The organism is Streptomyces sp. NPDC000941, from assembly GCF_053599555.1.
Genome location: NZ_JBSFMM010000067.1, coordinates 1 through 50,175, shown reverse-complemented (window position 1 = coordinate 50,175; position 50,175 = coordinate 1). Strand labels below are relative to the sequence as shown.

At 69.6% G+C, this 50,175-nt stretch carries 49 protein-coding genes and 2 pseudogenes; 22 read left to right on the top strand and 29 right to left on the bottom strand.

What is annotated here, in order from left to right; all coding sequences use genetic code 11:
• Positions 1 to 334 precede the first annotated feature (334 nt).
• Positions 335 to 820, bottom strand: a complete 486-nt coding sequence (locus ACWDSL_RS22390; RefSeq protein ID WP_450487977.1) for an ATP-binding protein — start codon at positions 818 to 820, stop codon at positions 335 to 337.
• Positions 821 to 966: 146 nt separating this feature from the next.
• Between ACWDSL_RS22390 and ACWDSL_RS22385 the strand changes: the two genes are divergently transcribed.
• Positions 967 to 1,761 (top strand): bifunctional diaminohydroxyphosphoribosylaminopyrimidine deaminase/5-amino-6-(5-phosphoribosylamino)uracil reductase RibD, encoded by a 795-nt coding sequence (locus ACWDSL_RS22385; protein ID WP_450487975.1) that lies wholly within the window; start codon positions 967 to 969, stop codon positions 1,759 to 1,761.
• A 962-nt stretch (positions 1,762 to 2,723) separates the two neighbouring features.
• Here ACWDSL_RS22385 and ACWDSL_RS22380 read toward each other — a convergent pair.
• Positions 2,724 to 3,532: pseudogene (locus ACWDSL_RS22380) on the bottom strand (transposase family protein).
• 275 nt (positions 3,533 to 3,807) lie between these two features.
• On the opposite strand from ACWDSL_RS22380, the gene ACWDSL_RS22375 reads away from it, so the two are divergent.
• Entirely contained in the window at positions 3,808 to 4,149 is a 342-nt protein-coding gene (locus tag ACWDSL_RS22375; RefSeq protein WP_450487973.1) for a hypothetical protein, read from the top strand.
• 33 nt (positions 4,150 to 4,182) lie between these two features.
• Here the strand turns inward: ACWDSL_RS22375 and ACWDSL_RS22370 are convergent, their stop codons facing one another.
• From ACWDSL_RS22370 to ACWDSL_RS22355, 4 genes are all read right to left on the bottom strand, one after another.
• Positions 4,183 to 4,380, bottom strand: coding sequence for a hypothetical protein (locus tag ACWDSL_RS22370; protein WP_450487971.1), 198 nt, complete (start codon positions 4,378 to 4,380; stop codon positions 4,183 to 4,185).
• A gap of 125 nt (positions 4,381 to 4,505) precedes the next feature.
• Positions 4,506 to 5,228, bottom strand: coding sequence for a ferritin-like domain-containing protein (locus ACWDSL_RS22365; RefSeq protein ID WP_450487969.1), 723 nt, complete (start codon positions 5,226 to 5,228; stop codon positions 4,506 to 4,508).
• Between the two features lie 198 nt (positions 5,229 to 5,426).
• A complete protein-coding gene (locus ACWDSL_RS22360; RefSeq protein WP_450487967.1) occupies positions 5,427 to 6,917 on the bottom strand; it encodes an FG-GAP-like repeat-containing protein in 1,491 nt (496 codons plus the stop codon).
• 167 nt (positions 6,918 to 7,084) lie between these two features.
• On the bottom strand, positions 7,085 to 8,503 hold the full coding sequence (locus ACWDSL_RS22355; RefSeq protein ID WP_450487965.1) for an ATP-binding protein: 1,419 nt from the start codon (positions 8,501 to 8,503) through the stop codon (positions 7,085 to 7,087).
• 189 nt (positions 8,504 to 8,692) lie between these two features.
• Between ACWDSL_RS22355 and ACWDSL_RS22350 the strand changes: the two genes are divergently transcribed.
• Positions 8,693 to 9,823: an FAD-dependent oxidoreductase gene (locus ACWDSL_RS22350; protein ID WP_450487963.1), complete on the top strand. Its 1,131-nt coding sequence runs from the start codon at positions 8,693 to 8,695 to the stop codon at positions 9,821 to 9,823.
• Between the two features lie 33 nt (positions 9,824 to 9,856).
• Here ACWDSL_RS22350 and ACWDSL_RS22345 read toward each other — a convergent pair whose 3' ends face one another.
• From ACWDSL_RS22345 to ACWDSL_RS22320, 6 genes are all read right to left on the bottom strand, one after another.
• Positions 9,857 to 10,648, bottom strand: coding sequence for an ABC transporter permease (locus tag ACWDSL_RS22345; protein ID WP_450487961.1), 792 nt, complete (start codon positions 10,646 to 10,648; stop codon positions 9,857 to 9,859).
• A complete protein-coding gene (locus ACWDSL_RS22340) occupies positions 10,645 to 11,640 on the bottom strand; it encodes an ATP-binding cassette domain-containing protein (RefSeq protein WP_450487959.1) in 996 nt (331 codons plus the stop codon). The genes ACWDSL_RS22345 and ACWDSL_RS22340 overlap by 4 nt, the downstream gene beginning before the upstream one ends.
• Before the next feature lie 330 nt (positions 11,641 to 11,970).
• Positions 11,971 to 12,399: an SHOCT-like domain-containing protein gene (locus ACWDSL_RS22335; RefSeq protein WP_450487957.1), complete on the bottom strand. Its 429-nt coding sequence runs from the start codon at positions 12,397 to 12,399 to the stop codon at positions 11,971 to 11,973.
• A gap of 22 nt (positions 12,400 to 12,421) precedes the next feature.
• Positions 12,422 to 12,688 carry a hypothetical protein gene (locus ACWDSL_RS22330; protein ID WP_450487955.1) on the bottom strand — a complete coding sequence of 89 codons (267 nt, stop codon included), beginning with the start codon at positions 12,686 to 12,688 and terminating at the stop codon, positions 12,422 to 12,424.
• A complete protein-coding gene (locus ACWDSL_RS22325) occupies positions 12,685 to 13,047 on the bottom strand; it encodes a DUF2089 domain-containing protein (RefSeq protein WP_450487953.1) in 363 nt (120 codons plus the stop codon). Before ACWDSL_RS22325 ends, ACWDSL_RS22330 begins: the two co-directional genes overlap by 4 nt.
• Positions 13,048 to 13,171: 124 nt before the next feature.
• Positions 13,172 to 13,717 (bottom strand): hypothetical protein, encoded by a 546-nt coding sequence (locus ACWDSL_RS22320; protein WP_450487951.1) that lies wholly within the window; start codon positions 13,715 to 13,717, stop codon positions 13,172 to 13,174.
• Positions 13,718 to 13,793: 76 nt separating this feature from the next.
• Between ACWDSL_RS22320 and ACWDSL_RS22315 the strand changes: the two genes are divergently transcribed.
• Positions 13,794 to 14,300, top strand: a complete 507-nt coding sequence (locus ACWDSL_RS22315) for an SRPBCC domain-containing protein (RefSeq protein ID WP_450487949.1) — start codon at positions 13,794 to 13,796, stop codon at positions 14,298 to 14,300.
• Between the two features lie 67 nt (positions 14,301 to 14,367).
• On the opposite strand, the gene ACWDSL_RS22310 is transcribed toward ACWDSL_RS22315, so the two are convergent.
• Complete coding sequence (locus tag ACWDSL_RS22310) at positions 14,368 to 14,895, bottom strand: hypothetical protein (protein WP_450487947.1); 528 nt, start codon at positions 14,893 to 14,895, stop codon at positions 14,368 to 14,370.
• Positions 14,896 to 15,066: 171 nt separating this feature from the next.
• Entirely contained in the window at positions 15,067 to 16,092 is a 1,026-nt protein-coding gene (locus ACWDSL_RS22305) for a DUF2599 domain-containing protein (protein ID WP_450487945.1), read from the bottom strand.
• A 182-nt stretch (positions 16,093 to 16,274) separates the two neighbouring features.
• Between ACWDSL_RS22305 and ACWDSL_RS22300 the strand changes: the two genes are divergently transcribed.
• The 6 genes from ACWDSL_RS22300 to ACWDSL_RS22275 all read left to right on the top strand — a co-directional run bounded on the left by ACWDSL_RS22300 (position 16,275) and on the right by ACWDSL_RS22275 (position 21,553).
• Positions 16,275 to 16,874 (top strand): AfsR/SARP family transcriptional regulator, encoded by a 600-nt coding sequence (locus tag ACWDSL_RS22300; RefSeq protein ID WP_450487943.1) that lies wholly within the window; start codon positions 16,275 to 16,277, stop codon positions 16,872 to 16,874.
• A gap of 310 nt (positions 16,875 to 17,184) precedes the next feature.
• On the top strand, positions 17,185 to 18,222 hold the full coding sequence (locus ACWDSL_RS22295; protein ID WP_450487941.1) for a S53 family peptidase: 1,038 nt from the start codon (positions 17,185 to 17,187) through the stop codon (positions 18,220 to 18,222).
• 220 nt (positions 18,223 to 18,442) lie between these two features.
• Positions 18,443 to 20,554: a protein kinase domain-containing protein gene (locus ACWDSL_RS22290; RefSeq protein WP_450487939.1), complete on the top strand. Its 2,112-nt coding sequence runs from the start codon at positions 18,443 to 18,445 to the stop codon at positions 20,552 to 20,554.
• Positions 20,555 to 20,605: 51 nt separating this feature from the next.
• Entirely contained in the window at positions 20,606 to 20,764 is a 159-nt protein-coding gene (locus ACWDSL_RS22285) for a hypothetical protein (protein ID WP_450487937.1), read from the top strand.
• Between the two features lie 71 nt (positions 20,765 to 20,835).
• Complete coding sequence (locus ACWDSL_RS22280; protein ID WP_043491257.1) at positions 20,836 to 21,105, top strand: type II toxin-antitoxin system prevent-host-death family antitoxin; 270 nt, start codon at positions 20,836 to 20,838, stop codon at positions 21,103 to 21,105.
• Positions 21,095 to 21,553, top strand: coding sequence for a PIN domain-containing protein (locus ACWDSL_RS22275; RefSeq protein WP_450487934.1), 459 nt, complete (start codon positions 21,095 to 21,097; stop codon positions 21,551 to 21,553). The genes ACWDSL_RS22280 and ACWDSL_RS22275 overlap by 11 nt, the downstream gene beginning before the upstream one ends.
• Before the next feature lie 122 nt (positions 21,554 to 21,675).
• Here the strand turns inward: ACWDSL_RS22275 and ACWDSL_RS22270 are convergent, their stop codons facing one another.
• The gene (locus ACWDSL_RS22270) at positions 21,676 to 22,107 is read right to left on the bottom strand and encodes an ATP-binding protein (RefSeq protein ID WP_450487932.1); all 432 of its coding nucleotides are present in this window, start codon (positions 22,105 to 22,107) and stop codon (positions 21,676 to 21,678) included.
• Positions 22,108 to 22,287: 180 nt separating this feature from the next.
• On the opposite strand from ACWDSL_RS22270, the gene ACWDSL_RS22265 reads away from it, so the two are divergent.
• The 4 genes from ACWDSL_RS22265 to ACWDSL_RS22250 all read left to right on the top strand — a co-directional run bounded on the left by ACWDSL_RS22265 (position 22,288) and on the right by ACWDSL_RS22250 (position 28,494).
• The gene (locus ACWDSL_RS22265) at positions 22,288 to 23,202 is read left to right on the top strand and encodes a helix-turn-helix domain-containing protein (RefSeq protein WP_450487930.1); all 915 of its coding nucleotides are present in this window, start codon (positions 22,288 to 22,290) and stop codon (positions 23,200 to 23,202) included.
• The gene (locus ACWDSL_RS22260) at positions 23,159 to 23,293 is read left to right on the top strand and encodes a DUF397 domain-containing protein (RefSeq protein WP_450487928.1); all 135 of its coding nucleotides are present in this window, start codon (positions 23,159 to 23,161) and stop codon (positions 23,291 to 23,293) included. The genes ACWDSL_RS22265 and ACWDSL_RS22260 overlap by 44 nt, the downstream gene beginning before the upstream one ends.
• A 283-nt stretch (positions 23,294 to 23,576) precedes the next feature.
• Entirely contained in the window at positions 23,577 to 24,383 is an 807-nt protein-coding gene (locus ACWDSL_RS22255; protein ID WP_450487926.1) for a hypothetical protein, read from the top strand.
• Between the two features lie 415 nt (positions 24,384 to 24,798).
• Positions 24,799 to 28,494 carry an nSTAND1 domain-containing NTPase gene (locus ACWDSL_RS22250; RefSeq protein ID WP_450487924.1) on the top strand — a complete coding sequence of 1,232 codons (3,696 nt, stop codon included), beginning with the start codon at positions 24,799 to 24,801 and terminating at the stop codon, positions 28,492 to 28,494.
• A 3-nt stretch (positions 28,495 to 28,497) separates the two neighbouring features.
• Here the strand turns inward: ACWDSL_RS22250 and ACWDSL_RS22245 are convergent, their stop codons facing one another.
• Entirely contained in the window at positions 28,498 to 28,959 is a 462-nt protein-coding gene (locus ACWDSL_RS22245) for a pyridoxamine 5'-phosphate oxidase family protein (RefSeq protein ID WP_450487922.1), read from the bottom strand.
• Positions 28,960 to 29,107: 148 nt separating this feature from the next.
• Between ACWDSL_RS22245 and ACWDSL_RS22240 the strand changes: the two genes are divergently transcribed.
• Positions 29,108 to 29,749, top strand: a complete 642-nt coding sequence (locus ACWDSL_RS22240; protein ID WP_450487920.1) for a GNAT family N-acetyltransferase — start codon at positions 29,108 to 29,110, stop codon at positions 29,747 to 29,749.
• A 370-nt stretch (positions 29,750 to 30,119) separates the two neighbouring features.
• Here the strand turns inward: ACWDSL_RS22240 and ACWDSL_RS22235 are convergent, their stop codons facing one another.
• Positions 30,120 to 30,572 carry a hypothetical protein gene (locus ACWDSL_RS22235; protein WP_450487918.1) on the bottom strand — a complete coding sequence of 151 codons (453 nt, stop codon included), beginning with the start codon at positions 30,570 to 30,572 and terminating at the stop codon, positions 30,120 to 30,122.
• A gap of 353 nt (positions 30,573 to 30,925) precedes the next feature.
• Between ACWDSL_RS22235 and ACWDSL_RS22230 the strand changes: the two genes are divergently transcribed.
• The gene (locus ACWDSL_RS22230; RefSeq protein ID WP_450487916.1) at positions 30,926 to 31,801 is read left to right on the top strand and encodes an AraC family transcriptional regulator; all 876 of its coding nucleotides are present in this window, start codon (positions 30,926 to 30,928) and stop codon (positions 31,799 to 31,801) included.
• 250 nt (positions 31,802 to 32,051) lie between these two features.
• Entirely contained in the window at positions 32,052 to 32,429 is a 378-nt protein-coding gene (locus ACWDSL_RS22225; protein WP_450487914.1) for a DUF6234 family protein, read from the top strand.
• A 25-nt stretch (positions 32,430 to 32,454) separates the two neighbouring features.
• Here the strand turns inward: ACWDSL_RS22225 and ACWDSL_RS22220 are convergent, their stop codons facing one another.
• Together ACWDSL_RS22220 and ACWDSL_RS22215 are read right to left on the bottom strand one after the other, a co-directional pair.
• Positions 32,455 to 33,186 carry a TSUP family transporter gene (locus ACWDSL_RS22220; RefSeq protein ID WP_450487912.1) on the bottom strand — a complete coding sequence of 244 codons (732 nt, stop codon included), beginning with the start codon at positions 33,184 to 33,186 and terminating at the stop codon, positions 32,455 to 32,457.
• Positions 33,187 to 33,236: 50 nt separating this feature from the next.
• Complete coding sequence (locus ACWDSL_RS22215) at positions 33,237 to 34,181, bottom strand: beta-ketoacyl-ACP synthase III (RefSeq protein WP_450487979.1); 945 nt, start codon at positions 34,179 to 34,181, stop codon at positions 33,237 to 33,239.
• 111 nt (positions 34,182 to 34,292) lie between these two features.
• Between ACWDSL_RS22215 and ACWDSL_RS22210 the strand changes: the two genes are divergently transcribed.
• A complete protein-coding gene (locus ACWDSL_RS22210; RefSeq protein ID WP_450487910.1) occupies positions 34,293 to 34,910 on the top strand; it encodes a TetR/AcrR family transcriptional regulator in 618 nt (205 codons plus the stop codon).
• Between the two features lie 6 nt (positions 34,911 to 34,916).
• Here ACWDSL_RS22210 and ACWDSL_RS22205 read toward each other — a convergent pair whose 3' ends face one another.
• Entirely contained in the window at positions 34,917 to 35,492 is a 576-nt protein-coding gene (locus ACWDSL_RS22205) for a TetR/AcrR family transcriptional regulator (protein WP_450487908.1), read from the bottom strand.
• Positions 35,493 to 35,584: 92 nt separating this feature from the next.
• On the opposite strand from ACWDSL_RS22205, the gene ACWDSL_RS22200 reads away from it, so the two are divergent.
• A complete protein-coding gene (locus ACWDSL_RS22200) occupies positions 35,585 to 36,241 on the top strand; it encodes an NAD(P)-dependent oxidoreductase (protein WP_450487906.1) in 657 nt (218 codons plus the stop codon).
• A 22-nt stretch (positions 36,242 to 36,263) separates the two neighbouring features.
• Here ACWDSL_RS22200 and ACWDSL_RS22195 read toward each other — a convergent pair whose 3' ends face one another.
• On the bottom strand, positions 36,264 to 36,770 hold the full coding sequence (locus ACWDSL_RS22195; RefSeq protein WP_450487904.1) for a MarR family winged helix-turn-helix transcriptional regulator: 507 nt from the start codon (positions 36,768 to 36,770) through the stop codon (positions 36,264 to 36,266).
• Between the two features lie 246 nt (positions 36,771 to 37,016).
• On the opposite strand from ACWDSL_RS22195, the gene ACWDSL_RS22190 reads away from it, so the two are divergent.
• The gene (locus tag ACWDSL_RS22190) at positions 37,017 to 38,216 is read left to right on the top strand and encodes an MFS transporter (protein ID WP_450487902.1); all 1,200 of its coding nucleotides are present in this window, start codon (positions 37,017 to 37,019) and stop codon (positions 38,214 to 38,216) included.
• A gap of 30 nt (positions 38,217 to 38,246) precedes the next feature.
• On the opposite strand, the gene ACWDSL_RS22185 is transcribed toward ACWDSL_RS22190, so the two are convergent.
• From ACWDSL_RS22185 to ACWDSL_RS22155, 7 genes are all read right to left on the bottom strand, one after another.
• Positions 38,247 to 40,865 carry a hypothetical protein gene (locus tag ACWDSL_RS22185; protein WP_450487900.1) on the bottom strand — a complete coding sequence of 873 codons (2,619 nt, stop codon included), beginning with the start codon at positions 40,863 to 40,865 and terminating at the stop codon, positions 38,247 to 38,249.
• A complete protein-coding gene (locus tag ACWDSL_RS22180; RefSeq protein ID WP_450487898.1) occupies positions 40,862 to 42,043 on the bottom strand; it encodes an SUMF1/EgtB/PvdO family nonheme iron enzyme in 1,182 nt (393 codons plus the stop codon). The genes ACWDSL_RS22185 and ACWDSL_RS22180 overlap by 4 nt, the downstream gene beginning before the upstream one ends.
• 36 nt (positions 42,044 to 42,079) lie before the next feature.
• The gene (locus ACWDSL_RS22175; protein ID WP_450487896.1) at positions 42,080 to 43,462 is read right to left on the bottom strand and encodes a radical SAM/SPASM domain-containing protein; all 1,383 of its coding nucleotides are present in this window, start codon (positions 43,460 to 43,462) and stop codon (positions 42,080 to 42,082) included.
• A gap of 19 nt (positions 43,463 to 43,481) precedes the next feature.
• Entirely contained in the window at positions 43,482 to 44,156 is a 675-nt protein-coding gene (locus ACWDSL_RS22170; protein WP_450487894.1) for a hypothetical protein, read from the bottom strand.
• A gap of 2 nt (positions 44,157 to 44,158) precedes the next feature.
• Positions 44,159 to 44,740 carry an effector-associated domain EAD1-containing protein gene (locus tag ACWDSL_RS22165; RefSeq protein WP_450487892.1) on the bottom strand — a complete coding sequence of 194 codons (582 nt, stop codon included), beginning with the start codon at positions 44,738 to 44,740 and terminating at the stop codon, positions 44,159 to 44,161.
• 5 nt (positions 44,741 to 44,745) lie between these two features.
• Positions 44,746 to 45,789, bottom strand: coding sequence for a trypsin-like peptidase domain-containing protein (locus ACWDSL_RS22160; protein ID WP_450487890.1), 1,044 nt, complete (start codon positions 45,787 to 45,789; stop codon positions 44,746 to 44,748).
• A gap of 62 nt (positions 45,790 to 45,851) precedes the next feature.
• Positions 45,852 to 47,486, bottom strand: coding sequence for a serine/threonine-protein kinase (locus ACWDSL_RS22155; RefSeq protein WP_450487888.1), 1,635 nt, complete (start codon positions 47,484 to 47,486; stop codon positions 45,852 to 45,854).
• A 223-nt stretch (positions 47,487 to 47,709) separates the two neighbouring features.
• On the opposite strand from ACWDSL_RS22155, the gene ACWDSL_RS22150 reads away from it, so the two are divergent.
• Positions 47,710 to 48,546, top strand: a complete 837-nt coding sequence (locus tag ACWDSL_RS22150) for a class I SAM-dependent methyltransferase (protein WP_450487886.1) — start codon at positions 47,710 to 47,712, stop codon at positions 48,544 to 48,546.
• Between the two features lie 90 nt (positions 48,547 to 48,636).
• On the opposite strand, the pseudogene ACWDSL_RS22145 reads toward ACWDSL_RS22150, so the two are convergent.
• Positions 48,637 to 48,768 (bottom strand): annotated as a pseudogene (locus ACWDSL_RS22145) (XRE family transcriptional regulator); the annotation flags it as partial.
• 307 nt (positions 48,769 to 49,075) lie between these two features.
• Here ACWDSL_RS22145 and ACWDSL_RS22140 point away from each other — a divergent pair.
• Entirely contained in the window at positions 49,076 to 50,047 is a 972-nt protein-coding gene (locus ACWDSL_RS22140; protein ID WP_450487884.1) for a 1-aminocyclopropane-1-carboxylate deaminase/D-cysteine desulfhydrase, read from the top strand.
• Positions 50,048 to 50,175 lie beyond the last annotated feature (128 nt).

Here is a 50,175-nt window from a genome sequence, read left to right as displayed (position 1 = left end):
CGACGACACGACAGACCACCACTCCCACAGGATCACCGACCCTATGCCCGACCAGCGAAAACACCGTCCTCAAGCCCGGAAAGACAACAGCTTCTTAGCCGGGCGGCCCCAGGACTATGAGCCTGCCGAGGGATACCCACACTCCGCCTTACCGGCTGGTCGCGTCTAGGGCAGCAGCGTGCCACCTTGCCACCATGGGGCGTGTCGTCCGCCCGAGCGCAGCGGCACATCTCGTCGGTGAAGCAGGTCGTAGAGCATGGTGCTCGTTATGCCGAACCGCTGTTGAATCTCGGTGACCCGCATGTTGTCCCGGTACGCGGTGATGATCTCTGCCTCATGTGCCGCCCATTTCGGCGTCCGTTTCGCCATGCCGCATCCTGCCCTTCATCCCTTGACCAACATCCGAACCAGGAGCCGTCAGCACGGCCCACACCGACTTGCCGACCACCGGGCGCGGGGTCACACCCCACCGGTCCGCGAGCGCTTCCACCAGGACCAGCCCTCTGCCATGGGGAACTTCGATGCTCGGGATCTTCAGCTTGGGCCACTCGTCCGAAGCATCGTGAACTTCAATCCGCACGCTCTTGTCCTGGAGCAGGTACCGGGTCTCGATCTCCCGGCCAGGCGACACCCGCGCATGCCGAACGGCATTCGTCACCAGCTCGGACAGCACCAGGAGCGCCACCTCCTCGACGGCGGCCAGGCCCCAACCGCTCAGGGCCTTACACAAGTCGGCGCGCGCCAGCCCGACGGAACGCAGATGGCGGGCCCAACGTCGGACCACCTCACGCCCACTCGGGTCCGTCAGCTCTGGCTTCATGGCCACAAGCGTGCAGGTCAGAAGCACCGCTCGGGTCACCCAACGGGGTACCCATGGCCGCGAATTGGGGTACTTCATCAGCTGGCGCGATCTACCCTGGACTGACGCGGACATCCCTACACCCTCGCGAGCTGCCCGTGGGGTGCGTGATCCTCGACCGCGACGGCGTACCGGTCGGCGAGGGATACCACCTCCGCAAGGGAGACCACCACGCCGAGGTGAACGCGCTCACCGCAGCGGGGAAGCGGGCCGAGGGTGGCACGGCCGTCGTAACGCTGGAGCCCTGCAACCACCAGGGCCGGACGCCGCCCTGCCGACAGGCACTGATCGACGCGAAGGTGTCCCGCGTTCTGATCGCCGTCATGGATCCCACCTCCCGTGGGGAGGGTGGCGCGGCGGTGCTGGAACACGCCGGCATCGAGGTGGAGCGGGGCGTCCTTGAGCAGGAAGCGTTGCTCGTTCTCGGCCCGTGGCTGCACTCGCTGCGCGCGGGAAGGCCGCACATCACGTGGGCGTACACCGTAGGGGCCGACAAGGACCACGACAGCGAGGGTTTCAACGAGTTGCGCCGCACGCACGATCTTGTGATTCGCCGGAATGGCGCGATCGAGGAAGGCACACCAGGCGGCCATGGTGGAGATTCCTTCAGTGTCCCGGTTCCCCCGCTTGGCGACGATCCCGCGAAAGCTCTGCGCGCCTTGGCCGAGGCGGGGGCGCGTACGGTCCTGATCGAAAACAGCTCCAACGAAGCGGCGCGGTTGCTCGCTGACGCGGTGGACCGCGTGATCATTGACGTACCAGGCGCTCCGCCGTCATCCGGACTGACCGCAGCAGGTGGGCAGGGGCCGGAGTCGATCCCTGGAGAATTTCAACTAGTCGAGGTAAGGCCGTTCAGACGGTATGTGCGTCTGACAGCGAAGCGAGTCAGCCCAGGCCATTAGCTCTCTCCAAGGCGTGGAGGCGCGCAAACGCCGCTGATTATTGTCCGGCCTCCCATGGGTGAACTTTCCTGGCTAGGGGCCGGTGGCAGCGTCGGTGAACGGCAGACACCAAGTCGCGTCAATTCCTGCGGCGACGCCCTTGTCCATAGGGGCCGTGGCGATCGTGTGCCCGCCACTCCTCCTCGTGGATGTCGCGGTCTTCGCTATCCGCCCTGCCGCTAGGAGTCGAGATTGCCTCTCCGTTGTTGACCTTGTCCAGCAGCGAGGCGAGAGGGTCGGGTTGCTCGTCGCCGAAACGCTCGAGGTCGCGCTCGGGCAGCGGTCCCGGGGAGGGGGGCCTGAGGGCGATCTGCTTCACTTTGTGGCGCTTCGGCTCAGGCGCGGTGTCTCCTGTCTCTGCGCCGTTCTGATGTGAACGTGACGTACCGCTCATGAGCAGCCCCCCGTCTCGCTGAAATCCTCTCACAGTGTGTTTAGATCATTCCCTGGAAGGGGCGCGAGAAACGGAATGATCCATCGGACATGTCCTCTAGGTCCTGATCGCTGTGATCACAGCTGCAACAGATCCAAGCAGAGTTGCCACTACCAGAAACCAGGCCAGCAGAGGCGAGTTCTGCGCCGGGCTCGTGGTTGCCTGACACTCGACGGCATACATACAGGTCTGGTGTTGGTCAGCACGTTCTTCTAACTGGCACCGGCACACATGGCTATCCCCTTGCCGAGCTGTCGCTAATTTGATCAGTGAGGCGTCTTATCGGCGATGGAAGGCGCCTTCACCGCTAGTCCAGTGATAGCAGGCATAGCTTTTAAGCCGCACCTGCACAGATGGATTCCGGCGCGCCTGCGCCCCTCTGACCTGCAATTATTCGCTACACGCGCAGCGAATAATGGATGTGGCGAAAATGCGAGATGAACTGCCCAAATGGCGCACAGGGAGGTCAGTGAGGCTTTCTCAACGGTGATCACTTCCAGATTCCGTTGAGGACGAGGGCGGCTCGGGCGATGTCGCCGATCCGGCTGGGGCTGAGCGTGACGTACTGCAGGGTGCGCCATCGCAGCTTGAGTTCAGCGGCGGCCCGCTCACCGAGGGCTCTCAGGTGGCGCAGCAGGGTGTTGGACGTACGGGTGTCGACGTGAAGGGCCCGCTCGGACTTGCCCTTTGGGCGACGGACCGGGATGAGGATGCCGATACCCGCACCGATGTAGCCTTTGTCCGCCAGGGTGGGTAGGCCGTCGGCCGCCGCCTTGTACAGGGCGGGTAGGGCGTGGATGCGGGCGGCGGTAACGTCCGGGGTGGAGCCCGGCTCGACGTCGGAGACCCATAGCGGCGAGCCGTCCGCGGTGACAGGAACTGGATGTTGCCGCCGAACGCCTTGTGCTTCTGGCTGAACCACAGGTCGTTTCCGTTCTCGCGTACGCCCGCGAGGCGGTCCGATTCGATCAGGGTGCCGTCAAGGATCACGTGCGTCATGCCCTCGCGCTGACACCGGCTCAGGACTTCATGCAGGTCAGGGGCCTGGTTGGCAAGGACATCGATGCCTTCGTGCAGGTAGCGGTAGCCCGTAGCCTGGGAGATGCCCGCGTCTCGGGCCAAGCAGTGCACGCAACCGCGCTCACGGAACCAGCGCACCACCAGCACCGCCTGCCGAAACGGTCCGAGCGCCCGGGAGCGTCTTGGAGTTCCGATCCGGCGCCGGTGGGTGGCCAGCAGGCGAGCGAGGAACACCACCACGTGGCGCGGGACGTCGAGCGTGGCAACATAGGTGATCAACATGAAGCCTCTGGTTGCTACGGACATGATCTTGGCGGACCTGTCCTACCAGGGCTTCACGCTTGCCCGCCGCCAGGTCCCCACGCCCGATCCGTACCGATCAGTTGGTTCGGTGCCTGCTTTTGAGCCGAGTGCCCAGCGGATCTCAGAGCTGGGGCGTGCCTTGCTGGCCATGTTCAGGAGAGAATTCGCGGTCTGTCGCGTTTCCGACGCAGTACCGTGGGGCGGTGGATGAGATGTCAGCCCCGGTGGCGGGTATGACGATCAGCGTTCGGATGCGCCAGGACGTGGTGATCGTCGATCCGGAGCGCTTTGTCGCTTCGGCCCGCGCGGCGTACCGCGAAGCCTCCCCTGAGATCACCGAAGAGCGGGCAGCCGAGGAGATCCGCGATGTCTACGACGCTGTGTGGGCTCTGCTGGACCGCTTCGGCCGGCTCGCAGCCGACGCACCAGCGTCCGCCGGGCTCCCTGGCCGACGAGTTCTGGACCGCCCAGACGGACTCTCCCCTGCCGGCGAGTGCAAGCAAATCGTGCTGAGCGATCCGCAACCACTGCAGGACTACGGCTGCTTCATGCCCGAGGGGTATGACCCGTTCGCCATCCCGCCAGGTATGTGATACCTCCCGCCGTGACAGGCTACTTCGCGGAGATCATTTCGCTGAGAAAACCTCACTGCCCTGGTAGCCGACCCAGAAAGCGGTCGGGACCTCGGCGGGCGCGGCTGCGGCCACGTCGGTGGCGCCCAGCGCGGGGACGGTCTCCGGGGTCTGCGGCAGGTGGTAGTCGCTGTACTCCGCGGCGTTGTTCTGTGCCCAACGGGCAATGCGGGATTCGTGGGTTACGGACATCGGATCACACCTTCCTGGTCGTACAGGTTCCTCTTCGTGTGCGGACGTTCCGCGCCGGTGCACCGCAGGCGATTCTGCTACCTCTGGTTTGCATTTTTTATGCTTTGAGCTTGTCGCCCCATATCTCAGGGAAATGCGTCTGGGCGGGGCGACAGCACCGCGGAGACAATCTCGCCGGACGAGGCCGCGATATCAGCCACGAATCGCAGGCGTCCGACGTCGAGTCGTCGCAGCGCCCGACCGTGGTCGACGGCGACGACGAGGGAGACCGCGAGCAGAAGAAGCTGCCACAGGGCCATCACCGGGCGGCGCATCACGCGGGGCAGTTCCGCCAGGGAGGTGTGCAGCCGCTCGCAATGGAACGGGACGTGGCGCTGCTCGTCGGACAGGATCCGCCCCGCCACATCCGAAGTGAGCGGGTCGTCGGTGCCATCCCGCAGGGCCCGGTAATAACGCAGTGCCACCACTTCAGCGATCATCAGCACCAGCAGTTCCATGCGCAGGCCCATGAGACGCCGCAGCCGGACGAAGACCCTGTCGCTCCAGTGGCCGGTCAACGTCGATGCGCCACCCGCGGCCAACAGCCGGGCGAGGAGACGGGCGTGGCTCTGCTCCTCGGCGACAAAGAGCCGGACTGCCTGCGCGTAGTCGCCGTCGCCGGCCTCATCGGCTTTGCCGACGAGGTTGGCGCCGTCGCCGTCCTCGCCGACCTGGAAGCGCTGGATGCCGGCCCACACCGCCGGATGCAGCGTCGCGCGTTGCTCCCAGTCCGGGTCACCCTGGGCGCTCCTGCGCTCGCGCTCGTCCTCGAACCGCCTTGTCCACTTGGCGAAGCCGCCCGTGTCCATCCGGTCTCCCCTTCCCTGGGGCACAGCCACCGTGCCCCGGAGGGGGACGACGCTGACGAACGGCGAACCGTTCCCCCGCTGCCCGCGCCGCGCACATCATGAGCCGTGGCCCCTGGCGGGGAGCCAGGGGCCACGTGAGTGAGGCCGGCCGTACGGGCCCCGTGCCGTCATTCGGCCCGGACGGTCAGCGCAGGACGGTCAGCGCAGGCTGGTCCCGAACTGCGCCTTCGTGGCGGGCGCGGACAGGTCGTCGGGGCCGAAGGCGAGGGCGGAATTCGTGGTCAGGCCGGTGGACGTGCCGCGGAGCAGCCAGACCGCGCCGTTGTCGCCGTTCTCGGTGGTGGAGGCGACGGCGATGTCGCGGTGGCCGTCTCCGTTGACGTCGAGGAGCGCGGTGGTGGCGCCGAACTTGTCGCCCGATTCGGCCACGCCGGGCACCCCGGGGGTGTTCTGGTGGAAGACCTGGCTGCCGGTGCCGGTGAAGCCCGAGGCGCTGCCGGGGACCAGGGCGAACGAACCGGCGTCGGTGAGGCCGCTGAAGTCCTCGCCGGGGATACCGAGGGCGATGTCGGCGTAGCCGTCGCCGTTCACGTCGTCCACGGAGATCGCCGTACCGAGGCCGTCGCCCTCCTCCTCCGCGCCGTAGAGGCCGGGCAGGCTCTGGTCGAACGACTTCGTGTTTGCGTCGGACAGGCCGGAGGCCGAGCCGTAGGCGACGCGGACCTTGCTGTCCCAGCCGTCGCCGCCGACCACCACGTCGTCGAAGCCGTCACCGTTCACGTCGCCCACGCCGGTGCCCGAGACGTCGCTGCTTGCGCCTTCGCCGGGGACCCAGGACTTGGTGAAGCCCGACGCGCCGCCGTTCAGCAGCCGGTTGCCCCAGGTTCCGTCACCGGTGTAGACCCACTGGACGATGTCGTCCTTGCCGTCGCCGTTGACGTCGCCGACATGGCCGTTGACGATGGGCCCGCTGATCGAGTCGCCGTCCTCCTCGCAGCCGCCACCCGTGGCGCAGGAGGCGTCGTCCTCGTCGTAGCCCCACCACTCGGACTTGTCGAGGATGTTGAGCACGGCGGCGGGCGTGCCGGTCCGGGAGATCGGGCCCTTCCACAGGGCGGCCTTGGCGCTCTGCGGGTCGTCACCCGCGACGGTGCTGTGGGCGAACAGTGCGAGGTCGGTCTTGCCGTCCCCGTCGAAGTCACCGGCCTGCGGGGCCTGCCCGTACCCGGCGAGGTTCGTACCGCCGGTGAGCCCGGAGGCGGAGCCCCACAGCACGACGGAGCCCGCGGGTCCGCCCGCGATCACGAGGTCGCCGTAGCCGTCGCCGTCCAGGTCGCCCTTGGTGAAGGTCAGCCCGAAGCGCTCGCCCGTGGTCGCGGAGCCGGGAATCCCGCTGGTCGACCGGCTCACGATCTTCTTGTTGGCGGTGGACAGTCCGCTCGCCGAGCCGTACGTGATGGCCACGTAGCCGGCCTTCGCCTTGTCGGACACCGTGGCGTTCGGCGCCCCGATGACGAGGTCGGCGTAGCCGTCGCCATTGAAGTCGTCCTGGGTGTCCACCGACGCGGGGGCGGCCTGGGCCGAAGCTCCGGTGAGGGCCCAGGCACTGAGCCCTCCGGCGAGCAGCACCGCGGCGGCTAGGGGCGCGCCCAGCCGTGCGGTACGGATCCTGCGTCCTGCTCGGGACATACAACTGCCTCTCAGAGTGGTCGAGTTCAACACGACACGCGCCGCGCGCCGCGCCCCCGCACAGTCCGACGAGGAAGGCAGGTCTCCGGTTGTACGCCTGAATGTCATTGTTGTGTAACCAGCCGTACGCCCGCCCCCTGACCTCAACGCCCAACGGAGCGATCTGGTCAGGAACGCCACGCTGCGAGGAGTTCCGCGGAGCCGTACGCGGCGTCGAGACCGGCGCAGTCGGTCCCGCTGCGGGAGACCGCGACCAACGGCACGGGATCCGGCGTGAGAGCGGCGCGGTGGCGTTGCAGTGCCGCGAGGTCGTGGCGGTCGAAGGGGGAGTTCTCCAACCACTTCACCGAGCCGACGAAGAGCAGCTCCTTGGCCACGGGCGCGCGGTCCGCCCCCACGATGTCGATCTCCACATCATTGGTACGTGTCCAGTAGCCGCCGAGGGCGGGGGCTGCGGGGAGGCTCGCGTCAGGCAGCAGCCGCGCCAGCGCCTCACGCACCAGAGGCTCGACAGCCCGTCCGCGCCAACTGGTCCAGTTCTCGCGGATGCGGCGCAGGGTGAGGTCGCCCCGGCCTCTCTCGATCTCCTCCATCGCCGGGCCGAGGAAGCGCAGCCAGAATCGGAGGTACGGGTCCGCGACGCGGTAGCGGCGGTCCTTCGAAGGCCGCGTGGACACGGGAAGCTCCGCGGCGATCACCCGCTTGTCGGTGAGGATCTTCAGCGACCGCTGGAGCGGCGTCGCCCCGATCCCGCCGGCGGCACGGGCGATGTTGGAGAACGTCCGCTCTCCGCTCCCGATCGCCGAGAGGACCGCGCGGGCCTGGGCCTGCTGCGGGAACTCCGCGGCCAGCGACCGCTCCGCCGACACCAGCAGGGCGGAGACCGGGTCGCTGAGCGCTGCTTCCAGGAAGTCCCACATCCCCCCGCCATGCGGCCATTCCGCGCAGATGAGCGGCAGCCCACCGGTGATGAGAGCCGCGTCGAACGCCGGGGCCGGGTCGAGGTCCAGCATCGCACCCACCTCCGCCGGGTTGAGCGGACCCAGCACCATTTCCCGTCCGCGCTGGTGAAAGGGGCGGCCGTAGCTGTTCAGCGCCTCCATCATCGACAGATCCGAGCCGATGAGAATCAGCAGGACCGGCTTGGTCTCCAGTACCCGGTCCCAGGCCCGCTGGAGCATGCCCTCGAAGGCACCCTCCGGGTCCATCAGATACGGCACCTCGTCCATGACCACGATGCTCGGCCGGTCCTGCGGCAGCGCGGCCGCGAGGACGTCGAAGGCCGCGCCCCAGTCCGCCGGACGGGCTGCGGCCAGCAGCCCCGCCATCGGCAGGCTGGATGCCTGCGCATCTTGCGCCAGCCGCTCCAGATCGGCTCCCAGCGATGCCCCTGTGGCGGCGTAGAAGAGGAACGGCGCGCCGGATCGCTCGGCAAACCGTTCGACCAGCCGCGATTTCCCCACCCGTCGACGCCCCCGCAGCATCACACACCGACCAGGACGCTCCCCACCAGCCGCGGCCGCCACCTTGCCCAGCTCGCGATCCAGCGTCTCGAGCTCGTGCCGCCGACCTACGAAATCCACCATGACGAGAAGCTAACATGAATGTTAGCAACATTGACGTTAGTGACATGCGGTTCACCCGAGAGAGCCGCCGTCGGTCGCCCATCGGGGGCCGTCGGTCGGATGTCGGTGGGTCATCGGCGGGGTCCGGCACCTTTCCGGAGACGGCCGGCCGGAACTCACCGGGCGGCGGCCCGATCCCGAGGAGCCATCATGCACACCCCCGTCACGATCATCGGCGCCGGACTCGGCGGCCTCACACTCGCCCGCGTCCTGCACGTCCACGGAATCCCGGCCACGGTCCACGAGGCGGAGCCCTCCCCGTCGGCGCGCACGCAGGGCGGGATGCTCGACATCCACGACTACAACGGGCAGCTCGCCCTCGAGGCGGCCGGCCTGATGGACGAGTTCCACGCCATCATCCTGGAGGGCCGCCAGACGATGCGGGTCCTCGACCCGGACGGGACCGTCGTGCTCGACAAAGCCGACGACGGCACGGGCGGGCGCCCCGAGGTGCAGCGTGGCGAGCTGCGGCAGATCCTGCTCGACTCGCTCCCGGCCGGCACCGTCCGATGGGGGCACAAGGTCAGTGGCGTCCGTGCCCTCGGCGAGGGCCGCTACGAGGTGACGTTCGCCGACGGCGGCACCGTCGTCACCAGCCTGCTGGTCGGCGCGGACGGCGCGTGGTCACGGGTCCGGCCGCTGCTCTCCCCCGCCACCCCCGAGTACGCCGGTACGTCCTTCGTCGAGACCTACCTGTTCGACGCCGACACCCGGCACCCGGCCGCCGCGAAGGCGGTCGGCGGCGGGTCGATGATCGCGCCCTCGCCCGGCAAGGAGATCTTCGCTCACCGGGAAAGCGGCGACACCCTGCACACCTACGTGGCGCTCTCCAAGCCGCAGGACTGGTTCGCCGCCATCGACTTCACCGATGCCACCGCGGCCGCCGCCCGCATCGCGCAGGAGTTCGCCGGCTGGGCACCGGAACTCACCGCGCTGATCACCGAAGGCGACACCGCGCCGGTCCTACGCCCCCACTACGCCCTGCCGACCGAACACCGCTGGGACCGGCTGCCCGGGGTCACCCTGCTCGGCGACGCCGCCCATCTCGCGGCCCCGAACGGCGAAGGCGCCAACCTGGCCATGCTCGACGGCGCCGAACTCGGCAAGGCCCTCGCCGCGCACCCCGACGACATCGGGGCCGCACTCACCGAGTACGAGCAGGCCATGTTCCCGCGCAGCGCCGAGGCCGCCACGTTCGAAGGTGCCGAGGTCCAGGGGATCGACTCCGACAACAACACAGCGCACGACCTGATCAACATGATCACCGACAAGGGCCAGTGAACCACTCCGCAGGCGGGGCCTGGTGCGCATCGGCTACTTCGGGTCGCGGTTGAACAGCGACATGGACCAGAAGTAGCCGAGCAAGGTCAGCCCCACGCACCAGGCGACGGCCAGCCACCCGTTGTGGCCGATCCCGGTGCCCAGCAGCAGCCCGCGCAGCGTCTCGATGGCCGGGGTGAACGGCTGGTACTCGGCGATCGGCCGGAACCAGCCCGGCATCGTGTCGGCCGGGATGAAGGCGCTCGAGATGAGCGGCAGGAGGATCAGCGGCATGGCCGCGTTGCTGGCCGCCTCGGGGTTCGGGCTGGCCATGCCCATCCCGATCGCGATCCAGGTGAGCGCCAGGGCGAACAGCGCGAGGAGCCCGAACGCCGCCAGCCACTCCAGGACGGTGGCATCCGTGGACCGGAAGCCGATGGCCACGCCGACGGCACCGACGAGGACCACGCTGGCGATCGACTGCAGCACGCTGCCGACGACATGCCCGATGATCACAGAGCCGCGGTAGACCGCCATCGTACGGAAGCGGGCGATGAGGCCCTCGGCCATGTCCATGGAGATGTACACCGCGGCCCCGATCACGGTGCTGCCGATGGTCATCATCAGGATGCCCGGGACGATATAGGCGATGTACTCGGAGCGGTCCGCGCCGCCGCCACCGATGCCCGCGCTCATCACGTCGCCGAAGATATAGACGAAGAGCAGCAGCATCATGATCGGCGTGAGCAGCAGGTTCAGGGTTCCGGACGGGTAGCGCCACGCGTGCAGCAGATTGCGGCGCAGCATCGTGTTCGAGTCGCGGACTGCGAGGGAGAGGGCGCTCATCGGACGTTCTCCTTGGGCTGGTTGGGGAGGTCGGCCGGGCCGGTCAGGGCGAAGAACACGTCGTCGAGGTCGGGGGTGTGCACGGTCAGCTCGTCCGCCTCGATGCCGGCGGTGTCGAGCCAGTCGAGGATGGAGCGCAGTTCGCGCTGGCTGCCGTCGCTGGGGAGCTGCAGGGACAGGGCTTCGTCGTCGCGGGTGGACTCGCGCAGTGTGGTGGCGGCGTTCCGGTAGGCGGCCGGGTCGGTGAAGCGGAGTCGTACGTGTCCCCCGGGGATCAGCCGCTTCAGCTCGTCGGCGGTGCCCTCGGCGGCGATCTTGCCGTCGTTCAGCACGGCGATACGGTCGGCGAGTTCATCGGCCTCGTCCAGGTGCTGGGTGGTGAGGAAGACGGTGACGCCGCCGGAGACGAGCTCGCGGATGATCTGCCACATGTTGTGCCGGGAGCGCGGGTCGAGGCCGGTGGTCGGTTCGTCGAGGAAGATGATCCGCGGGTTGCCCACCAGCGTCATGGCGATATCGAGGCGGCGCTTCATACCGCCGGAGTAGGTGGAGGCGGGCTTCTTCGCGGCCTCGGTCAGGTCGAAGCGCTCCAGCAACTTGGCCGTGACCTGCCGTCCCTCGTCCTTGGAGAGGTGGTGCAGGTCGGCCATGAGGAGCATGTTCTCCTCGCCGGTGATCAGCCCGTCGATGGCGGAGAACTGCCCCGTGACCCCGATCGCGGCACGCACCCCGTCCGGTGAGGTGGCGATGTCGTGGCCGGCGACCTGGGACTGGCCGCCGTCGGCGGAGATGAGGGTGGAGAGGATCTTCACGGCGGTGGTCTTGCCGGCGCCGTTCGGGCCGAGCAGCGCGAACACCGAGCCGGCCGGGATGTGCAGATCGATGCCGTCGAGGACGGTCTTGTCCCCGTACGACTTGCGCAGGCCGACGGTGGAGATGGCGGCCGACGGCTGCGCACCGTCGGCACCGTCGCTGCGCCTGGATGTGGGCATGACAGATGAAGGCATGGAGGAGCCCTCCCGTTCGAAGCCTGAAGTGGCTGAGGCAATGGGTAAGTTGGGGCCGGTTCTTCCGTGGTCAGCCCTGCGTGACGTCGAGCCATACGGCGGGTGCCCGCGGCGGTGCCCGCGGCGATGCCCGCGGCGATGCCGGCCTCCAGATCCCTCCAGATCACCGAATGCGGTGCCGAGGCGACTGCTGCCGTTGGACGTCGAAGTCCAGATCGAGAAACTGGCGGCCTTGGTGTGACCGAAAGGCCGCCGCTATGTCCGCTATATCGTTGACGGATTCTCCGGCCGCGGCCGTCCGGGGCCGTGACGGTGTTACTCGCAGAAGACCTGCACCTTGGAGTCGGGGTCGTCGATGTCGATCTTGACGTCGTCGAGATGCTCGATGAGATCCTCGAGGTGCTGCGGCTTGAGCTCGCCGAGGTCGATCGGCACCCCTGCCTTGCTCAGCTCCGCGTTGACCTTGGTGACCGCCTGCGGAGGGATAAGGCTCGTGAGCCGGACCCCGGCGCGCAGCAGTTGTAGTGGGATCTGGACGTTGACGCGGCTCGACCCCTCGCCGGTGCCGTCCGCCGCGTCCACCACCACGCGCAGGTACTTCGGCCGGGATTTCGGACGGGATACGACCCCCGGCGGCGACTCGGGCTGTTGTCGTTCCAGGGCGTCGATCAACCGCTCCGCCTCAGCCGCGGTGATCTTGCCGTCGGCCAGCATCTCCAGGATCTGGCGGCGCTGCTCGTTCATTGCTGCTCCTTGCTCCTCTGACTCATCTGACGCTCACCAGTAAGGCCGTTCGGCCTTCCTCGTACTCGAACCGGGTGCCCGGCAACGCCCACAGCAGTCGCCCCACACCCCGCAGCGCGCCCAGCGGGCTCACCTTCACCCGGGTGACGCGGCATGCGATCACTCCGCCCAGTACGGCGAGCAGCAGCAGCGGCGACAGCACCAGCACCACCGGCACGACAGGGACGTACAGCCGCCGCCGGCGGCCGTCGGAACGGCGATAGCGCACCGTCACCAACTGCGGGATCATCGGGTCTGCTCCAGCTCGGCCAGCGCCTCCTGGGCGCTGATCTCCCCCCGCTGCAGGCGGTCGATGACCTCGGCGCTGGTGGGTGCCGGGTTGGTGTCGACGAAGTCGAGGTGCTCGGCGATCCGCTTCAGCCGGGACTTGATCGTCGGGTAGCTCACCCCGAAGATCCGCTCCATCTCCTTGATCGAACCGTGCGACCGTACGAACGCGGCAATGAACACCTGGTCATCGATGCCGAGCTGAGCCAGCTGCGGCGGCTCGAACTGCCCCTCGACCACGACGCCGCTGTCGGCGAGGCGGACCCGTTCGACCACGAACGGCTGTCCGCGCGTCAGGTCCGTCAGCTCCTGCCAGTCCACCCTCGGCTCCCTTACCCTCGGTGACGCGCCTACCATTCATTTGTACCTTGAGATTTTTAAGATCGCAACGCGAGAACCTTAATTTTTTCAATCTCACCCTCGATGCGGGTCCGACCGCCGCCGCTCATGAGGGGCGTGACACCTTAAAAAGCGCAAGATTCTCAATCACGACATCGGCGACATCTTCTTCCCCCACACTCAGCAGCCAGTCCACGAACCGCCAGCCGTGCTCCTCCATGGGGCTCCGCTCAAACGTGGGCGCTGTGGGCCCGAAGTTCCGCTTCAGCCAGGTGAGGTACGCCTGGCGGGTGTCGAGGTACGTCTGGCGGGTGGGGGCGGGACCGTCGAGCTCTCCGTCGAGGAGGTCCCAGAACAGATCCCGCAGATTGTGCGCGATGACGTAGAGATCCCCCTCGTCGCCGAGGAAGAGGACGGGCAGCGTGGCGAGGTCCGCCCGGTCGTCGGACCGCCACAGCGCGTAAAGGGAACCGGACGTGGTGGCCTGGGCGAAGGGAATTACTCGGTCATCGAACTCCGAGTTCTCCGATTCCAGCCAGAATGATTTGTGGTACTCGCGCAGTTCGAAACCCGGCGAGTAGAAGTCCGTGCATTCGTCATCAAACTCCTTGAGCAGATTCAGCTCAGGTATCGGTGAGTACGCGTCGCTCACGGGGCCCCCTCGGGAAGAGATCAGACAGATGGGCCCGACCCTACTTACCGCTCCTGGTCGGCGCTATGTTGGCGTCATGTACTCCACGCGGGTCTCCCAGCATGTGAATGCCTCGCGTTCGGCCGTCTACCGAGCGCTTACGGACGCGGACGCCCTCGCGAAATGGCGGGTGCCGACCGGTATGAGCAGCCATGTGCACACATTCGACGCCCGCGAAGGCGGGGCGTTCCGTATCTCGCTCACCTACGACCACGACCACGACTCCGACTCCGACTCCGACGAGCCGGTCGGCACCGGCAAGTCGGCTCCGCACACCGACACGTACCACGGCCACTTCGCGAGGCTCGTACCGGACGAGCAGGTGGTCGAGGTGTTCGCGTTCGAGACCGCGGATGCCGCGCTGCGCGCCACGATGACGATGACGACCACACTCACCGACGCGGACGGCGGCGGCACCGATGTCCTCGTCGTACACGAAGGCATTCCGGACGCCGTGCCCGCCGCCGACAACGAGACCGGTACACGTATGGCGCTGGCCAACCTCGCCCGAATCGTCGAGGCGGGGGAGGCGGAGCTTGGGTAGGTTCCCGCTCATGGTGACCGCGACAGTGCGTGATCGGCACGACGAAGAAGGCTGGGGCTGACGCAGGCTACGCCCCGCTCTTCAACCACCGCGCGAAGGGATCGACCTCCAACAGCTCGGAATCGATCGCCTTCAAGCCCCTGGCGAAGTCATGGGCCAATTTCGAGAGCATCGCGACGAGCTCGCCGTGTTCCAGGCTCTCGCATTCCGGGTCGGGGATCCAATTGGTCCGCGATTCACACCGAATCACCGTGAGATTCCCGACCGGGCGACAGGTCAAAGTCCTCTCGACACCCTGTGAGTACAGATCCACTACGACTTCGCGTCGTTCGCGCACACCCGCCAGCAGCGGCGGAAGTTGTTCCATGAACGTAGACATGTCGTACGCGATATCGAATGGCCACTCATCGGTCCCGAATCCGCCGATGTGGAATGTGCTGCCACCGGCGTCGGAGAGGGCGTCGCACGCCTCCATGACAAGGGTCTCGTAATCGTCGTCAGGCTCAGGACCCGGACCCGGACTCTGCCTAGCTGGAGCGGGAGCTACCGCGCCTGCCGATGGAGTGGCCGGAGCGAACGACACGGAGAAGCCCATCGCTCCAACCTCCTACGTCCGGGCCGACGACGGGGTAAGCCGTCTTGTACAGCCCGTTCGGACTCGGGACGATGGTAGCCGTTGGGAGCCGGAGGCAGGGGACCGCATGCCGGTGCAATTTCGACGCGAAAGAGCCCGCCGGCGTGGTGCCGGCGGGCTCCGTTCAGTGCGCTAATCCCAGTTGCACTGGGTCCTCAGGGCCTCTGCGGAATCCCAGGGGATGTCCGAGCGCCAGGTTTCCAGATCCCAGGTCGGACCGCCGAAGTGCCCGCCCCCGGGACTGGGAAAGGCGAACGCCGCGTGGCAGTAGAGCTGCTTGGAGACAGAGCTGATCTCGGTCCGGGTGGCGTTCGGGAACAGGGGCGTGTTGACCCACACCTGCCGCCAGTTTTCCTCCAGATCGTCGTCCGCGTCCTTGAATGCGGCGTCGGTCGGAGTGACATGGACGGAGCGCTTTTCGTTGTTCAGGTTGGTGTAGACCTCGGTCTGCTTCACCCACGGCTCGTTGGTCACGCCGAGGTAGCCGACACACTCACTGTGGCAGGTCTCGAAGGCGTTGGACTGGCCGGGGCTCCAGAGCAGGAACCGGTCGTTCTGGAAGCGCTGGCGTACGCCCGTATTCTCGTCGAGATTACCTCCGACTTTCACGGCGTCGTACTCGTCCGTCACCGGGTAGCCGAACGCGCCTCGCTCATACCCCCACTCCCCCCACAGTTCGCCGATACGCCCCCACACAGGGTGCGCCCCGTTCGACAGCGTCGGATGCCAGTAGACGGTGCCGCCCTGGAACTGCTGCCGCTTGCCGACGCCGTCGGGGTTGGTGAGTTCGTCGTCGACCGGGTAGCCGAGCTTCCCGCCCTCGTGGCCGAGCGCGCCCCACTTGTCGCCGATCGCGCCCCATACGGGGTGCGCGTTGCTGGCGGCGGACCAGTAGATGGTGCCGCCCGCGAACTCCTGTCGCTTGCCGATGCCGTCGGGGTTGTCCAGCTCGATGTCGGTCGGACAGCCGAGCGGCCCGGCCTCGCGGCCCAGCTTGTCGTACTTGGCGAGGATCGCTCCGCCGACCGGCTTGCCGCAGACGTCGTCCGCGGCCGCCGGAGACGCCTGAACAGTCAGGGCGGCGACGGAGGCCAGGGCGACAACCACGCCCTTGAGCAGGGCAGCCTTACGCCGTAACGGTCGAGTCGACACTTCCACGATCGGTTCCTCTCAGTAGTCAGTCATTGGTGGTCGGCCGTACAACGTCTCCACCTGGGGAAAACGACAAGGTGCTCGCCACGGCGTGGCTTGCCAACCATCGCCGCAGGCGCTGCAATGCAGATGAAATTTCGATGATGCGGGGGCGGAGGCTTCGAGGTGGACGGGGGAACGCCTCAGGGGTGGCCACAGCAGCTTCGGATCGCGGTGCTCGGGCCCGTCCGGGCCTGGCGGAACGGTACGCCGCTGGATCTGGGGCCGGTGCTGACGCGGGAAGCGGGCAGGAGCAGTCGGTCATCCGCAGCGACCGGGGCGGATACCGCTTCGTCGCCGACGGGGTCCGGCTCGATGTGGTCGAGCTGGCCGAACGGGCCGACGAGGCACAGCGCGCGAAGGCATCCGGCGATCTGGCCGCCGCCGCGGACCGGTTCTCGCAGGCGCTCGCGTTGTTCCGGGGCGAGCCGCTGGCCGGGCTGCCGGGCTCGTTCGCGCAGGTCGAGCAGGTCGAGCGGCGGCGGCTGGCGGAGCGTCAGCGCAAGCTCCAGTTGGAGCGGCTGGAATGCCTGGTGCTGCTTGACCGGTCCGGCGGAGCCCTGGACGAGCTCGGGGTCGATCCCGGCAAGGAGTTGCACCGGGTGCACGAGGCGGTGCTGCGCCGGGACGACGCGTACCTCCTCGGGCGCGAACAGTTCCAGCTGGCGCTGGGCGTGCCGGGTGCCGCGGCGCACCCGGCGGAGCGGGCACAGGCGGTCGCGGGTCTCGATGAATGCGAGGTCTCTTAGTACTCCCGTCCGGCGCCCTGGCGAGCGATGGCCAAAGCGGTGAGATCGCTGCTCCATTCGAAGCAATTCCGATGCCTGGTCGAATATGTGGATTAATCCCAAGGCATCAACTAAATCCATGAGACGTATAAACATACTGCGGTTCCTGCTGGGAGCAGTTCCTCTGGTAGCGACCCTGGCCTTGGCCCCTCCAGGTGCGAACGCCCTGGCAGCAAACAGGGCGGGGAGGGCGGTGACCTCCGAGAACGTCTGCAGCCCCGCGCCGGATACCGTCACATGTCTGGCCGAGCTGCGAACGGACATTGCGGCGATGTCGAACTCGTCGCCGGACGGCGACAACCCGCCCGGCTACCACCCTCGCGACATTCAAAGCGCATACCAACTGCCCCGTGACGGCGGCTATGGGCGGACAGTGGCGATTGTCAGCGCGTTCGACAATCCCAACGCCGAAAGCGACCTGGCGGTCTATCGCCGTACGTTCCATCTCCCGCCGTGCACCACCGCCAATGGCTGCTTCCGGAAGATCAACCAGAGCGGCGGCAGCACACCGCCACCACTCACCGATCCCGGTTGGGCGACCGAGACCGCCGTCGACATCGAGGCTGTCAGCGCTGCCTGCCCCCGCTGCAAGATCCTGCTCGTCGAGGCAGACACCAACTCCCTCAGCAACATGCTCACGGCGGTGACGCAAGCCCGTACCCAGGGCTCGAAGTTCATCTCCATGAGTTGGGGCCTTCCGGAGGACCCCGGACAACTCGCTCTCGACCAGACCTACTTCAACTTCCCCGGCATCGCCTTCGTCGCCGCCGCCGGCAACGGCGGCTTCTCCGGCTTCTTCTATCCCGCGGCTTCCCAGTACGTCACCGCTGCCGGGGGTACCAGTCTGGACCGCTCGCTCCAGCGGGTGCCGGGCCCCCAGGCGAAGCGTTCCGGCTGGTACGAGAGCGCCTGGAGCCGTTCCGGCTCCGGCTGCTCCCAGGTCCAGCCCAAGCCGCCGTTCCAGACCGACCCCGACTGCCCCATGCGCACCGTCGGCGACGTCTCCGCGCTCGCCGACCCGGCCACCGGCTTCGCCTTCTACTCCACGTTCAGCTCCCCGGGCTGGAGGGTGATCGGCGGCACCAGTGTGTCCACCGCGCTGATCGCCGCAATGTACGCGCTGGCGGGAAACCCGGGCCCGGCGGACCGCCCGAACTCCTACCCGTACGCCCACCGCCGGGCGTTCTGGGATATCGACCAGGGATCCACGGGCTCCTGCGGCGGCAGCTACCTCTGCACCGCCAAGATCGGGTACGACGGCCCGACCGGCATCGGCACCCCCCGAGGAGTCCGCGGGCTGCGGCACTGAGCCGAACCTCCCGGCAGTCCCGTCTCCGGATGACCAACCAGGCCCAGGTCGCCGACCTGGGCCTGTGTCATGAAGTCTGCGGTTCCCGTCGCCGGTGCGGAGCGTCCCCGTGGGTCCGGACGTCATCTGGCAGACTGCGCTCGGCTCGCCACGGCCAACTCGGTGCGGATGTAGTGGACATGGGGCCCGGGAGACGACACCGAGGCCGGAAAGGACGCTGATGGACGACTTGCTCCCGGCAGACCCCGACCGGATCGGCCCCTACATCCTGGAGGGGCGGCTCGGCGCCGGTGGCATGGGGCAGGTCTACCTCGGCAGGTCTCCCGGCGGTCGCCACGTCGCGGTCAAAGTGATCCGCCCCGAGCACGCCAGGAATCCGCAGTTCCGCCGCCGCTTCGCCCGGGAGGTCGAGGCCGCACGAGCGGTCGGCGGCTTCCACACCGCACAGGTCATCGGCGCCGACCCCGACGCGACCTCACCATGGCTGGCCACGGCGTACATCCCCGGCCCCTCCCTGCACGAGGTCGTCACCACGGACGGCCCGCTAACCCCGGACGCCCTGCGCGCCCTGGGCGCCGGGCTCGCCGAAGGACTCGCGGCAATCCACGCACGCCGTCTGGTGCACCGCGACCTCAAACCCAGCAACGTCATCATGGCGACCGACGGGCCACGCATCATCGACTTCGGCATCGCCCGGTCCGTGGACGCCAGCGCGCTGACATCCCTGGGCGTGGTCATCGGCACGTTCGCGTTCATGTCGCCGGAGCAGGTACGCGCGGACCAGGCCGGGCCCGCGAGCGATGTGTTCTCGCTCGGCGCCGTCCTGGGCTTCGCGGCCACGGGGCGCGGCCCCTTCGACGCGGAAACCATTCCCGCGATCGTGCACCGGATCATCAGCGAACCGCCCCGGCTCGGCGACCTGTCGGGGCCCCTCCGGGACACCGTCGAGGCGTGTCTCGCCAAGGAGCCGGACGATCGGCCCGCCATCGCGGACGTCCTGGCCAGGCTGGCCCCGGACAGCCAGGACAGTCTGGACAGCCAGGTCACCGAAGTAGAAGTAGTGGACAGCAGGGTGCCGTTCGCGACGCTGGACACCGAGCCGGCCGCGCTGTCACCGACGGCCGTGCAGACCGACCCCGCGCGACCGAGCCGCCGGGCCCTTCTGGGCCTGGCCGGAGGCGCGGCCGTCCTGATCGGTGGTGGGGTGATCGCCGCGAAGAGCCTCGGCGGCGGCAGTGGCGACGGCGGCAAGAGCTCGGGCTCGGGCTCGGGCTCGGGCAAGGGCACGGACTCGGGGTCGGCGCCGAAGATCGGCGACGTGGCGGAAGCGCGTCCGCTGTGGCAGAGCAGCGTCCCGAGAATCGACTCACTCATCGCGTACGAGGGCGGCGTCCTGTGGATGGGCAGTCGACCCGACTCGGACAAGACACCCGAAGCCGTCTGGAGCTTCGACACCGCCGGAAACACGCGCTGGAAGCTGCCCCTGGGCGACCTGGCCGTCCTCGCCACGAGAGGAGTCTGCGCCGGTGTGATCCGCGACGGCATGCTCTGCCTCGGTGCCGCGGGCCCGTTCGACGCCACCAGCGACGTGGACGCGCAGGTGGTCGCCGTGGAACTCGCGAGCGGAAACCGCGCATGGTCGGCGCCTGTCGCTGCGCCCCCCTTTTACATCACCTCGACGTCCGGCGGGCGGAACGGAGTCGTCTACGCCACCGGCACCACGGACCGAGCGGGCCCCAGCATGGTCTGGGCGGTGGACATGGCATCGCGCCGGAAGATCTGGCAGTACGAGTTCCCCAAGAACGACGGACTTGGCACCGTGGTCGTGCCGCCGTCAGGAGACCGGGTGTTCCACCTGATGTCCACATACGACAGCGGACAGGACGCCGGCATCCAGATGCTCAATGCCGGAAAGAAGGGCGCGCCGGGATGGAAGGCGACGCTGCCCGAGGCAACGGGCGATGTCAGCCGACTGCCGAACCTGTGCCCGGTGGGCGGCACCCTCGTCTACGCGGCCGACAGCCTGATCGCCCTCGACCCCGCCACCGGAGACCGGATCTGGACCAAGAAGCAGCCCGCGAAGGGGTACGGAGGCTTCGGCATCCCGGCGGCGAACGCGAACGGCTCGCAGGTCTTCGTCACGACGCAGACCGAGGACGCCGCCGGACGTACGACGCTGACGCTCCACGCGCTCGATCCCCGGTCCGGCGAAGAGAAGTGGCGCTCTTCCGTCACCCCCGAAGGCAAGCTCCGCCTGGTGAACCTTCTGGTCGCCGACTCCACCGTCTACGTCCTGGTCGGCCAGCGGATCGCCAGCGACGTGGGCTACTAGGGCTACTACTACAAGCCGGACGACGACTATCGATGGCCGTTCATCTGGGCCGTGAACGCGGCGAACGGAAAGTCGAAGTGGAGGTACACGCCCTCGGAGACCTTCGAAGCCGCGGCCGGTTTCGGGCGGCTCTACGTCGCCATCGGAGACAGCATCACCGCGCTGTCGGCCACCGCGGCGGCGGGCCGCGCGGGCGAGGCGCGCGAGTAGTTCCGGATGGCGCTCGCCGCGTCCATGGCACCCTGTAGCACCAGATGGCACGGACGGCTATCGTGGGCGATATGAGCGGACAGCCTGAAATCACCCAACGCGATCTGCGCACCAGATCCAAAGAGATCATGGACGCTGTCCAGGACGGCCAGGCCTTCACCGTCACGCGGGACGGGCACCGCATCGGTGAGCTGGTCCCACTGCGGCGCCGCAGGCGGTTCGTCCCGCGCGGCGAGTTCGCGGCCATGTCCCGCACCGCTCCCGACATCTCGTTGGACGCCTTCCGCGCCGACCAGGACGCCACCACCGAGCAGGAGCCGGACGACCCCTATGCCCGTTGAGTACCCGCAGGGACTTCTCGACACCAACATCATGATCCTGCGCAAATGGCTGAATCCCGAGGAGCTTCCCGCCGAGGTGGCGATCAGCGCCATCACCCTGGCAGAGCTCTCCACAGGTCCCCACGAGGTCCGCCGGAACGAGGAGCAGGACGACTACGACGAGCACGCCGAGCGCGCCCGGCGCATGGATGTGCTCCAGCGCGCGGAGAACGAATTCGACCCCATCCCGTTCGACGCGGAAGCGGCCCGCATCTATGGTCGAGTCTGCGCGGCGGTGATCAGCGCCGGCCGCAAACCACGGCGCAGGGTCGCCGACTTGATGATCGCCGCAGTCGCCATCGCCGAAGACCTCCCTCTTTTCACCACCAACCCAGACGACTTCAAGGGGTTGGACGGCCTGCTCACCGTCGTTCCCGTCACCCGGCCGCGAGTCCTGCACGACCGCTGACGGAGTTCCGCAGATCGCGACGCGGAGGGCGGACGCGTGGTGGCCGGCGGTTCCCGCCCGAGACTCCCATGTAGTGGGCGGCCTCGGCGGCGGTAGCCCCCATCGCGGTGTCCGCGAACCGGTCAGTCACACGGCCCGGCCGCCACCTCCGCCCACACCGTCTTCCCGACCGGGTGACGAGGGGTCACCCCCCACCGCGCGGCCAACAGCTCCACGAGCAGCAGCCCGCGCCCCGTCTCGTCCTCCACTGAGGGCGTCGGCGGCCTGACCGGGAGCCGGTCATCGCGGGCGTCCGAGACCTCGATGCGAATGGTGCGCGTCGGCACTTCGACGCTGATGCGGAGCCGGAAGTCCCGCCCGGGCACGCGCCCGTGTCGTACGGCATTGGAGGCGAGCTCCGCCACCAGCAGCGCCACGGTGCAGGACGTGTCCGAGGCGGGCGGATACCCCCACTCCCCCATGCGCCGCACGGCGAGCCGTCGGGCGAGCCGCGCCCCGCGCGGGGTCGAGGGGAACTGCACGCCTTCGTCCGGGAGCGTGTTCGCCTTCAGCACGGTTGTTGTCCATTTCTGTCCATCGCTCTTTCGTACGATTCGCAGCGTGTGCGCATCGTGACTTTCCGTACTCAAGAGTCGCCTGGCGGGACTACGCTCAAAAGGCCGTAACGCATTACCTCTCATCCCGTAAGGAACGGAAGTGATGTTTTGGCCAAAGCTATTGATCCCCAGTCGTCCATGGCCGCGCTGTTCGGAGCGCAGGTGCGCAGACTGCGGCTGGCCGCCGGGCTGACCCAGTCGGAGCTGGGCGCGAAGACGCATGTGGTCGGCTCCCGGATCACTCAAATCGAGCGGGCTTTAGGAGCGAAACCAACCTTCGAGCTGACGCAGAGGCTCGACACCGCCCTCGGGGCGGACAACCTGCTGATCGACATGTGGCCGTACGTGTACCGCGAGGCGTTCCCGGACTGGTCGCGGGCGTTCATGGCGTACGCGGAACGGGCGGTGTCCATCAGGGAGTACGCGGCGCACGTCGTCCCCGGCCTGTTACAGACGAAGGACTACGCGAGGGCCGTCCTGAGCGTTGGTCTGTCGCTCACCGGAGAGGAGCATTTGAAGGAGCGGGTCGCCGCCCGCCTCGGTCGGCAGAACCGGCTCACGTCCCCCGACCGCCCCGACTTGTGGGTCGTTCTGGACGAGTCGGTGCTCAGGCGCCCGGTGGGCGGCGCGGCCGTCATGCGGGAGCAGTTGGCCCGGCTGCTGGAGGCAGCGGAGCAGCGCCACATCACCGTGCAGGTGCTGCCGTTCGAGCAGGGCGAGCACGACGTGATGGGTGGCTCCATGACCGTGCTGACGTTGCCGGACGGCTCGGAGGTGGCCTACACAGAGGGCGCCCATTACGGCCAACTCATCGAAGAACCAAGCGAAGTCAGGCGTTTTGCGGTGACCTACGATCGGCTGCGGGCAGTATCTCTGCCCCCATACATGTCTCTCGACATGATCCGATCCGTGATGGAGGGCAACCACCGTGGAGCGAGTGTCCCGTCCCGATCTGAACGGCGCCGCCTGGCGCAAAAGCAGCTACAGCAATCAGGAGGGTGGCAACTGCGTGGAGGTGGCCGACGGGATCCCCGGCGTCGTACCAGTCCGTGACAGCAAGAACCCTCAAGGCCCGGCGCTGCTCTTCCCCCCGACTTCCTGGGCGGTCTTCATAGCCAGACTGAGGACCGGCCACCGTCCCTGAGCCCACCGGGTGCCGGTCGTAGTCAGCTGAAGTCGGCGTTCCTGCCACGCCGGGTCCTCGTACGCGGGGGCCCGGTGGGCCACGAACTCCCCTAAAGAACCTGAGGAAAAGAACCCCCCACCCACCCTCCCTTCCCGCACATCACCCGTACGGGTGACCGGCTTGCGGGTGTGGGATGCAGACGGTTACGTTCGCCGAAACAACCCCAAACAGACGACGGCCCCCGGCCGGGACTGGCATCCCGAACGAGGGCCTGACCGATCAGGAAGAAGCAACCTTCCCGATGGCTGAGCCGCAGTCTAACGCGCATGCGCGCGCCGACGCCGGAGCATCGACCTCCGGCGTGATCCACATCCGTACCCGCCTCAACGCCAACTTCACCGTGATCGCCAACGCCCTCGCGCAGCGGCGCGGAAGCGCGGTCACGATCGGCGTGGCGGCCTACATCCTCTCGCTGCCGGATGGCGCACCCGTGAGCATCGCCGCACTGTGCGAGCACTTCACGGAGGGCGAGATCCTGATCTCGCGGGCGCTGCGGGAGTTGGAGGCCGCTGGCTATCTGGAGCGGCGTCGCGAGCGCGGGCCCGGCGGGCTGATCCGTACGCGTACGTACGTCCGCGACGTGCCGGGGAGCGAGCCGCAACGGGACCTGCCCACCCCGCCAGCGCCGGAACCCACCCCCGCAGCCACTCCCCCGCCGACGCCGCCACTCGCCGAGGCCGACGAACAGGCCGTCGCCGTCCTCGCCTCACTGCGGATCGCCGACCCACGGCTGATCCTCTCCAGACGCGAAGTGGCCGAGCTGGCCCCGGCGGTCACTCAGTGGCTCGCGGCGGGCGTGGGCCCCAGGCAGATCACCGGCGCACTCACCACCGGCCTCCCGGACCGCTTACTCGCCCGCCCAGCCCGGATCCTGGCCTGCCGCCTCAGCGAACCGCCCCTTGCCGTCCCTGAGTCCGCCGCTGGCGCGACCCGGACATCGCCAGTAATCCCCCTGCCGTGGCAGACCTGCGACGGCTGCGAACGTGCCTTCCGCGCGGCGGAACCGACCCGCTGCCGCGACTGCAGAGAGCTGCCCGTGGCCTGCTGACCAGACAGCGGCCTTGGTAGTAGTCGTCGTCCTCGGACGAGTTCACGACGTACGGGCTTTTCACAGGTGTGCTGTGCGGTGTGCTGTGCATGGTGATGCTCCTTCGGAGATTGATGAAGTGGAACCGTGGAACCGCCTACACAGGGCGGTGAGAAAGAGCCTCGGAGTGTCCGGCGGGCTCGGCAACGATTTCGGGCGTCCGGGACAGTCCAGGAATGTCCGCGCAGGTCAGCGGGGGTGTCCGGGACACGCCCCGTGACGTCGCCCCGGTTGATGCCTGACATCGAGTTCAGCGGCTGCGAAATTGAATGGCAGCCCTCTCCCGCCGGGCTGATCAATGCCTGCGCCCCGGCTCACGGCTCTTGCCGACCTGAAGGGGCGTGCGTAGCTTGGCCGTCCGGGGGAGGAGTGACCGATGGCGGGGCGTCCTGAGAGTCCGCTGGATCCGAGCGCGGGTCCGGTGCAGCGGTTGGCGTTCGAGTTGCGGAAGCTGCGGGCGGAGGCCGGCAGCCCTACGTACCGGGCCATGGCCGCGCGTACCGATCTCGGTGCGAGCACGCTGTCCCAGGCGGCCGCCGGGGAGCGGCTGCCGACCGTCCCGGTCCTGCTGGCTTACGTCCAGGCCTGCGGTGGCGACTCTGACGAGTGGGAGGAACGCTGGCGGCGGGCGGCGGCGGAGGAAGCCGCCGAGCCGCGTGCCGACGAGGACGCCGAGCCTCCGTATCGGGGCCTGGCCCGCTTCGAGCCCGATGACACGGCCCTGTTCTTCGGCCGCGACCAGCTCATCCACGACCTGCTGCACCTGACCGGCCACCATCGGATCACAGCGGTGGTCGGCGCCTCCGGCAGCGGCAAGTCTTCCCTGTTACGGGCCGGCCTCATCCCGCGCCTGCGGACGACCGACAACGCGGACTTACGCCCAGCAGCCCTGCGGGTCATCACCCCCGGCGCCCACCCCCTGCGCGACCACGAGCGGCGGCTGGACCCGAAGGAGGGCGGGGAGGGTGACACGTGGCTGGTCGTGGACCAGATGGAGGAGCTCTACACCCTCTGCACGGACCCGGCAGAACACACCGCGTTCATCGACCGCCTCCTGACCGCCGCCGCCCCCGACAGCCGGCTGCGGGTGCTGCTCGCCGTGCGGGCCGACTTCTTCGGCCACCTGGCCGACCACCGTCCCCTCGCCGACGCGCTGCGCGAGGCCACCCTCCTGATCCCGCCGATGAACCGCGACGAACTCCGCGAGGCCGTCGTCAAACCCGCCCACGCCGCGGGCCTCATCGTCGAACGCACCCTGACCGCCCGCATCGTCGACGAAGTCGACGGCGAACCCGGCGCCCTGCCCCTGATGTCCCACGCCCTCCTGGAAACCTGGCACCGCCGCAAAGGCCGCGCCCTCACCCTCACCGCGTACGAAGCGGCTGGCGGCGTCCACGGCGCCATCGCCCAGACAGCTGAAGACCTCTACACCGACCTCACCCCGCAGCAAGCCACCCATGCCCGGCGGATCCTGCTGCGCCTGATCACCCCAGGCGAAGGCGCACAGGACACCCGGCGGCCCGCGCCCCGGGAAGAGCTGGAAACCGACACCTCCCCGGCCACCGCCGCCGTACTGGAGCGCCTGGCGAAAACACGACTGGTCACCCTCGACGGCCACACCGTGCACCTCGCGCACGAAGCCCTCATCGGCGCCTGGCCCCGGCTACGCAAGTGGATCGACGAGGACCGCGACCACCTTCGCCTCCACCGCCAGATCACCGACGCCGCCCACACCTGGCACACCCTCGGCCGCGACCCCGGCGCGCTCTACCGCGGCACCCGGCTCGCCACCGCCGAGGAAACCTTCCCCACCGCCGACACCAACAGCGACCTCACCCCCCTGGAACGCGACTTCCTCACCAGCAGCTCCGCCGCCCGCCACCACGAAGAACAGGCAGCCGCCCGCACCACCCGACGCCTGCGCCAGTTCGCCACCACCGTCTCGATCCTGCTCGTACTCGCCCTCACCGCCGGACTGATCGCCTGGCAGCAGTACCGGACCAGCGAACAGCAACGACACCAGGCACTCACCGCCCAACAGATCGCTCTCTCACGTCAGCTGGCCGCCCAGTCGGACGGCCTCCTGAACTCCAACCCCGACCTGGCCTCGCTCCTGGCCGTCCAGGCATACCGAACCAGTCCCACGAAGGAAGCCACCGCCGGCCTCTTCACCGCCGCGGCTCTTCCCTTCAAGCGCCGCCTCACCGGGCACACCAGCTTCGTGTGGTCGGTAGCGTTCAGCCCAGACGGCCGCACCCTGGCCAGCGGCAGCGACGACACGACGGTGCGCCTGTGGGACGTCGCGACCGGCAAGCTGCGTACGACTCTCAGCGGGCGCACCTTCCACCCTTTGTCGGTGGTGTTCAGTCCGGACGGGCGCGTTCTGGCCAGTGGCGGGGACGATGGAAGGATCCGGCTGTGGGATCCGGCGGCTGGCAGGCTGCGTACGACTTTGACCGGGGACACCGATGCCGTGGAGGCAGTGGTATTCAGCCCGGATGGGCGGGTGCTGGCGAGCGGCGGGGACGACGGGAAGATCCGCCTGTGGGATGTAGCGAGGCACAAGCTCCGAACCACCCTGACCGGCGGCGCCAATGCCGTGCGGTCGGTGGCGTTCAGCCCGGACGGCCGCACCCTGGCCAGCAGCGGAGGCGACACGACGGTGCGCCTGTGGGATACAGCAACCGGCAAGCCGCGCACGACTCTCGCCGGGCGCACCGTCCGCACCGTGTCGGTGGGGTTCAGCCCGGACGGGCGCGTTCTGGCCAGCGGCGGGATCGACGGAAAGATCCGCCTGTGGGATGTAGCGAGTGGCAAGCCCCGAACCACCCTGACCGGACCCACCGACGTTGGGGGTTCGGTGGCGTTCAGCCCCGACGGTCGCACCCTGGCCGGCAGCGGGGACGACACGACGGTGTGCCTGTGGGATACAGCAACCGGCAAGCTGCGCACGACTCTGACTGGGCACACCGGCGCTGTGGGTTCAGTGGCGTTCAGCCCGGACGGCCGCACCTTGGCCAGCAGCGGAGGCGACACGACGGTGCGCCTGTGGGATACAGCAACCCGCTGGCTGCGCACCCCACTTACCGGGGAGTTCGATGTCGTGTGGTCGGTGGCGTTCAGTCCGGACGGCCGCACCCTGGCCAGCGGCAGTGGTGACTGGGCGGTGCGCCTGTGGGATGTAGCGACCGGAGGGCTGCGCACCCTGCGTACGACTTGGACCGGGGGCGCCGATAGGGCGTGGCTGGTTGGGTTCAGTCCGGATGGACGGGTGCTGGCGAGCGGCGGGGACGACGGAAAAATCCTCCTGTGGGATGCAGCGAGTGGCAAGCCCCGAACCACCCTGACCGGCGGCGCCGATGCCGTGGGGACAGTGGAGTTCAGCCCGGATGGGCGGGTGCTGGCGAGCGGCGGGGACGACAGAAAGATCCGCCTGTGGGATGTAGCGAGGGGCAAGCTCCAAACCACCCTGACCGCGCACACCGGCATCGTGCGGTCGGTGACGTTCAGCCCGAACGGCCACACCTTGGCCAGCGGCGGGGACGACGGGAAGATCCGCCTGTGGGATGTGGCGACCGGCAAGCTGCGCACGACTTTGTCCGGGGGCGCCGATGCGGTGTGGTCGGTGGCGTTCAGTCCGGACGGGCGCGTTCTGGCCAGCGGCGGGGACGACGGGAAGGTCCGCCTGTGGGATGCGGCAACCGGCAAGCTTCGTAGCACCCTGACCGGGCACACCCATTCCGTGGGGGCAGTGGTATTCAGTCCGGACGGACAGGTGCTGGCCAGCGGCGGGAACGACGGAAAAATCCTCCTGTGGGATGCAGCGAGTGGCAAGCCCCGAACCACCCTGACCGGCGGCGCCGATGCCGTGCGGTCGGTGACGTTCAGCCCTAGCGGCCACACCCTGGCCAGTGGCGGGGAAGACGGGAAGATCCGCTTCTGGGATGTCGATCTCCTTGACCCCGCCTCCTCCATCAGGAAGATCTGCCAAGCGGTCCAAAGGTCCTTCACCCGAAGTGAACGGTCGCTCTACCTCGCGGACCAACCCACCAGCCCCGTGTGCCGATCCTGAGACTCAGCCGTCGGTCCACTCTCCGTCGCGCATCACATGCCTGCCCTTGAACTCATGCTCCCCATGCAGTGCCTGTATCACCTGCGGAAGCACCTTGAAGTACCCGTACGAGGCGTGATCCTTCCGCGGGTCCCAGCCCCACCTCCGCACAAACGCGTCCGCCGCGGCAGGCGGCACCTCCTCCGCGGTGAAGGTTTCCACCCGTCCATCGATCAGAACGACATCCCGCGTATCGCCCAGCGCAAGCCGAACCCGGCCCGATTCCCGCAGGTTGCGCCCGGTGGGGTTGGTGAGTCTGGTCGACATCCATATCGCCGCGCCGTCCCAGAGGAACCACAGCGGCACCAGACACGGCAGTCCGTCGGCATCCGCCGACGCAACCCAGACGTCTTCCTCTGTCCGCAGTCGTTCGAGCACGTCACGCCGCCGTTGTTCTGTGCTGCGCGGTTCCTTGGCGATGGTCATGTCCCGGGACGGTACTGAACACGGGGCCCGAACACCTCGGGCCCTGGTCCTAGAGCCACAGCCCGAGTCCACCCTCCTGTGGTGCTTTCCACTCACGGTGGCAGCCTTGGACCAATACGTCCCACCGAGGCCGGAGCCGAGAATCGCCATGCCCCAAACCCTGGCCACCATCCTGAACGCCGCGGCACGCGGACACTTCCCGCCGCCCGACGGCGGCACGACCGTAGTGCCGCAACCGAGCCACCGCGATGCCGGGGTGATCTCGTTCACCGCGCACTCCGTGGTGTTCACCGACGAGGATCCGCAGTGGGTACGCGCCACGCTGGCCTCCCTCGACTGCGACGAGTTGGCGGCCACGATGAATCCGCGCTTCCTGGCGGCGTTTCTGGACCGTACGGGGCGGTCGACCGACACCATAGACCTGCTCACCGTGGCGAGCGCCCTGCCGGGCGACCCCCCGCTGGCGCTGCGCGAGCTCGCCGACCCCGATCATCCGCGCGTGTCCAGGGCGCGTAAGCGCCGGGACGATGTCCGGGTCTGGGCAGCTGACGGGGGTGTGGTCGTTCTCGGCCGGGGCGTGGCCGGGCGCTGGGAGACGGCGATCGAGGTGGACGAGGACGTACGCCACCGGGGCCTGGGCCGGGCGCTGGCCACGGCCGCGCGGCATCTGGTGCCGGACGGCGGGCCGGTCTGGTCGCAACAGGCCGCGGGCAACGCGCGCAGCGTGCGCGCCTTTCAGGCGGCGGGCTTCCGGGCGGTCGGCGCCGAGGCGCTGTTCACCGCGGCGTAGGCGCGCCGAGCGTCGGGCGGGCGCAAACACGGGCGTCAGCCGGGCATCGCGCGGACCAGCAGGTCGCCGTCATCCCACACCTGCTGGCCAAGGGCCCCAAGACCCTGGCCGCCGCCGGCCTGGACGACCTCGACCGCTTCATACGCGGCCTGCTGGAGGCGGTGTACCCGGAGGACCCGGAGGACCCGACCTGATTGACCGCGGCCGAAGAGCGACGACTTCCGCGAGGGCTGCTCCTGACAGGGCGGGCGCCGCCCGCCGGACCGTCGGCCAGGGCGAGTCCAGTCAGCCGTGGGCTGGGGCCGAGGATCCCGCCCCGCAGCCCGCAGCCCGCAGCCCGCAGCCCGCAGCCCGCAGCCCGCGAGTACCTTCAGCCGCTCTTGTTCATCACGATGTCCGGGCACACATCCGGGTCCACGTCGTCGAACAGCACAGGGTGCCCGCCGTCGCCGCCCACAACCAGGAAGCTGATCGGGGCCGGCTTGCCAGGCTGTGGCCCTTCGTCGAAATCCAGTCTGATCTGCATGCCCTCGACGCCGCTGCGGGGCTCGTACTCCCAGGATCCGGAGCCGTCGAAAGATCCCGAGCCGTCGTCCCCGTGCTCGTAGTCGCTGTACCGCCAGCTCCGTACCCGGAAGGAAGCCTGCCCCTCGGGCGCGCTGGGACGACCGTACGCAAGGTCGATCTCCATCCCGCCCGCTCCCGCGTACCGCCCGGGCAGCGCCGACTGACGCAGATCGGAGGCTGCCCGCGGGCAGCCGTGCGAGGGCTCCCCGGTGATCGCATTCATCAGACGCAGATAGCCCACGGCCAGCAACAGCATGAAGACGCACGAGAAGATGACACCGCGCGTTATCGAGCCATTACTTCCTCGCCGCATCAACCTTACCGTCCTCAGAAATGGAGTATTCCGCCTTCACTACCCCATTTCCGCAGCCCCTCCCAGCACCTTGTCCGCGATCCTGATGTTCTGCGGAACCGGTCCATACGTGCCGGGCATGAGCGAGCGCTTCGGCGGCGGGGCATCAGGGTCATGGATGTTCGGCTGACTGTATCGACGGTGAAATATGCATGTCGGGCCACCCGCGTACCCGACCTGATCGGGCACAGGATGTCGGGTCCCGGGGGATGCGTGCTGCCTAGCGTGGTGAGCGCACGAGAGGAAGGAAACCGGACGTGCTGGATCGGCTCAACCAGGCCATGGAGCACATCGAGCGCCACCTCGACCAGTCCATCGACGGGGCGGGGCTGGCGCGTATCGCGGCCACCTCGGAGTACCACCTGCGCCGGATGTTCTCGGCGCTGGCGGGGATGCCGCTGTCGGAGTACATCCGGCGGCGTCGGCTCACCGTCGCGGGGGCCGAGGTGCTTGCGGGGGATGAGTCGCTGCTGGAGATCGCGGTGCGCTACGGCTACGGCTCGGGCGAGGCGTTCGCGCGGGCGTTCCGGGCGATGCACGGTGTCGGGCCGGGTGAGGCACGGCGCAGCGGTGCGGCGCTTGTCTCCCAGCCCCGGTTGACCTTCCGACTCACCATCGAAGGGAGCAGCAGTATGCGTTATCGCGTTGTGGACAGGCCGGCTTTCAGTGTCGTCGGCTTCAAGGCCCGGGTGCCACTGGTGCACGTGGGGCCGAACCAGGCGCTCATCGACTTCATCCGCGGGATCGAGCCAGAGGCCCTGGAGCGGCTGGAGAAGCTGTCGGACCTGGAGCCGCAGGGCATCGTCGCGGTCTGCGACGACCTGGATCCGAGCCGCGCCGAAGGCACCGAACTCGACTACTACCACGGGGTGATCACCTCGGCGGTCGCGCCGCCCGAGGGTGCGGCCGTCCTCCCCGTCCAGGCCGGTGGCTGGGCGGTCTTCACCACCTCCGGGCCGATGCCGGAGGCCATCCAGTACCTGTGGCGTGACGTGTTCACGGAGTGGTTCCCGTCGAACCCGTACCGCAGCCGCCCCGGCCCGGAGATCCTGCGCACCCGGCTGTCGCCGGACAAGGCCGAAGCCGACGCGGAGCTGTGGCTGCCGGTGGAGCGGGAGCCGGAGCGGAGCTGACCGACAGGGGTGCGCGCGGGCCGACTCCCGAAGAGGGACTGTGCTTCGGCGAGTTGGCCCGTGCGGGCGAGGTGAGTTCCCGTAGCGTCACAGGTCTGTTCGACACACTGGAACGTGCCCGGGTCGAGCAGTACCTGAACGCGAGACACAACGAGACACAAGGAGCAATCGGAGACACCATGACCACCGAGACGCTGACCCGACGCACCCGTATGGCCGCGGCCGGCCCGCCTCGGGACGAGGCGAGACGGTGACGAAGCCGCCTGAACCGCGTGGTCGTGGCTGTGCGGGTTGCGCGGTGGTCGCGGCCCAGCTGGTCCTGGTCGCGATGCTCTTCGTCGGGGCCTGGGCCGAAGAGTACTTCTCCTGGGATCCGGAGCACATACCAGGACCCGTCGGCCCGTACATCGTGAAGATGGGCGTGGTGGCCGTCGCCGCCGCCGTGGCAGGGGTCGTAGCCGGTGTACGCGGCGCGGGGGCGGCGGCCTACGGCCAGGCGGTGGTCGTGGTCATCACCCTCGTCGCCATGGCGGTGACGAACGCGATGGGTGCGAGCGCGCATGAGGAGCAGCACAAGCAGGAGTGTTATTCGACCTCGGACGCCGTGGAGTGCGCGGACGTACGGTGAGGGCCGTCCCCGGGGCATCCCGGGTTCACAGCTCCCACACCCCCTTGACCAGCGTGGACAACCCTCCGCCCAACGCGATCAGGAGGACGAGCAACCGGGCCCCCCGCTCCGGGACGCGTTCGGCGAGGGCCCTGCCGATGATCGCGCCCGCCGCCATTCCGGCCACCGCCAACGCCCATACGCCCGGCTCCAGTCGGGGAACCCCGTTGGCGGCGACGGAGAAGGCGTTCACCACGATCCCGTAGAACTGCGCGTTCGGTACGAACTCGCGGACGGCCCAGCCCGCGTTCAGGGCGTACAGGGACACGGGTGGGCCGCCGACCCCGGCCGAGGAGTTCATGAAGCCCCCCGCGGCGCCCGCGGTCAGCGCTCCCTTGACGCCGCTCAGGGCGGGTACGCGGGTGCCGGCCATGACGAGCAGGACGGCCACGGTGACCAGGCCGCCCATGACGGCGAGGAGGAGGGGTTCGGGCAGGTGGGCGGCCACCCAGGTGCCGGCCGGGACGGTGCAGGCGGAGGCGGCGACCAGGGGGATCATCGCGTTCAGCCGCACCTGCCGCCAGCCGCCTCCGGCGAGGCCCACCGCGCAGATGGCGCCGGCCGCGCAGTTGGCGAGGGCGACGCCCGGCGCCGGGCCGAGCAGCAGGACGAGGGCGGGTACGGCGACGAGGGCGAATCCCATCCCCGTCAGCCACTGCACGGACGCGCCCACCAGGACGACGCCGCCGAGTAGCAGTTCCGCCGCCCCAACGTTCACCGCGGAAGCTTCTCATGCGCTCCCTGCTCACGGGCAGGTGATCACCTGGCTTACGGGCAGGTGATCACCTGGCCCGCCCACGACAGGCCGCCACCGAAGGCGAGCAGCAGCACCGGGGCGCCCGACGGGAGTTCGCCGCGGGCCGTCAGCTTGGACAGGGCGAGCGGGACGGACGCGGCGGAGGTGTTGCCGGACTCGACGACGTCCTGGGCGATCACCACCTGCTCGGGGAGGTCGAGTTGGCGTACGACGGCCTCGATGATGCGGAGGTTGGCCTGGTGGGTGACCACCCCCGCGAGGTCGGCGGGGGCGAGGCCGGCGCGGTGGCAGGCCTCGCGGGCGATGGCGGGGAGTTCGCCGGTGACCCAGCGGAAGACGGTCTGGCCTTCCTGGGCGAAGTACGGGTGCCAGTCGTCGACCAGGCGTACGGCGTCGCCGCGGGTGGGGTCGGAGCCCCAGGCGACGGGGCCGATGCCGGTGTCCTCGGCGGCGCTGATCACGGCGGCGCCCGCGCCGTCGCCGAGCAGTACGCACGTACTGCGGTCGGTCCAGTCCGTCACGTCGGACATCTTCTCGGCGCCGATGACCAGGGCGTGGCGGGCGGCGCCCGCCCGTACGGAGTGGTCGGCGCAGGCGAGGGCGGTGCAGAAGCCCGCGCAGCCGTTGTTCAGGTCGAAGGCCACGGCGGACGGGATGCCGAGGCGGCCCGCGACCTGGGCGGCGATCGACGGGCAGCGGTCGATCGCGGTGCAGGTGGCCACGGTGATCAGACCGATGTCGGAGGGCTGAAGTCCGGTTCCGGCGAGCGCCTTGCCCGCGGCGGCGGTCGCCATGTCGGTGACGGACTCGTCGGTCGCGGCGATACGGCGGGTGGCGATGCCGGTGCGGCGGCGGATCCATTCGTCGCTGGTGTCGACCATCGTCGACAGGTCGTCGTTGCTGAGCACGCGCGAGGGCTGGTAGTGCCCCAGGGCGGCGATGCGGCTTCCCGGCAGCGGCACGGCGGTTCTCCTCGGTTCGGCGTACGGCAGGCAGTGTCTGCCGCGGAATATAGCAACCGATCGATCGGAAGCTAAACGTGCGTCCGGCGGGATATCCTGTACGCCATGAGCCCACGCAAGTCGGTCGCCGAGGCCCGCAGAACACGGGAGCGCATCACGGAACGCGGTGTCGCCATCGCCTCCGTCGAGGGCCTGGAAGGGCTGACCATCGGGCGTCTCGCCACCGATCTGGGGATGAGCAAGGCCGGCGTGCTCGGCCACTTCGGCACCAAACAGGCGCTGCAACTCGCCACCCTGGACGCGGCGGCGGCCATCTACTCACAACTGGTGTGGGAGCCCGCGCAGAGCGCACAGCCCGGACTGCCCCGGCTGCGCGCCATCTGCGAGGCGTGGATCACCTACCTGGAGACGGCCCGCGACACCTTCCCCGGCGGCTGCCTCTTCACCACCGCCTCCATCGAGTTCGACGCCCGCGACGGGCTCGTACACGACGCGGTGGCGCGGCTGTTCGGGCTCGGGCGGCGCCGGCTCGCCGCCGAGGTGCGTACCGCCGTCGCGGCGGGCGAGCTGCCGGCCGACACCGACCCGGAGCAGATCGCGTACGAACTGGTCGGCCTCTATATGGCCCTCAACCAGGAGATCCAGCTCTTCGCCGCGCCCGAGGCCGCGGAACGTACCCGCCGCGCCCTGGACCGGCTCCTCGGCCCAGGCCAGTCGCGTTAGTCGCGGTCACAGGAGTGGTCTGACCACCGCACGGACCAGAGCCTCGGCCCGCGAGCGCGGGGCGGCGTCGGCCTCCGGGCCCTGGGCGTAGTAGCGCAGGAACGCCTCCTGGAAGCACGCGCCGATCAGCAGCGCCGCGGACGCCTCCGGGTCCGCGTCCGCGGCGATGCGGCCGAGGTCTTGTTCGGCCCGCAGATAGGTGGCGAAGCCGGCCACCGCCTTGTCGGGGCCGCCGCCGTGCCGGTCCATCGCCACCCGGTGCGCCGCCATGCGCCGCGGATCGGCCAGGAGAGCGCCGAGCATCGGGATCGACCGCTGGTAGAAGTGCAGAACCGCGTGGGCGAGTTCCGCGAGGTTCTCCTCGACGTCGCCCGCGCCCGGGCGGACCGAGACGCCGGACAGGCCGGGCAGCCGTTCCTCGAGGACGGCGAGCAGCAGCCGCTCCTTGTCCCCGAAGTACTTGTAAAGCGTGGGCTCCGATACGCCTGTGGCCTGCGCGATCTCCTTGGTCGTGGCGTGTACGACACCACGGGTACGCAGGATGTCCGCCGCCGCGTCCAGGATCCGCTCCCGTGTGCTCACCACTGCTCTCCCAGTCCCGGTTTGACAGTTAGTAAACACTAGCCCACCCTAGGGGTTAGTGTTCACTAGCCCACGGGATCTAGGAGGTCATCGTGCGTATCACTGTTTTCGGTGCGACCGGCGGAACTGGGCAGCACCTCGTAAACCAGGCACTTGAGGCGGGTCATCACATCACCGCGGTCGTCCGCGACCCGGCCCGCCTGCGGCAGGCCGGCCACCCGCGGCTCGAGGTCGTAAAAGCGGCCGTACAAGCGGCCGCAAAGGCCGACCTCCAGCACCTCGAAGCGATGACGGAGGCGGTGAAGGGACAGGACGTTGTCGTATCGGCCCTGGGCCCGCGCGGCAAGGACGACATCACGGTGTGCAGCGACGGCGCCCGCGCGATCATCACCGCGATGCGGGCCACCGACAGCCGCCGGTTGATAGTCGTCACGGCCAGCGGCCATATCGTCGACGAGGGCGACGGGCCGTTCACCCGGAGCATGGTCAAGCCCATGCTGCGGCGGTTTCTGCGGGACGGCTTCGCCGACTTCGCCCGTACCGACCAGGCCGTCAAGGCCAGCGGCCTGGACTGGACGATCATGCGGCCGCCCCGCCTCACCGACGGCCGCCGCCGCGCCTACCGCACCGCCACCGACCGCAATGTGCGCGGCGGCATCACCATCGCACGCGCCGACCTCGCCGACGCCATCCTCACCGCGGCGGCCGACCCGGCCACCGCCGGCCACACCATCGCCCTGGGGTACTGAGCGCGCGGCTCTCCGTCGCCTCTCAGGTGATGGCCGCGTCGCCGTGAGCCTCGAGCACCTTGCGCAGGCCCGTGGCGATCCGCTCGCACTCGTCGCAGTCGAGGGTGCCGAGGATCTTGGCGTAGTTGCGCAAATGCGCGGCCATCACAGTGTCGATGAGCCCCTGACCGCGCTCGGTCAGCCGGATGAGGACGGTGCGCCGGTCACCACCCTCGCGCACCCGCTCGACCAGCCCCTTTGCCTCCATGCGGTCAATGCGGTTGGTGATGGCTCCGGAGGTCACCATGGCGGCCTTGAGGAAGGCACCGGCGGTCAGGGCGTACGGCAGGCCCGAGCGGCGGAGTGTGGTGAGGACGTCGAACTCGCCCGGCTCCAGGCCATGTTCGGCGCAGAACGCCTTGAGCGACTTGTCGACGATGCTTTGCACCCGCTGTACGCGGCCGAGCACTTGGACCGGCCAGAGCTCATCCGCCAGCTCGGGGCGCTCCTTCACCCACTGCTCGACGATGAGGTCGATGACGTCGCTCATCGGCGCTCCCCTCGGCTTGGTCGATTTTCCTCAGCGTAGACCTTCTCAATGTTAAGACACTTGACGCCACCCAAGCAGGCTTGCTCTTATCTCAACGTTGAGAGAATCAACCTTGAGACACTTGAGGCAAATGAGACGGGGGAATCGTTGTCCACCACCGCAAGACCGGACCCACGCGGTGCCGCTGCCGGCACCACGAACACCGCTGCCACCGGCACGAGCACTGACCGAAACCGTCGAGTCCCCGTGCTCTGGCTGGCGTTGCTTGCCACGCCGGTCGCCGCCGGGGCCAACGCCCCGGTCCTGATCCTCGACGACATGGGCCGTTCGCTGGGCGTCGGCACGGCGACCGCCGCCTGGCTGGTCACCGCGTTCGCGTGGGCCATGACGGTGGGGATGCCGCTGATGGCGACGCTGCTACGGCGGCGCGGGGCGCGGGCGGCGCTACGGGCCGGGGCCGGTCTCGTGCTCGGCGGCACCGTGGTGCTCGTCGCGTCGCCGTGGCTGCCGCTGACCCTCGTCGGGCGCGCCGCGCAGACCGCGGGCGCGGCGGGGCTGATCGCGGTGGCCATGAGCCTGGCGGGCGACGCCCGGCGGATGGGTGTGATCAGCGCCGGGTTCGGCATGCTGGGCGCCTCCGGCCCCCTGCTCGGCGAGCGCATCACCGAGGCGGTGTCCTGGCGGGCGGCGCTGGCGGTGTCGATGCTGGCGCTGCTCGCCGTACCGGCCGTCGGGCGCCACATCGCCAAGGCGGCCGCGCCGGCCGAGGGTCCGCCCGCCGAGGGCTCGCCGGCTGAGGGCTCGCCCGCCGAGGCCCGCTTCGACACCCGGGGCGCGCTGCTGCTCGCGACCCTGGCCACCGGCCTCATCCTGCTGCCCACCTATCCGCTGCCCGCCATCGGCGTGGCGGTGTGCGCGGCCGTACTGCTCGCCCTGCACATCCGCCGCCGCCCGGACGGGTTCGTACCGACGGCGGTGCTGCGCGCCCCCGTCTTCCGTACGGCAGCGCTGCTCGCGCTCACGCTCTCCACGTCGTACTTCGTGCTGCTGTTCTCGGTGCCACGGCTGATCGCCCGACGGGCCGACTGGTCGGCGGGCGCGGTGGCCACGGGCCAACTGGTGGCCCTGCTCGCCGGTTCGGCCCTGGCCCTCGGCTTCGCGGCGATCTCCGCGCGGCTGGGGCGGGTCCGGGTGCGGGCGGTGCTGCTCACGGTCGGGGCCCTGGCCGCGACCACGGCGGCATGGGCCCACAGCGCACCCGCGCTCCTCGCGGCGGCGGGCGCGGCGGTCTTCTGCGCGACGGGCGCCAACGCCACCCAGTCCATGGACGCCGCCTCCGCCGTCCCACCCACCCAACGCCCCACCGCCATAGGCCTGTTCACCCTCGGCTACCAACTGGGCGGCGCACTCGGCCCGGCGCTGGCCACGCTGCTGGTCCTGGGCTGAGCGCCCGCGCCGCCCGTCACCCGCGGCCCGTCACCCGCGGCGCCGCTCGATCCGGTCCAGCAGCTCCAGGGACCCGGTCAGCCGGGGGTCGCCGATGTCGCGTTGGAGGGCGATGGTGCGGGTCAGTTCGGCCAGGGCGGCTGCGGGGTCGCCTTGGCGGTGGTGGGACTGGGCCAGGAGGTGGCTGGCGCGGGACATGGCCCAGACGTGGTGGCAGGCGGGGTCGGAGGCGGTGTGGAGGGCGGTGGTGGCGAGGGTGGTGGCGGTGTGGGGGTCGTCGGGGAGGGCCAGTTCGGCCTTTTCGAGGAGGAGGGCGAGGCGGTGGAGGCCGAAGCCGCACTGTTCGGCGGTGCGGAGGCCCTCGCGGAGTGCGGTGGTGGCGAGGGTGGGGTGGTGCTGGGCGCGGGCGAGGCGGGCGCGGGCCAGGTGGAGGAGGCAGAGGTGTTCCTGGGAGCCGGAGGTGACGATCCACTGGGTGGCTTTGTCCAGCAGGCTCTGGGCCATGACGAGGTCGCCGGAGTGGCAGGCGAGGGTGGCCTCGATCAGGTCGTAGCGAGCGACCTCGTCGTTCCAGTCGACGTCACGGGAGGCGTCGGCCAGCTCAGCGCGGGCGCGGGAGACGTAGGCGCGGGCCGGTTCAGGGAGGCCCGCCTCCAGCAGGCATTCGGCCGGGGAGAGCGGGAGGCCGAACCAGACGGGGGCGTCGGCCAGCTGGGCAATGGGCAGGGCGCCGGTGAGGGCGCGGGAGACGGCGAGGATGGGGTCGCGGCGGCTGCCGCGCAGAAGGTCGGCCACCTCGGCGAGGCGGCCTCTGAGGGTGCCGATCATGGCGAGCCACCAGCTGTCGTCCGGGTCGATACGGGCCAGGGCGGCGGGCAGGTCGCCGATCGCGCGGTAGCACCAGAGGAGGCCGCCGGGGTCGGGGCAGGTGGGGAACTCCTCCAGGACGCGGACGCAGCGGCTGTACTGGCCGATCTGCCAGGCGAGGTGCTGGTAGCCGCCCATGCGGAGCCGGTAGACCTCCTCGGCCTCGGCGACATGGCCGGCCGCGAGCGAGTGGTGGACCAGCTCTTCGAGGAGGTCCAGGGTCTCGGTGTGGTCGGGGGGCAGTACGCCGGGGCCGGTGACCAGGGCGCTGTAGTGGCGGCGTATGGCCTGGTGGACGGAGCGCGGGTCGGTGAAGGACCGGTAGAAGTGGTCGCGGACCGCGGGGTGGACGGTGAACAGGCCGGCGGATTCGTCCAGTACGAGGTGGAGTTGGCGGAGGTGGCGCAGGGCGGCGAGGACGTCGCGCAGGTCGAGGCCGTGCAGCGGGCCCGCGATCTGGGGGTTGGTGGCGCGGGTGAAGACGGAGTGCAGCTGCTCGGCGGACGCGCCGAAGCGGAAGATGCACAGCCGGGCGAGCAGGGCCGTCTCCCGCTCGCTGAGCGCCGTCTCGTACGCGTCGAGCACCCGCGCCAGCCGCCGCTCCTGCGGCTCCCCCGAGTCGGCGCGCGGCTCGGGCAGGGAGGCGGCGCCGGCCGGGTCGGCGCCGGCGTATTCGACGAGGTAGCCGCTGAGGTGGTCGAGGGTCAGGGCGTGGGCGCCGTACTCGTCGATCAGGGCGTGCAGCGCGTCGTCGCCGCCGCGTACACCGCGGTCGCGGATCAGGGACACCGCGTCCTCGCGGCACAGCTGGTCGATGTCCAGCCAGCCGTAGCCGCGGCCCTGCCAGGGCACCAACCGGGGCAGCGGGAGGCGGCTGGTGATCAGGCACTTCGTGGCGCCCAGGCCGTCGGCCAGGCGGTCGATGACCTGCGCGAGCAGCCGGTCGGTCAGATCGCCGAAGACGCCCTGGCGGTCGGTGGCCGGGCGCTGCACCCGCTCCAGGCCGTCCAGCACGAGCAGCCTGCGGCCGGGCCCGGTGAGGAGTTCGGTGAGCAGGTAGAAGGTGCCCATGGGGCTGCCGCGCGCGATCGCGCCACCGCTGAAGTAGGCGTAGGCGACCTCCAGGAACTCCTTGACGTCCTGGTTGAGGTAGAAGCTCCAGATGAACAGCTCGTCGGGCGGCGGATCCCCCGCTGTCCTCAGCCGGGCCAGGAACTCCCCCGCCAGCGCGGTCTTTCCCGCGCCGCCAAGCCCGAGCAGCGCCAGCACGCCCGGCTCGCCGTCCTGCCAGAAGCGGTTGAGTGCGGCCAGTTCGTCCGCGCGGCCGACGAAGCTGGGGGCGGGGGGCAGGGCGTGGATGATGCCTGCGGTCAGGGGGCGTTTCGGCGGCGCGGGCTCGGGGGCCACGCCGTGTGGGTCCCGTGAGTGCTGTGGGTGCTGTGAGTCCTGTGGGTCCTGGGACGGCGCGGCGAGCGCTTCGGTGTGCGCCGCGACGGCCTGCGCGTTGATCTCGGCGACCCGGGCGACGAGCGCGCCGAGCTCGTGCCGGTCGTGGCACCAGGCGACCAGCCTGCGGATGCACTCGCGGCGGCTCATGGCCGCCGCGAGCTCCCGGTACACCTCCGGGTAGTGGTCGAAGCACAGGTCCCGGATCTCGTCCTCGGACAGCGCCCGGTCGATCAGCGCCCGTACGACGCCCGCGTTGCGCACGGCGCCGTACGCGTCGCGCCGGGGGCCGCCGTACGGATCGCCGTACGCGTCACCGTGGGGGTCGCCCGTCATCGCGTCGCCGTGGGCGCGAGGCCCTTGCGACACAGCCGGAAGCCGATGTTGGGGGTCATATGCGCGCCCCAGCCGCCCTTCCGCCAGCTGCCCGCCTCACGGGACATCCGGAAGGACACCGTGACCGCCTCGGCGCAGTCCGCCCAGGAGCCGCCGCGCAGCACCCGCTCCTGGCCCCGGGCGGGCCCGGTCGGGTTGGTCCCCGGGCCGGTCCGGTAGTACGCCACGTCGTACCAGTCGGCCGTCCACTCCCACACCCCTCCGCTCATCCCGTACAGCCCATAGCCGTTGGGCGGCAGGCGCCGCATGGGCAGGATGGCGAACTGGTCGAAGCGGTCGAAGTCGCAGCGCTCGGGGGTCGGGGGCGCATCGCCCCACGGGTAGCGGTGGCCGGGCAGGCCGCCGCGCGCGGCCCGCTCCCACTCCGCCTCGGTCGGCAGGCCGTATCGGACCTCGTCGGTGGACAGCCGCTCGCACAACTCCTCGGCGTCCTGCCAGGACACGCTGACCATGGGTTTACGGTCGTACGCCCATGGGCGCCGGGGGTCGTCCCGGCGCGGCGTGCCGAACAGGGTCCGGGAGTCGACCCGCTCGCCGTCTCCGCTGACCCAGTCGTGGCGCGGCGCATGGGCGTGCCAGTCGGTGGCGCGGACGGTCGCGTCCTCGCAGTACTGGAGGCGGATCTTGTTCGCCTCGTGCAGATACCAGCTGGCGTCCACCGCCCCGCTCCGCTTCCGCTTCCGCTGCTCCCGGGGCATCCCGGTGGGCGCCGGCTCCCAGTCCATGAGGTCGCAGAAGGCCGCCCAGCTCACCGGGGTCTCGGACAGCCAGTAGTCGTCGAGCCGGACCGGGTGTACGGGGCGCTCGTCCGGGTCACCGTCGGCGGAGCCCATCGCGAAGGAGCCGGCCGGAACATAGCGGAAGAGGATGCCGTGCTCCTCCACCGCCATCCGGTCCAGCAGAGCGCCACGGGCCTCGGCGATCTCGGGGTCGGCCGGGGCGACCATGCGCGCGCGGTCGTACGCGGTGGCGGCGGTGCGCAGCTCGCCCTGGGCCTCCAGCTCGCGGGCGAGCCGCAGCAGTTCGGGGGCGCTGCCGGTGGCGGTGTGGTCGGTACGCAGCCACTCGTACGCGGGGCCCGCCCCGTACGCGGAGCCCGTCTCGTGTTCGGATCCCATGTCGTGTGCCGATCCCATCGCCTCGCCCTTACCCGCTTACCCGCACGATCCGTGGCAGCCGCCCCCGCGCGGGCGGGCCGATACGTCAAGGATGACGAGCGGATTGCGGACCGCCGCTCCCGAGCGCGCCTCCGCCTGGACCTGTTCGGCGATCCAGGGGTCGGGGGCGTTGACCGAGCCGGCCAGGACGAGGGAGCGTGCGCGGCAGCCGCCGGCGAAGGTGGCGGTCTGGCCGTGGCCGCTGGCCGGGTCGGTGTGCGGAAGGGCCCGTATCGCCTGGAAGCCGGCGCTGTGGTGCCAGATCTCGGCCAGGGAGGTCTCCCGTACGTTGGCGGCGACGAAATCCGGGCCGAGGAAACTGCACGGGTTGACGTCGCCGGACACTGAGATGGAACACACGAGGTTTCCGGCGCCGCAGCCGTAGTTCTGGTGGATGACGGACTGCGTCTCCTGCCGGGAATGCGGGCTGAACGGGTCGATGTGATGCAGATCGAGGGGGTCGTCGGGGCTTTGGCCGCCCAGCCGGGACAGGCCGTTCAACGCCTCGGTGTAATCCTCGAAACTCGGCATCAGCTCCTGATTCCGCTCGGCGACACCGACCGGATACAGCGGCCGGAACACCGCGGTGTCCGCGCCCACTTCATGCGCGAGTTCGGCGCAGGCGTCGATCTCGTCGAGATTGGTCCGCATGATGGTGAACGCCAGGGTGAAACGGGCGTGTTTACGGAGAACGGCGAGGCGGTCGAGCACCTTGGCGAAGGTGCCGGGTCCACGCACCCGGTCGTTGGTCTCGGCGGTCGCGCCTTCCAGGCTGACATTCAGCCAGACCAGTTCACGCTTTCCGAATTCCTTGGCGATGTCCTCGGTGATGAGCAGGCCATTGGTGGTGATACACGGGGCCAGGCCATGGGCCAGAGCCATGTCAATGATCTGGAAAATATCCTTCCGCAGCAGCGGTTCACCGCCGGTGAGCCCGAGCCGGAAGGCGCCGAGCCGCGCCATTTCGGCGAAGAGCCGGTCGATCTCCTCCAGGTTCAGCCGCTTCTCGCGGCGCGGGAGGTCGCCGGCGAAACAGTGGGTGCAGCCCAGGTTGCAGGAGGCGATGACCTCCAGATGGACCGCCAGCGGGCCGGTGAGATGGTCCGGCGGCACGTCCAGGTCATCGTGGACGGCACCGGCGAACCGGCCGTCGACGGTGAAGAACCCCAGGTCGTAGAAGTGCTCGAAGAACCGCTGGATCCGGCCGCGCCGGTCCGCGTCGTCCGTCTCCGCGAGCAGGCGGTCGACGGGGTGCGCGCGCAGCCGCCTCAGGACGTCCGTGGCCTCGGCGTCGAAGGGCAGATATCGCGACGTACGGCGGTCGAAGACCAGGCTGCCGAAGAATTGCGGGATGAGCACCAGCGGGGCCCGTTCCGGCATCGTTAACCTCCGTGAGTTGTCAGGCCGCGCCCGGATCGGAAACGTTGAAGACCTTACGGACCCAGACCCGGCCAGCACCGGTGCCGCCACCAACACCGCCAGCGCCAGCGCCACCGGGAATCCCCAGGCCGGCCGCGCCGAATTCCCTCAGCTTTCGCACCCGATAAGGCTCGGCATTCCGCTCCGGATCCTCCGGCGGCCGCCGCTCGGACCGCTCCACCATGGGCCGCCAGCCATCGTCGTCGAAACCGGGGCGTGTCCAGGCGTCGTCCTCCGGCTCGTCGAGGCAGTATTTCCAACTGCCGTCCGCCGCCGAGAGCACGGACGTCTGCTCGCCCCTGTCAGAGGCCGTGGTCCGCACATGGATGTCGTCATCCTGCTTGTAGAGCCCGGCGAACATCAGCGTGGTGTACGCGGGGTCGTACGCGGCTATCTCGAACCCGAGGACGTGCGTACCGAAAGGGACCAATGGGCGGGACGAGGAGGGCGCCGTGCCGTCGAGATACATCTCGCCCGGGCCGTCCGTCTCCAGCCACATGGTGAAGGGAACTCCGGCCCGCGGATTGCGCCACCGCAGCACCACGCCGCCGCATCCGGCAGGCACCTCGCAGTGTCCGTGTTCCTCGAGGATGAAATGCGGTGATGTCTTGGCGTACCGCGACAGGGAATTGAGTTTCAGCTCACGCTCGTCCATGCTCACCTCTCGTCTCGGTTTTCCAGGCGGTCGGTGAACTCGCGGTGCCTGACGGGGTTGACCTCGCCGACCCGTCGTACGAGGTCCGGTAGCCGATCACGCCGCGCACAGTACTCGATCAGCCGTAGCGTCTTTTGCGATTTGCTCATGCCCTGGGCGAACTCGCCGTACACCGAAGGAAAATGGTCGAGGCAGAGTGCATTGAGTTCATCGTCGTCCAGGGCGTCCATGACCAGTCGGCGTACGTCACCAGGTTGACAGGAGAGCGGTGCGGGGGCCGGAGATGCGGCGTCGGTCGGGGTGGCGGCGAGCCGGGCGACGATCCCGTACGCCGCGCTGTTGGGGTCCTCGGCGATCAGGCCGACCAGGCGCCGCAGCCTCCCCTGGTCCGCCGCCCGGCGCAGGACCTGCGGCCACACCTCCGCCATGGGCGCCGTCCACGCGAACTCGGCGGCGCGCATCCCCGCCGCGAGCACGAAGGCCCGTACCTCGGCCCCCTGGTCGTACGCGGTGAGGAGCGCGGCGAGCAGTTCCCGTGCCTGCGGGTCGTCGGCGACGAAAGGGACGTTGTCCAGCACGCTCATATCGCCTACAGCACCCCCGCCGAGGCAAGCCCCTCCGCCACCCGGGATATCCGGCGTCCCTGATTACGGAATTCCCGCTTTCCGAACTCCTCGACGGCCACCCACCGATGGTGCAGCCCGACCAATTGCCACCGCTCATTGAACACGGGCGAACCGGAGGAACCGGCCTCCGTATCCGTCCAATACTGGATCACATCGTCATCGACATGGCGGACGATGTTGTGGTGCATCCCTATCTTCTTCACCCCGCCGTTCGGATGCTGAATGATGGAGACCCGCTCGCCGACCGAGACCGGTTCGGCGTCCGCCAATTCGACAACGGGAATATCGTCCGGCAGCGGCCCGTCCGCCCGGATCACGGCCCAGTCGTGCGCCGGGTCGCCGGTGATCGTCTCGGGGCGGCAGCGCACCACCGTATGGGCGCGGTGCCGGGCGGCGGTGTCGAGCTCGTAGTGCAGCCAGGCCTCGACGCGCGTCGCGGGACCGGGAGCAGACACAGGACCGTTGTCGTAGAGGACATGGTGGTTGGTCAGCAGCAGGTCCTCGCCGATCCGGAACGCGGTCCCGTAGGCCCGCCCGCCGCTCTCCAGCGTCACCAGCAGCCGCACCACGGCCGGGGCGAGCTCGACCCCGCGCCGCATGAACGCCACATCGAGCAGGGTCGGCTGGTCGAAGATCTGCCGCTCCCATGCGTCGTCGCGGGTGTCGAACCCTTTCCACACGACCCCCGTATCGATCGCCGCCGGGGCCTCCACCACCGGCTCCGCCGCCATCAGCTCACCCAGCCGCAGCGCCACCGCCTCATCGTTTTCCGCCACCTGTTCGAGCAGCGCGCGGAGTCGATTCTGGTTACGGGCCTTGGTGATCAGGTCGTGCCAGACGGAATGCATCGGCCGATCCCATGCGACCGTCGCCGGTTTCACCCCCGCCCGCACCGCGAACTCGACGACCGGCCCTTCCCGGAAATGGATACCGGCGAGGAAGTCATGGAGTTCACGCGACTCCGGCCTGCTCCAGTCGAAGGGCAGTGTGTCGAGAAAGTGCGGCACGGCTCCCAGCATAAGGGAGACGTACGACACGCCCCGGGCCGGAACCGTAACGGATCAGTGGCTCAGTGAGTGACCGACACGGTCACGTCGAGGGTTCCTTTGTTGTCTTCCAGGCAATCGTCGTTGATCCGCAGCTCCAATGCCCCACGGGTCGCGGCTGCCCCGACGGCCGCCCGGAAGCTCCACTCGGGCGCCACGCTGTGGGCCGGCCCGGGCTTTGCGTCTCCCCAGAAGCGCCCCAGCAGCGTTCCGAACCTCGCTCCGGAGTTCACCTTGCAGCTTTTGGCGAAGTCCAAGGACTGGTCGTCGGCCGCGGAAAGGCCGCGCGCGCCGACGTAGGGCAGTTCTCGTTCGCGGTGGTCCACCGTCCAGGTGCCCCTGGTGTAGCGCACGGTCACCCTGTCGCCCTTCCGGATAGGCGTCGTCACCGCCGCCAGCTGCCAGCCCGTGGTCGCCCGCACCGTCACCTTGGTCTTCGTGGTGGTCGGGCCGTCGTCCCGCCCGAACGGGGGCGTACCGGTGACGAACAGACCGGCGACGAGCCCGCCCGTGAGCACAACGGCCCCGGCCGCCACCGCCCACCACGTTCGCTTCCGGCCCCGTCGGCGATCGTCATCGCGGCCGTCATCACGGGTGGTGGGCAGAGGGCTGGCGCTGATGGCGGTCGGCTCCCAACCGCCCGCCCACTGCGCCGGACCGCCCGCATGCGTCCGGGTCTCCGCGTCCGCGATGAGGTTCGACGTCCGTACGGCCTCAGGCGCCGCGGGCGACGGGAGCGGCGCCGCGTACGGGGGCGCCCCCGGCAACGGGCCGGGGTCCACGGCGCCGTCCGCGGCGCCGTCCGCGACCCGCCGCAGGGCGTCCCGCACCGCGGCCGCGGTCGGGCGCTGCTCGGGGGCCTTGCGCAGCAGGGCCTCCAGCACCGGCCGCAGCGGACCGACCCGCTCCGGGATCATCGGCTCCCCGAACGCCACGGCGTGGAGCGTGGCGACGCGCGAAGTACGCCCGAAGGGCGACTCCCCCGAGCTGATGACGCACAAGGTCGCGCCCAGCGACCACAGGTCGGACGCGGGCCCGACCGCGTCCCCGTTCAGCCGCTCCGGCGCCATGAAGTCGGCGGATCCGACGAGTTCACCGGTGGTCGTCAGGAACTCGCCGTCGTCCAGGATCGCGATGCCGAAGTCGGTGAGCACCGCGCTGCCGTCCCGGCGCAGCAGCACATTGGCGGGTTTGACGTCGCGGTGCAGCGCTCCGGCGGCATGGACAGCCTCCAGGGCGCCGAGCATCTGCAGCCCGAGGACGGCGGCCCGCCGCGGCGGCAGCGGCCCGTGGTCCGCGAGCAGGCGGACGAGCGAAGGGCCGTCGATGAGTTCCATCACGATCCATAACCGGTCCTCGTGCTCGACCAGGTCATGCACCCCCACCACATGGGGGTGGGGCACCCGGGCGACCGTACGGGCCTCCCGGACCGCGCGCCGCAGCAGCCGTCTGTGCTCTTCGCCGCCGTCGGTGAAAATGTGCAGTTCCTTGACGGCGACCTCGCGCTCCAGCACCCTGTCACGCGCGCGCCAGACCGTCCCCATACCGCCCCTGCCGAGCCGGTCCAGGAGCAGATACCGGCCGGCGATCAGCCGTCCGGCGCCGCGCTCGCCGTGCGTCGCGATCTCACCGTCCCCCGCGCCGTCCCCCGGCCCCATGCGATCTCCTACCCCTGTGGCGGTGGTGCGCCTCGTGCGGCCGTCCAACGCGCCCGGGCGGTGTGCCGAGCATAGTCCGGCACCCAACTTCCGGCCCAAGTCCCGATTTGATCTCATACGACGTGGACGCCCACACCTGGCCCGGTCGGGCCACTAGCGTTCGCGGCAGTATTCGCCCGGACATACAGCCGGAAGACGGACAGCCGGAAGGAGCCATGGAATCGTGGCGGACGAGGACAAGGTGACCGCACGGCTCAGCCCCGTCCCCGAGACCCTGTTGTGGAACCTCTACCACCGGGCGTACGAGGCCCGGCAGCCACGGACGGTGCTCCACGACCCCAAGGCCATCGAGCTCGTCGACCGCCTCGACTTCCCCTTCGAGAAGACCTTCGGCCCGCCCCATCCACTGTTCGCCCAGGGCCAGGCGCTGCGCGTACGGTCCTTCGACGCCGCCGTACAGTCCTTCCTCGACGATCACCCGACCGGTACGGTCGTCAACCTCGCCGAGGGCCTGGAGACCCAGTTCTGGCGGATCGACAACGGCCGGGCGCACTGGCTGGGCGTCGAGCTCCCGGAGACCGCCGAACTGCGCCGCGCCCTGCTGCCGGACACCGAGCGGCGGCGCACCCTGGCCCAGTCCGTGCTCGACCTGTCCTGGATGGACGAGGTCGACACCGAGGGCGGTGTGCTGCTCACCGCCCAGGGGCTGCTGATGTATCTGCGCCCGCCCCAGGTGCGGGAGCTGATCGCGGCGTGCGCCGAGCGGTTCCGGGGCGGGGCGCTGGTCTTCGACGCCGTGCCCCGCTGGTTCAGCGCCGGCACCCGGCGCGGCGAGAAGCGCCCCGCGTCGGGCTACCGCATGCCCGAGATGCCGTGGGGCCTGAACGCCGGTGAGCTGGCGAAGGTGCGTACGGCCCACCCGGGCGTCGTCGACGTGCGCGAGCTGCATCTGCCGCGCGGCCGGGGCCCGTACTTCGGGGCGCTGACGCCGGTGCTGTACCGGTTGCCCGCCCTGCGGAACATGCGGCCGACGATGACCGCCATCGCGCGATTCGCCTGACGGGCGCGCGTACGTTCAGGCGTCCGGGGCGGGGTCGCTGTTCGACGGCCCCGCCCAAGGCGCCCCGCCCGGTCACTCCGGTCACTCCGGTCACTCCGGCGGGACGCTGTACCGTTCCAGGGCCGCTTTGGACGTCGAGGTGTCCATGAGCCTCAGCTCCCACGGTCCGGTGTTGACGTCGAAGTCCTTGCCGAACCCGACCCACTTGCCCGCCATGCGCCGAACCCGCCCGGCGGAGCGCCTTGGCCAGGTCGTCCTGGCTCATCCGCAGGCCGATGCGCACGGCCCGCAGCGCGTCGTTCGGTACGTGCACCTGAGTCGTCATGACACCCAAAGCTGGCCCCAACCGGCACCTAATGACGCCTAAATGACGCCTATTGAGGGACACCCGAACAACGCCCTCTCTGTCGTCGCGCAGCGACTCATTGCCTCCCCTGCAAAGCTCCGTATGGCCGCCGTGCCAGTGCTTACGCTGCGCACCAAAGACAGTGCGATCCAGCACGCAGCCCTGACCAGGCAGAATGGACAGGTGCCCACACCCGTCGACCCCGTCGTCGCACTCGCGCCCCGGCTGCCGTCCCCGCTCCAGCGGGTGCACGACGAGCGGCTGGCCGGGCGGGGCGTGGAGCTGTGGCTGAAGCGGGACGATCTCGTGCACCCCGCGGTGCCCGGCAACAAGTGGCGGAAGCTGGCCCTCAATCTCACGGCCGCCCTCGACCAGGGGCACTCGCGGCTGCTGACCTTCGGTGGCGCGTACTCCAACCACATCCGCGCCGTGGCCGCCGCCGGGGCAGCGGCGGGGCTGGGGACGGTGGGGGTCATACGGGGCGATGAGCTGGCCCGGGCGGAGCGCAACTGGTCCTTGGCGCGGGCCGAGGGGTACGGGATGGAGCTGGCGTTCTGGGACCGGGCGCGGTTCCGGGAGACGCTGCGCGGGCTGGCGGAGCCGGAGACGGTCCGGGGTCTTGAGGAGCGGTGGGGCCGGTGTTACGTGCTGCCGGAGGGCGGTACGAACGTGGCGGCCGCGCGCGGGGCCACGGAGATCGTCTCGGAGCTCGTCGCGGACCTGCCCGGACTGGGGCCGGGCCTGGGGACCGGCCTGGGGCCGGGCGATGTGGTGTGCTGCGCCGTGGGCACCGGGGGCACGCTGGCCGGGATCGCCGCCGCGCTCCCCGAGGGTGCCCGGGCGCTGGGGGTCGCGGTGGTCAAGGGCGCCCGGTATCTGGACGGCGAGGTGGCGAGCCTGCACGAGCGGGGGTGGGGGCGCACCTTCGAGAACTGGCGGATCGACCACGACCACCACGGCGGCGGCTACGGCCGCGTCCCCGCCGAGCTGGCGGCCTTCGCCGAGGACTTCGAGGCGCGGCACGGCCTGGCCGTGGAGCGCCGCTACGTCGCCAAGATGCTGCGGTGCGTATACGGCCTGGCGGGTGGTGAGCGGCTGCCGCCGGGGAGCCGGGTCACGGCCGTGATCACGGGGCCGGCGGACCCCGTCCAGTGAGTTTGCGGTGAGTTTGGGACAGCGACACGCCGTCGCGTCGGCGCCGGGACCCAGCGGCCGTGCTGGTAGCGCTCGATGCCGAACTCGTGCCAGGAGCGGTAGTCGAGGGCCACCGTCAGGTTCTCGAG

What these genes read in the sequence shown, in the direction of transcription:
- ACWDSL_RS22240 (WP_450487920.1), top strand. Translation starts at nt 29,108, where the DNA reads ATGCCCCAAACCCTGGCCACCATCCTGAACGCCGCGGCACGCGGACAC.
- ACWDSL_RS22180 (WP_450487898.1), bottom strand. Translation starts at nt 42,043, where the DNA reads ATGGGATCCGAACACGAGACGGGCTCCGCGTACGGGGCGGGCCCCGCG.
- ACWDSL_RS22330 (WP_450487955.1), bottom strand. Translation starts at nt 12,688, where the DNA reads ATGATCCCGCAGTTGGTGACGGTGCGCTATCGCCGTTCCGACGGCCGC.
- ACWDSL_RS22275 (WP_450487934.1), top strand. Translation starts at nt 21,095, where the DNA reads ATGCCCGTTGAGTACCCGCAGGGACTTCTCGACACCAACATCATGATC.
- ACWDSL_RS22165 (WP_450487892.1), bottom strand. Translation starts at nt 44,740, where the DNA reads ATGAGCGTGCTGGACAACGTCCCTTTCGTCGCCGACGACCCGCAGGCA.
- ACWDSL_RS22185 (WP_450487900.1), bottom strand. Translation starts at nt 40,865, where the DNA reads ATGACGGGCGACCCCCACGGTGACGCGTACGGCGATCCGTACGGCGGC.
- ACWDSL_RS22235 (WP_450487918.1), bottom strand. Translation starts at nt 30,572, where the DNA reads ATGCTGTTGCTGGCCGTGGGCTATCTGCGTCTGATGAATGCGATCACC.
- ACWDSL_RS22195 (WP_450487904.1), bottom strand. Translation starts at nt 36,770, where the DNA reads ATGAGCGACGTCATCGACCTCATCGTCGAGCAGTGGGTGAAGGAGCGC.
- ACWDSL_RS22340 (WP_450487959.1), bottom strand. Translation starts at nt 11,640, where the DNA reads ATGCCCACATCCAGGCGCAGCGACGGTGCCGACGGTGCGCAGCCGTCG.
- ACWDSL_RS22370 (WP_450487971.1), bottom strand. Translation starts at nt 4,380, where the DNA reads ATGTCCGTAACCCACGAATCCCGCATTGCCCGTTGGGCACAGAACAAC.
- ACWDSL_RS22175 (WP_450487896.1), bottom strand. Translation starts at nt 43,462, where the DNA reads ATGCCGGAACGGGCCCCGCTGGTGCTCATCCCGCAATTCTTCGGCAGC.
- ACWDSL_RS22290 (WP_450487939.1), top strand. Translation starts at nt 18,443, where the DNA reads ATGGACGACTTGCTCCCGGCAGACCCCGACCGGATCGGCCCCTACATC.
- ACWDSL_RS22170 (WP_450487894.1), bottom strand. Translation starts at nt 44,156, where the DNA reads ATGGACGAGCGTGAGCTGAAACTCAATTCCCTGTCGCGGTACGCCAAG.
- ACWDSL_RS22355 (WP_450487965.1), bottom strand. Translation starts at nt 8,503, where the DNA reads ATGGTGGATTTCGTAGGTCGGCGGCACGAGCTCGAGACGCTGGATCGC.
- ACWDSL_RS22345 (WP_450487961.1), bottom strand. Translation starts at nt 10,648, where the DNA reads ATGAGCGCCCTCTCCCTCGCAGTCCGCGACTCGAACACGATGCTGCGC.
- ACWDSL_RS22310 (WP_450487947.1), bottom strand. Translation starts at nt 14,895, where the DNA reads ATGGGCTTCTCCGTGTCGTTCGCTCCGGCCACTCCATCGGCAGGCGCG.
- ACWDSL_RS22155 (WP_450487888.1), bottom strand. Translation starts at nt 47,486, where the DNA reads ATGGGGCCGGGGGACGGCGCGGGGGACGGTGAGATCGCGACGCACGGC.
- ACWDSL_RS22375 (WP_450487973.1), top strand. Translation starts at nt 3,808, where the DNA reads ATGCGCCAGGACGTGGTGATCGTCGATCCGGAGCGCTTTGTCGCTTCG.
- ACWDSL_RS22350 (WP_450487963.1), top strand. Translation starts at nt 8,693, where the DNA reads ATGCACACCCCCGTCACGATCATCGGCGCCGGACTCGGCGGCCTCACA.
- ACWDSL_RS22245 (WP_450487922.1), bottom strand. Translation starts at nt 28,959, where the DNA reads ATGACCATCGCCAAGGAACCGCGCAGCACAGAACAACGGCGGCGTGAC.
- ACWDSL_RS22365 (WP_450487969.1), bottom strand. Translation starts at nt 5,228, where the DNA reads ATGGACACGGGCGGCTTCGCCAAGTGGACAAGGCGGTTCGAGGACGAG.
- ACWDSL_RS22315 (WP_450487949.1), top strand. Translation starts at nt 13,794, where the DNA reads ATGTACTCCACGCGGGTCTCCCAGCATGTGAATGCCTCGCGTTCGGCC.
- ACWDSL_RS22280 (WP_043491257.1), top strand. Translation starts at nt 20,836, where the DNA reads ATGAGCGGACAGCCTGAAATCACCCAACGCGATCTGCGCACCAGATCC.
- ACWDSL_RS22250 (WP_450487924.1), top strand. Translation starts at nt 24,799, where the DNA reads ATGGCGGGGCGTCCTGAGAGTCCGCTGGATCCGAGCGCGGGTCCGGTG.
- ACWDSL_RS22295 (WP_450487941.1), top strand. Translation starts at nt 17,185, where the DNA reads ATGTCGAACTCGTCGCCGGACGGCGACAACCCGCCCGGCTACCACCCT.
- ACWDSL_RS22390 (WP_450487977.1), bottom strand. Translation starts at nt 820, where the DNA reads ATGAAGCCAGAGCTGACGGACCCGAGTGGGCGTGAGGTGGTCCGACGT.
- ACWDSL_RS22335 (WP_450487957.1), bottom strand. Translation starts at nt 12,399, where the DNA reads ATGAACGAGCAGCGCCGCCAGATCCTGGAGATGCTGGCCGACGGCAAG.
- ACWDSL_RS22255 (WP_450487926.1), top strand. Translation starts at nt 23,577, where the DNA reads ATGGCTGAGCCGCAGTCTAACGCGCATGCGCGCGCCGACGCCGGAGCA.
- ACWDSL_RS22210 (WP_450487910.1), top strand. Translation starts at nt 34,293, where the DNA reads ATGAGCCCACGCAAGTCGGTCGCCGAGGCCCGCAGAACACGGGAGCGC.
- ACWDSL_RS22265 (WP_450487930.1), top strand. Translation starts at nt 22,288, where the DNA reads ATGGCCGCGCTGTTCGGAGCGCAGGTGCGCAGACTGCGGCTGGCCGCC.
- ACWDSL_RS22360 (WP_450487967.1), bottom strand. Translation starts at nt 6,917, where the DNA reads ATGTCCCGAGCAGGACGCAGGATCCGTACCGCACGGCTGGGCGCGCCC.